37 protein-coding genes, 5 tRNA genes, 1 pseudogene and 1 riboswitch (1 of these 44 running past the window's edge) are annotated in these 57671 nt (G+C 72.4%); of the genes and pseudogenes, 27 read left to right on the top strand and 16 right to left on the bottom strand.

The window, feature by feature from the left end; translation table 11 throughout:
- Positions 1 to 1445 carry the beginning of an ATP-dependent RNA helicase HrpA gene (hrpA, locus tag ACIBNE_RS11580; protein WP_399271328.1) on the bottom strand. The gene continues 2482 nt to the left of window position 1, outside the view, so the window shows 1445 of its 3927 coding nt (coding positions 1-1445); the start codon lies at positions 1443 to 1445; its stop codon lies beyond the left edge, outside the window.
- 201 nt (positions 1446 to 1646) lie between these two features.
- Between hrpA and ACIBNE_RS11575 the strand changes: the two genes are divergently transcribed.
- The 3 genes from ACIBNE_RS11575 to ACIBNE_RS11565 all read left to right on the top strand — a co-directional run bounded on the left by ACIBNE_RS11575 (position 1647) and on the right by ACIBNE_RS11565 (position 3810).
- Positions 1647 to 2036, top strand: a complete 390-nt coding sequence (locus ACIBNE_RS11575; RefSeq protein WP_399271327.1) for a hypothetical protein — start codon at positions 1647 to 1649, stop codon at positions 2034 to 2036.
- A 65-nt stretch (positions 2037 to 2101) separates the two neighbouring features.
- Positions 2102 to 2962 (top strand): DsbA family protein, encoded by an 861-nt coding sequence (locus ACIBNE_RS11570; protein WP_399271326.1) that lies wholly within the window; start codon positions 2102 to 2104, stop codon positions 2960 to 2962.
- On the top strand, positions 2959 to 3810 hold the full coding sequence (locus ACIBNE_RS11565; protein ID WP_399271325.1) for a cytochrome c biogenesis CcdA family protein: 852 nt from the start codon (positions 2959 to 2961) through the stop codon (positions 3808 to 3810). Before ACIBNE_RS11570 ends, ACIBNE_RS11565 begins: the two co-directional genes overlap by 4 nt.
- Positions 3811 to 4065: 255 nt before the next feature.
- Here ACIBNE_RS11565 and ACIBNE_RS11560 read toward each other — a convergent pair.
- The 3 genes from ACIBNE_RS11560 to ACIBNE_RS11550 all read right to left on the bottom strand — a co-directional run bounded on the left by ACIBNE_RS11560 (position 4066) and on the right by ACIBNE_RS11550 (position 4350).
- A tRNA-Phe gene (locus ACIBNE_RS11560) sits at positions 4066 to 4142 on the bottom strand.
- 19 nt (positions 4143 to 4161) lie between these two features.
- Positions 4162 to 4239, bottom strand: a tRNA-Asp gene (locus tag ACIBNE_RS11555).
- Positions 4240 to 4277: 38 nt separating this feature from the next.
- Positions 4278 to 4350 (bottom strand) — tRNA-Glu (locus ACIBNE_RS11550).
- Positions 4351 to 4651: 301 nt separating this feature from the next.
- Between ACIBNE_RS11550 and ACIBNE_RS11545 the strand changes: the two genes are divergently transcribed.
- From ACIBNE_RS11545 to ACIBNE_RS11500, 10 genes are all read left to right on the top strand, one after another.
- The gene (locus ACIBNE_RS11545; RefSeq protein ID WP_399271324.1) at positions 4652 to 5002 is read left to right on the top strand and encodes a metallopeptidase family protein; all 351 of its coding nucleotides are present in this window, start codon (positions 4652 to 4654) and stop codon (positions 5000 to 5002) included.
- A complete protein-coding gene (locus tag ACIBNE_RS11540; protein ID WP_399271323.1) occupies positions 4999 to 5466 on the top strand; it encodes a fluoride efflux transporter FluC in 468 nt (155 codons plus the stop codon). Before ACIBNE_RS11545 ends, ACIBNE_RS11540 begins: the two co-directional genes overlap by 4 nt.
- Complete coding sequence (locus ACIBNE_RS11535; RefSeq protein ID WP_399271322.1) at positions 5463 to 5822, top strand: fluoride efflux transporter FluC; 360 nt, start codon at positions 5463 to 5465, stop codon at positions 5820 to 5822. Before ACIBNE_RS11540 ends, ACIBNE_RS11535 begins: the two co-directional genes overlap by 4 nt.
- 173 nt (positions 5823 to 5995) lie before the next feature.
- Positions 5996 to 6511 (top strand): hypothetical protein, encoded by a 516-nt coding sequence (locus ACIBNE_RS11530; protein WP_399271321.1) that lies wholly within the window; start codon positions 5996 to 5998, stop codon positions 6509 to 6511.
- A 238-nt stretch (positions 6512 to 6749) separates the two neighbouring features.
- Positions 6750 to 9047, top strand: a complete 2298-nt coding sequence (locus ACIBNE_RS11525; RefSeq protein WP_399271320.1) for a DEAD/DEAH box helicase — start codon at positions 6750 to 6752, stop codon at positions 9045 to 9047.
- 181 nt (positions 9048 to 9228) lie between these two features.
- Positions 9229 to 12264 (top strand): FG-GAP-like repeat-containing protein, encoded by a 3036-nt coding sequence (locus ACIBNE_RS11520; protein WP_399271319.1) that lies wholly within the window; start codon positions 9229 to 9231, stop codon positions 12262 to 12264.
- 157 nt (positions 12265 to 12421) lie between these two features.
- Positions 12422 to 15511: an FG-GAP-like repeat-containing protein gene (locus tag ACIBNE_RS11515; protein WP_399271318.1), complete on the top strand. Its 3090-nt coding sequence runs from the start codon at positions 12422 to 12424 to the stop codon at positions 15509 to 15511.
- A 316-nt stretch (positions 15512 to 15827) separates the two neighbouring features.
- Positions 15828 to 18944: an FG-GAP-like repeat-containing protein gene (locus ACIBNE_RS11510; RefSeq protein ID WP_399271317.1), complete on the top strand. Its 3117-nt coding sequence runs from the start codon at positions 15828 to 15830 to the stop codon at positions 18942 to 18944.
- A 124-nt stretch (positions 18945 to 19068) separates the two neighbouring features.
- Positions 19069 to 22233 (top strand): FG-GAP repeat domain-containing protein, encoded by a 3165-nt coding sequence (locus tag ACIBNE_RS11505; protein WP_399271316.1) that lies wholly within the window; start codon positions 19069 to 19071, stop codon positions 22231 to 22233.
- 123 nt (positions 22234 to 22356) lie between these two features.
- Positions 22357 to 22429, top strand: a tRNA-Lys gene (locus ACIBNE_RS11500).
- Between the two features lie 82 nt (positions 22430 to 22511).
- On the opposite strand, the gene ACIBNE_RS11495 is transcribed toward ACIBNE_RS11500, so the two are convergent.
- On the bottom strand, positions 22512 to 22871 hold the full coding sequence (locus ACIBNE_RS11495) for a hypothetical protein (protein ID WP_399271315.1): 360 nt from the start codon (positions 22869 to 22871) through the stop codon (positions 22512 to 22514).
- Positions 22872 to 22936: 65 nt separating this feature from the next.
- Here ACIBNE_RS11495 and ACIBNE_RS11490 point away from each other — a divergent pair, with 65 nt between their 5' ends.
- Positions 22937 to 23572, top strand: coding sequence for a hypothetical protein (locus ACIBNE_RS11490; RefSeq protein ID WP_399271314.1), 636 nt, complete (start codon positions 22937 to 22939; stop codon positions 23570 to 23572).
- Positions 23573 to 25568: 1996 nt separating this feature from the next.
- Here the strand turns inward: ACIBNE_RS11490 and ACIBNE_RS11485 are convergent.
- Both ACIBNE_RS11485 and ACIBNE_RS11480 read right to left on the bottom strand, forming a co-directional pair.
- Entirely contained in the window at positions 25569 to 26045 is a 477-nt protein-coding gene (locus ACIBNE_RS11485; protein ID WP_399271313.1) for a hypothetical protein, read from the bottom strand.
- A 16-nt stretch (positions 26046 to 26061) separates the two neighbouring features.
- A complete protein-coding gene (locus ACIBNE_RS11480) occupies positions 26062 to 27327 on the bottom strand; it encodes a helix-turn-helix domain-containing protein (protein ID WP_399271312.1) in 1266 nt (421 codons plus the stop codon).
- A 192-nt stretch (positions 27328 to 27519) separates the two neighbouring features.
- Here ACIBNE_RS11480 and ACIBNE_RS11475 point away from each other — a divergent pair, with 192 nt between their 5' ends.
- The 3 genes from ACIBNE_RS11475 (at position 27520) to ACIBNE_RS11465 (ending at position 29089) form a co-directional block, all read left to right on the top strand.
- The gene (locus ACIBNE_RS11475; protein WP_399271311.1) at positions 27520 to 27891 is read left to right on the top strand and encodes a hypothetical protein; all 372 of its coding nucleotides are present in this window, start codon (positions 27520 to 27522) and stop codon (positions 27889 to 27891) included.
- A gap of 65 nt (positions 27892 to 27956) precedes the next feature.
- On the top strand, positions 27957 to 28598 hold the full coding sequence (locus tag ACIBNE_RS11470; RefSeq protein ID WP_399271310.1) for a phytanoyl-CoA dioxygenase family protein: 642 nt from the start codon (positions 27957 to 27959) through the stop codon (positions 28596 to 28598).
- 38 nt (positions 28599 to 28636) lie between these two features.
- Positions 28637 to 29089: a hypothetical protein gene (locus ACIBNE_RS11465; protein ID WP_399271309.1), complete on the top strand. Its 453-nt coding sequence runs from the start codon at positions 28637 to 28639 to the stop codon at positions 29087 to 29089.
- Positions 29090 to 29184: 95 nt separating this feature from the next.
- Here the strand turns inward: ACIBNE_RS11465 and ACIBNE_RS11460 are convergent, their stop codons facing one another.
- The gene (locus ACIBNE_RS11460) at positions 29185 to 29886 is read right to left on the bottom strand and encodes a hypothetical protein (protein ID WP_399271308.1); all 702 of its coding nucleotides are present in this window, start codon (positions 29884 to 29886) and stop codon (positions 29185 to 29187) included.
- A 224-nt stretch (positions 29887 to 30110) separates the two neighbouring features.
- Positions 30111 to 31355: an MFS transporter gene (locus tag ACIBNE_RS11455; RefSeq protein WP_399271307.1), complete on the bottom strand. Its 1245-nt coding sequence runs from the start codon at positions 31353 to 31355 to the stop codon at positions 30111 to 30113.
- Between the two features lie 276 nt (positions 31356 to 31631).
- Between ACIBNE_RS11455 and ACIBNE_RS11450 the strand changes: the two genes are divergently transcribed.
- The 5 genes from ACIBNE_RS11450 to ACIBNE_RS11430 all read left to right on the top strand — a co-directional run bounded on the left by ACIBNE_RS11450 (position 31632) and on the right by ACIBNE_RS11430 (position 36434).
- The gene (locus ACIBNE_RS11450) at positions 31632 to 32015 is read left to right on the top strand and encodes a hypothetical protein (RefSeq protein WP_399271306.1); all 384 of its coding nucleotides are present in this window, start codon (positions 31632 to 31634) and stop codon (positions 32013 to 32015) included.
- A 526-nt stretch (positions 32016 to 32541) separates the two neighbouring features.
- A tRNA-Met gene (locus tag ACIBNE_RS11445) sits at positions 32542 to 32615 on the top strand.
- 156 nt (positions 32616 to 32771) lie between these two features.
- Positions 32772 to 33926, top strand: a complete 1155-nt coding sequence (locus ACIBNE_RS11440) for a PP2C family protein-serine/threonine phosphatase (RefSeq protein ID WP_399271305.1) — start codon at positions 32772 to 32774, stop codon at positions 33924 to 33926.
- Positions 33927 to 34151: 225 nt separating this feature from the next.
- Positions 34152 to 34285: riboswitch (cyclic di-AMP (ydaO/yuaA leader) on the top strand.
- An 11-nt stretch (positions 34286 to 34296) separates the two neighbouring features.
- Positions 34297 to 35334 carry a M23 family metallopeptidase gene (locus ACIBNE_RS11435; RefSeq protein ID WP_399271304.1) on the top strand — a complete coding sequence of 346 codons (1038 nt, stop codon included), beginning with the start codon at positions 34297 to 34299 and terminating at the stop codon, positions 35332 to 35334.
- Between the two features lie 155 nt (positions 35335 to 35489).
- Positions 35490 to 36434: an aldo/keto reductase gene (locus ACIBNE_RS11430; RefSeq protein ID WP_399271303.1), complete on the top strand. Its 945-nt coding sequence runs from the start codon at positions 35490 to 35492 to the stop codon at positions 36432 to 36434.
- Positions 36435 to 36518: 84 nt separating this feature from the next.
- On the opposite strand, the gene ACIBNE_RS11425 is transcribed toward ACIBNE_RS11430, so the two are convergent.
- The 4 genes from ACIBNE_RS11425 to ACIBNE_RS11410 form a co-directional block, all read right to left on the bottom strand.
- A complete protein-coding gene (locus ACIBNE_RS11425) occupies positions 36519 to 37985 on the bottom strand; it encodes a PrsW family intramembrane metalloprotease (protein ID WP_399271302.1) in 1467 nt (488 codons plus the stop codon).
- Between the two features lie 144 nt (positions 37986 to 38129).
- Positions 38130 to 38936: a tRNA (guanosine(46)-N7)-methyltransferase TrmB gene (gene trmB / locus ACIBNE_RS11420; RefSeq protein ID WP_399271301.1), complete on the bottom strand. Its 807-nt coding sequence runs from the start codon at positions 38934 to 38936 to the stop codon at positions 38130 to 38132.
- A gap of 116 nt (positions 38937 to 39052) precedes the next feature.
- The gene (gene lhgO, locus ACIBNE_RS11415) at positions 39053 to 40306 is read right to left on the bottom strand and encodes an L-2-hydroxyglutarate oxidase (RefSeq protein WP_399271300.1); all 1254 of its coding nucleotides are present in this window, start codon (positions 40304 to 40306) and stop codon (positions 39053 to 39055) included.
- Positions 40307 to 40434: 128 nt separating this feature from the next.
- Positions 40435 to 41895, bottom strand: a complete 1461-nt coding sequence (locus tag ACIBNE_RS11410; RefSeq protein ID WP_399271299.1) for an MFS transporter — start codon at positions 41893 to 41895, stop codon at positions 40435 to 40437.
- 603 nt (positions 41896 to 42498) lie between these two features.
- Here ACIBNE_RS11410 and ACIBNE_RS11405 point away from each other — a divergent pair.
- Positions 42499 to 44604 (top strand): asparagine synthase-related protein, encoded by a 2106-nt coding sequence (locus tag ACIBNE_RS11405; RefSeq protein ID WP_399271652.1) that lies wholly within the window; start codon positions 42499 to 42501, stop codon positions 44602 to 44604.
- A gap of 469 nt (positions 44605 to 45073) precedes the next feature.
- Positions 45074 to 48432 (top strand): annotated as a pseudogene (locus tag ACIBNE_RS11400) (AfsR/SARP family transcriptional regulator).
- Between the two features lie 100 nt (positions 48433 to 48532).
- On the opposite strand, the gene ACIBNE_RS11395 reads toward ACIBNE_RS11400, so the two are convergent.
- Together ACIBNE_RS11395 and ACIBNE_RS11390 are read right to left on the bottom strand one after the other, a co-directional pair.
- On the bottom strand, positions 48533 to 50668 hold the full coding sequence (locus tag ACIBNE_RS11395; RefSeq protein ID WP_399271298.1) for a sigma-70 family RNA polymerase sigma factor: 2136 nt from the start codon (positions 50666 to 50668) through the stop codon (positions 48533 to 48535).
- A 255-nt stretch (positions 50669 to 50923) separates the two neighbouring features.
- A complete protein-coding gene (locus tag ACIBNE_RS11390; protein ID WP_399271297.1) occupies positions 50924 to 51715 on the bottom strand; it encodes a TetR/AcrR family transcriptional regulator in 792 nt (263 codons plus the stop codon).
- Between the two features lie 338 nt (positions 51716 to 52053).
- Here ACIBNE_RS11390 and ACIBNE_RS11385 point away from each other — a divergent pair, with 338 nt between their 5' ends.
- Together ACIBNE_RS11385 and ACIBNE_RS11380 are read left to right on the top strand one after the other, a co-directional pair.
- Positions 52054 to 53463, top strand: coding sequence for an NAD(P)/FAD-dependent oxidoreductase (locus ACIBNE_RS11385; RefSeq protein WP_399271296.1), 1410 nt, complete (start codon positions 52054 to 52056; stop codon positions 53461 to 53463).
- Between the two features lie 158 nt (positions 53464 to 53621).
- Entirely contained in the window at positions 53622 to 55304 is a 1683-nt protein-coding gene (locus ACIBNE_RS11380) for a SpoIIE family protein phosphatase (RefSeq protein ID WP_399271295.1), read from the top strand.
- A 42-nt stretch (positions 55305 to 55346) separates the two neighbouring features.
- On the opposite strand, the gene ACIBNE_RS11375 is transcribed toward ACIBNE_RS11380, so the two are convergent.
- Complete coding sequence (locus ACIBNE_RS11375; RefSeq protein ID WP_399271651.1) at positions 55347 to 56630, bottom strand: MFS transporter; 1284 nt, start codon at positions 56628 to 56630, stop codon at positions 55347 to 55349.
- 126 nt (positions 56631 to 56756) lie between these two features.
- Between ACIBNE_RS11375 and ACIBNE_RS11370 the strand changes: the two genes are divergently transcribed.
- The gene (locus tag ACIBNE_RS11370; protein ID WP_399271294.1) at positions 56757 to 57293 is read left to right on the top strand and encodes a MarR family winged helix-turn-helix transcriptional regulator; all 537 of its coding nucleotides are present in this window, start codon (positions 56757 to 56759) and stop codon (positions 57291 to 57293) included.
- Positions 57294 to 57671 lie beyond the last annotated feature (378 nt).

Genomic DNA, 57671 nt, shown 5'->3' with positions numbered 1-57671 from the left:
TTCTTCTTCGGGTCCTTCTCGGCCGGGTCGAAGGCGCCGAGCTCCTGGAGGAGCTGCACGCCGTCGCGGATGTTGCGGTGGTCCGGCGGGTCGATGAAGGGGAACTTCTCGATGTCGCCGAGCCCGGCCGCGGTCATCTGGAGGATGACGGAGGCGAGGTTCGTCCGCAGGATCTCGGCGTCCGTGAACTCCGGGCGGGTCAGGAAGTCGTCCTCGGAGTACAGCCGGACGCAGATGCCGTCCGACGTACGGCCGCAGCGGCCCTTGCGCTGGTTGGCGCTGGCCTGGCTGATCGCCTCGATCGGCAGGCGCTGCACCTTCGTGCGGTGGCTGTAGCGCGAGATGCGGGCGGTGCCCGGGTCGATGACGTACTTGATGCCGGGGACCGTCAGGGACGTCTCGGCGACGTTCGTCGCGAGGACGATGCGGCGGCCGGTGTGCTGCTGGAAGACGCGGTGCTGCTCGGCGTGGGAGAGGCGGGCGTACAGCGGCAGCACCTCGGTGTTGCGCAGCCGCTTCTTGTTGAGCGCGTCGGCGGTGTCGCGGATCTCCCGCTCGCCGGAGAGGAAGACCAGGATGTCGCCGGGGCCCTCGGCCTGGAGCTCGTCGACGGCGTCCGCGATCGCGGTGATCTGGTCGCGGTCGGTGTCCTCCGAGTCCTCTTCGAGGAGCGGGCGGTAACGCACCTCGACCGGGTACGTACGGCCGCTGACCTCGACGATCGGGGCGTCCCCGAAGTGCCGCGAGAAGCGCTCGGGGTCGATCGTCGCCGAGGTGATGACGACCTTGAGGTCGGGGCGCTTGGGGAGGAGCTGGGCCAGGTAGCCGAGCAGGAAGTCGATGTTGAGGCTGCGCTCGTGGGCCTCGTCGATGATGATCGTGTCGTACGCGCGCAGCTCGCGGTCCGTCTGGATCTCGGCGAGCAGGATGCCGTCCGTCATGAGCTTGACGAAGGTGCTGTCCTGGTTCACCTGGTCCGTGAAGCGGACCTTCCAGCCGACGGCCTCCCCGAGCGGGGTGTTCAGCTCGTCCGCGACGCGCTCGGCGACCGTGCGGGCGGCGATGCGGCGGGGCTGGGTGTGGCCGATCATGCCGCGGACGCCGCGGCCGAGCTCGATGCAGATCTTGGGGATCTGGGTGGTCTTGCCGGAGCCGGTCTCGCCCGCGACGATCACCACTTGGTGGTCCCGTATCGCGTCGGCGATCTCGTCCTTCTTCTGGCTGACCGGGAGCTGTTCGGGGTACGTGACGGCGGGCGCGGCCGCCGCGCGGCGGGCGGTGCGCTCGGCGGCCTTCCGCGCCTCGGCGGCGATCTCGTCCAGCACGGCCTGGCGTGCCTCGGGCTTCCGGATGCGGCGGGCGCCTTCGAGGCGGCGGCCGAGGCGGTGGGCGTCGCGGAGGGGGGCCTCGGAGAGGAGGGTCCTGAGATCGTCGAAGGTAGACATACGGGCTCCAGGATCTCACCCTGCGCGCAACCCTGGCCAACCGATTTCCCCTCGGGCGGGGGCGGGGCGGAGCGCTTGTGGCGGGCAGGCCCGGGGCGCAGCGCTCGTGGCGGGCGAAACGGCGTTCCGGGGGCCCTGCCCCGTACCCCGTACCATTTCGGGCGAGCCGTTTCCCCTCCGAGCCCCTCCCGAAAGGCCTCCGTGCCCACGCCGCCCCGCACAGCCTGGTGCCGCCTCGTCGCGGCCCTCGCCGTCGTGCTGGGCGTCCTCTGCGGGCCCGCCGCCACCGCGTCCGCCGCGGCCACCACCGCCCCGGACCAGCCGCGCACCGCGGCCTTCGCGCAGGACGGCCCCGGCTCCCCGGCCCCGCCCGGCTGCGGCGACCGCACCCCGCACGGGGACTCGGACCACCCCGCCACCCCGCCCCGCCCCTCCGTGGCGCACGAGCTCTCCGCCACCCTGGTGGGCGTCCGCGCCCCGGGCGACGGGGCGTGGCACGTGCACGACGCGCCCCTCGCGGTCTCCCCCGAGCGCGGCCCGCCGCCCCTGGCCCCGCCCACGCCCGTGGACCTCTCCGTACTACGCGTCTAGGCCCTCCGGCCGCTTCCTCGAACGATCCATCCCGACGGAACCTCGTACCGGAGTGACGCTTCACCATGCCCAAGAACAGCACCAAGAACAGCACCAAGAACAGCACCAAGAACAGCACCAAGAACAGCACCAAGAGCAGCGCCAAGAAGAACCGCACCAACCTCCTGATCGGCGCGGGCGTGGTCGCCGCCGCGACCCTCCTCGGCCTCGTGTCGTACACCGCCACCAAGCCCTCCGACAAGCCCGCCGGCTCCGCCGCGGACGCCTCCCGGGACTCGGGCGACGGCGTCCACTCCGAGCTCCAGAAGCTCGCCCGCCGCGACGCCGCCGACAAGCTCGCACAGGGCCGCGCCGACGCGCCCGTCGTGCTCATCGAGTACGCCGACTTCAAGTGCGGCTACTGCGGGAAGTTCGCCCGCGACACCGAGCCCGACCTCGTGGAGAAGTACGTCGCCGACGGCACGCTCCGCATCGAGTGGCGCAACTTCCCGATCTTCGGCGAGGAGTCCGAGCGGGTCGCCCGCGCCTCCTGGGCCGCCGGGCAGCAGGGCCGCTTCTGGCAGTTCCACGCCGCCGCGTACGCCGAGGGCGCCAAGGAGAAGGGCTTCGGCAAGGACCGCCTCAAGGCACTCGCCGAGGAGGCGGGCGTCCCGGACGCCGAGCGCTTCACGCGCGACGTGGACAGCGCGGGGGCGAAGGCTTCGGTGAAGAAGGACCAGGAGGAGGCGTACGGACTGGGCGCGACGTCCACCCCGTCGTTCCTGGTCAACGGGCGGCCCATCTCCGGCGCCCAGCCGGACGAGGTGTTCCACGAGGCCATCGAGAAGGCGAAGGCAGAGGCAGAGGCGAAGCCGAAGGCGGGGGCGGGGGCCGAGGACGCGGGCGAGCCCGGCACCGCCAAGGGCGGGACGGGTGCCCCGGAGTGACCGCGAACATCGGCTACTTCGCCGCCTTCCTGGCCGGCCTCCTCGCCCTGATCAGCCCGTGCAGCGCCCTGCTGCTCCCGGCCTTCTTCGCGTACTCGATCGACTCCACGTCGAAGCTGGTCGCCAGGACCGGCATCTTCTACGCGGGCCTGGCCACCACCCTCGTACCGCTGGGCGCCGCGGGCTCCTACGTGGGGCGGTTCTTCTTCGGCAACCGCGACGAGCTGGTGTTCTACGCGGGCCTGCTGATCATCGTGCTGGGCGTCGCGCAGGTGCTCGGCATGGGCTTCGCGTCGAAGCGGATGACCGAGCTCCAGGGCCGCATCCGCCCGACGACCGTCGCGTCGGTCTACGCGCTGGGCGCGGTCTACGGCCTCGCGGGCTTCTGCGCGGGCCCGATCCTCGGCAGCGTCCTGGGCGTCGCGGCGACGAGCGGCAGCCCGGTGTACGGGGGCCTGCTCCTCGCGGTCTACGCCCTGGGCATGGCCGTACCGCTGTTCCTGCTGGCGCTCCTGTGGGACCGCTTCGACCTGGGCAGGCGCCGCTGGCTGCGCGGCAGGCCGCTGAAGGCCGGGCGCTTCGAACTGCACACGACGACCCTGCTCTCGGGCCTGTTCTTCGTCGCCCTCGGCACGATGTTCCTCGTCTTCGACGGGACGACGGCGCTGCCGGGCCTGCTGGACGTGGACGACTCGTTCGAGGTCGAGCGGTGGGCGAGCGAGGTGGGCCGCTCGGTGCCGGACGCGGTCCTGCTGGTCGTCCTGGTCGCGATCGCCGTCCTGATCCTCGCGGTGCGCGGCTGGAAGGGCCGCGAGTCCCGGGAACGGGACGCGGCGGACGAGGGCTGAGGGGGCGGAGGCAGCGGGGGCCGGGCCTGAGGGGACGGGGCCTGAGGGGGCGGGTGTACGGGCCGGGGCCCGGTCGGCTGATGCCCGACCGGGCCCCGTCTCGCGCGGCGTCGCGGTGCCGCCGTGCATGACGGTCGGCTCCCAGCTGCTGGTCGCGGGCACGTAGCGGACCTTGAACGCGTCGCCGTCCGCACCGGCCCGTCCAGGCCGCCGGTGACGACGAAGGCCCCGATCCGATGGATCGGGGCCTTCCAATGGTGGCTGGGGCCGGGATCGAACCGGCGACCTATCGCTTTTCAGGCGATCGCTCGTACCAACTGAGCTACCCAGCCACTCGGCTCTCGCGAGCCGTGGCGGTCCTGACGGGATTTGAACCCGCGGCCTCCACCTTGACAGGGTGGCGAGCACTCCAAACTGCTCCACAGGACCTTGCAATGTGCGAGAACAAGTCTCGCACAGGTGTTGCGTGCCCCCAACGGGATTCGAACCCGTGCTACCGCCTTGAAAGGGCGGCGTCCTGGGCCACTAGACGATGAGGGCTAATTGGCCCGCCTGTGCGCTTCGCAGCGCGTCGGGGACGTGAGAAGCATATGGGATGCCGGGGGGTATCGCCAAAACGGTTTACGGGGGCGGGGTGCGGGGGGTCGTGGAGGGGGTGGGGGAGGGCCTTCGACGGCGGTTCCTCGCGCGGGCCTCGTGCGGGTCCTGTGCCGCGGGACGGCGGCCGCGGCCCCGGCCCGTCGTCAGGCCCGGACCGAGTGCGCGGGCACAAGGGCGCGGGGCCTGCCCGGATGCTCCGTGCGGGGGGCGGGGCGGGCGGGGCGTGGACGAGAATGGGCGCGTGCTGGAGATGACGCGTGAGGAGTTCGAGGAACTGGTCGCGGAGGCGCTGGACCGCGTCCCGCCGGAGCTGATGCGGCTGATGGACAACGTCGCGGTCTTCGTCGAGGACGAACCGCCCGCCGACGACCCGGAGTTGCTCGGGCTGTACGAGGGGACTCCGCTGACCGAGCGCGGCGAGTGGTACGCCGGGGTGCTGCCCGACCGGATCACCATCTACCGGGGGCCGACGCTGCGGATGTGCGAGGACCGCGAGGACGTCGTGGCGGAGACCGAGATCACGGTGGTGCACGAGATCGCCCATCACTTCGGGATCGACGACGAGCGGCTGCACGCGCTGGGGTACGGGTGAGCGGGGCGCGTCCCGAAGGGAGCGGGGCCCGCGCCGTGTTGGGCGGGGTGCCCCCGGGGACGCTCGGGATCATCGCCGTCGGCGGCGCGCTCGGGTCGGTCACGCGGTACGGCGCCGCGCTCGCCTGGCCCTCGGTCTGGGGCGTCCTCGTGGTGAACGTCGTGGGCTGCGCGCTCATCGGCGTCCTCATGGTGCTCGTCGCCGAGCGGGGCGCGGGGCCCGCGTGGGTGCGGCCGCTGCTGGGCGTCGGGGTGCTCGGCGGGTTCACCACGTTCTCGACGTACGCGCTGGACGCCGTACGGCTGTTGGAGCGGGGCGAGGCGGTACGGGCGGTGCTGTACGTGACGGGCACGCTCGGTGCGGCGATGGCCGCGGTCTGGGCGGCCGCGACGGTCACTCGGCGGGCGGTCGGCCGGTGGCCGGGCGCGCGCCGGACGGGCGGACGGCGGACGGCGGGCGCGTGAGCTGGTTGCTGGTGGTCGCCGGAGGGGCGGTGGGGGCGCCGCTGCGGTACCTCGTGGACAGGGCCGTGCAGGCGCGGGCCGGGGTGCGGGAGGGCGGCTTTCCGTGGGGGACGCTCACGGTGAACGCGACGGGCTGCCTGGTGCTCGGCGTGCTCGCGGGAGCGGCGGTCTCCTCGCAGGTGTACGCGCTGGTGGGGACCGGGTTGTGCGGGGCGCTGTCCACGTACTCGACGTTCTCGTACGAGACGCTGCGGTTGGCCGAGCGGGGCCGGGGGTTCCTGGCGGCGGCCAACGCGGCGGGGTCGGTGCTGGTGGGGCTGGGCGCGGTGGTCCTGGGGGCGGGGATCGCGGGGTAGGGCGCTTTCGTCTTGTTCGTCTTGCCGGGGGCGTGGTCCCCGCGGGGCGGACAGCCACGGGGCACACAACGGGGCACACAAGGGCGCACCGTCCCCACCGCCCCCGTGTCCATGGCGGGGCGCGAGGAGTTGGGCACTGCGAATCCTGCTCCACGCGCCCCGGAGGTGCCGTCGTGCGCCAGATCACCGTCCCCCAGCGCCCCCTCCAGTGGGCCCTCACCGCACTCGCCCTCGCGGCGTCCGCGGGCTGCATGAGCGTGAGCGACGACGGGGCCAAGCCGGGGCCCTCCCCCTCGCCGACCACCGCCGGCCAGCGGGGTGATGTCACCGAGGCGGAGGGCGCGACCGACGTGCGTACCGGCGGACGTACCGTCTCCCGGCCCGGCGCCGCCGCCGTCGCCGACGGCAAGGCGCCCGCCGCCACGGCCGAGCCCAGCCCCGGCGCCTCCGGCGCGCCCGCCGCGACCAAGCCCCCGCGCGGCCCCTCCGCGCCCAGCTCCTCGCCGACCCGGGGCCTGCCCGGCGGGGGCCACGACCCCGAGCCGCCGCAGTCGACCCCCGAGCCGCCGCCCAGCGCCACCCCCGAGCCCCCGGAGCCGTCCCCCGAGCCGCCGCAGCCGACGCCGGAGCCGCCGACCGAGACCCCGCCGCAGCCCGGCCCGCCGGTCCCGCAGGGCGGCCACGAATAGGCACGCGGACAGGCCGGGGACGCCGTGGTGTGGGGAGCGGCACACTGAGGGGATTTGCGCCGAGTGGGGGGGAGTGCGTATGGTGGTAGATCGTTTGATCCCATTGCCCGGCGCCGACACAGAAGAGCGCCGTGTGGCGCGTACTCTCCCTAGCCGTGGCTGACCGCATCGAGGCGGTCGAATTGCGATTCACGGAGTTTGGGCGCGTGCCGAGACTCCGGAAGGTTTCGCATTTCGCATGTCCATTTCCAGTTCTGACCGCGCTGTCCTGCCCGAGAACGACGAGATCGTCGAGAACATCGACACCGTCGTCGCAGAGGCCCCCGAGGCCGCCCCGGCCGACGAGACCACCGTCGCGGACGCCGACGACATCGACGACGAGGCCCTTGAGGCCGACGCGGACGTCGACGACGCCGACGCCGAGCCCACCGTGACCTTCGCCGACCTCGGCCTCCCCGAGGGCGTCGTCCGCAAGCTCGCGCAGAACGGCGTCACCACCCCGTTCCCGATCCAGGCCGCGACCATCCCGGACGCCCTGGCCGGCAAGGACATCCTGGGCCGCGGCCGCACCGGCTCCGGCAAGACCCTCTCCTTCGGTCTGCCGACCCTGGCCCGCCTGGCCGACGGCCACACCGACAAGAAGAAGCCCCGCGCGGTCATCCTCACCCCGACCCGCGAGCTCGCGATGCAGGTCGCGGACGCCCTCCAGCCGTACGGCGACGTGCTCGGCCTGAAGATGAAGGTCGTCTGCGGCGGTACGTCGATGGGCAACCAGATCTACGCGCTGGAGCGCGGCGTCGACGTCCTCGTCGCCACCCCCGGCCGACTGCGCGACATCATCAACCGCGGCGCCTGCTCCCTGGAGAACGTCGAGGTCGCCGTCCTCGACGAGGCCGACCAGATGTCCGACCTGGGCTTCCTGCCCGAGGTCACCGAGCTGCTCGACCAGGTCCCCGAGGGCGGCCAGCGCATGCTGTTCTCCGCGACCATGGAGAACGAGATCGGCACCCTGGTCAAGCGCTACCTGTCGAACCCGGTCAGCCACGAGGTCGACAGCGCCCAGGGCAACGTCACGACCATGACGCACCACGTCCTCGTCGTGAAGCCGAAGGACAAGGCCCCGGTCACCGCCGCGATCGCCGCGCGCAAGGGCCGCACCATCATCTTCGTCCGCACCCAGCTGGGCGCCGACCGCATCGCCGAGCAGCTCATCGAGGCGGGCGTGAAGGCGGACGCGCTGCACGGCGGCATGACGCAGGGTGCGCGCACCCGCGTCCTCGCGGACTTCAAGGACGGCTACGTCAACGCGCTCGTCGCGACCGACGTCGCCGCCCGCGGCATCCACGTCGACGGCATCGACCTGGTCCTGAACGTGGACCCGGCCGGCGACCACAAGGACTACCTGCACCGTTCGGGCCGCACAGCCCGTGCGGGCAAGTCCGGCACGGTCGTCTCGCTGTCGCTGCCGCACCAGCGCCGCCAGATCTTCCGCCTGATGGAGGACGCGGGCGTCGACGCCACGCGCCACATCGTCCAGGGCGCGGGCGCGTTCGACCCGGAGGTCGCCGAGATCACCGGTGCGCGTTCGCTCACCGAGGTCCAGGCCGACTCCGCGAACAACGCCGCCAAGCAGGCCGAGCGCGAGGTCGCCGACCTGACCAAGCAGCTGGAGCGCATCCAGCGCCGTGCCGTCGAGCTCCGCGAGGAGGCCGACCGTCTGGTGGCGCGCGCCGCCCGTGAGCGCGGCGAGGACCCGGAGACCGCGGTCGCCGAGGTCGTGGAGGCCGCCGAGGCCGAGGTCGCGGCCGCCGCAGCGGCAGCCGAGGCCGCCGAGCAGCCGCGCCAGGCGCGCGACGAGCGGGGCAACTACGAGCGCCGTGACCGCCGTGACGACCGGGGTGGCGACCGTGGCGGCTTCCGTCGTGACGAGCGCGGTGGCGACCGTGGCGGCCGTCCGTTCGAGCGCCGTGACGACCGCGGTGGCGACCGTGGTGGTTTCCGTCGTGACGACGAGCGCGGTGGCCGTTCCTTCGAGCGCCGTGACGACCGTGGCGGTGACCGTGGTGGTTTCCGTCGTGACGAGCGCGGTGGCGACCGTGGCGGCCGTTCCTTCGAGCGTCGTGACGACCGGGGTGGCGACCGTGGCGGCTTCCGCCGCGACGAGCGCGGTGGCGACCGTGGCGGCCGTCCGTTCGAGCGTCGTGACGACCGCGGTGGTGACCGCGGTGGCCGTTCTTTCGAGCGTCGTGACGACCGCGGTGGTGACCGCGGTGGCCGTTCCTTCGAGCGTCGTGACGACCGGGGTGGCGACCGTGGCGGCTTCCGTCGCGACGACCGTCCCGCCGGTGGCTACCGCTCCGGTGGCGGCGACCGTCCGTTCAACCGCGACCGCCGCGACGACCGTCCCTCGGGCGGCTTCCGTTCCGGTGCGGGCGACCGTCCGTACGGCCGTCGCGACGACCACCGCGGTGGCGGCGCGAGCAGCGGTTCCTTCGGCCGCCGCGACGACAAGCCGCGCTGGAAGCGCAACGGCTGAGGCCGCGGCGCCCACTGACTGACCGGGCAGGGCCCGATCCCCTCGCAGGAGGGGGTCGGGCCCTGCCCGTTTCCGTTCAATTGCTGTGCGTATTCAATCGAGTTGATGAGATGTAAGTCTTGTTTGGTTCTGGATTTGGCTTGTTACAGTCACCCCACCATTGAGTGGGGGGATCCACACCTTGAGAAAGCAAGTACTCGTGCGTGCCGCCGTCGCCGTCGCGACGGGCGTGGCCGCACCTCTGACGGCTCTTGCCCCGGCCTCGTCGGCCGTCGCGGCGGAGCCGCCCTACCCGCTGACGATCCCGTCGCAGCAGCAGGCGACCCCGGGGGTCGTCAACGTGGTCGGCACCGGGACGACCGGCTACCTGTGGGGCGACGTCTCCGGCGGCTACTACTGGACGAAGTACGCCGACGGCGCCACGGAACGCCTTGAGCTGCCGTACGAGACGTCCACCGCCTGGATCGGCGGCTCGGACACCGTGATCTTCAGCGGCAACAGGGTCGTGCAGCGGAACATGGCCACCGGCCAGGAGCGCCTCATGGCGGGCAGCCGGGTCGACGGCGTCGCCGGGGAAGTGGCGTACTTCGCGCGGAACTCGTCGAGCAGCTCGTCCGCCGGCATCGAATTCTTCGAGGCGGGCAGCCGCGGGCCGGTGTCCGTGCCGTCCGGCGCGAGCGAGACCAGGGTCTGGAGCGTCAACAGGACCGACCGCGTCGCCGCCGCGTACAAGCAGGGCGACGCGTGGACGTACGGCTGGGCGACCCGCGGCGGCACGTTCGGCGGCACCGTGTACGGCGACGCGTCGGGCCGCCCGTACCCCATCAAGTCCAGCGGCGACTACGTCGCGCAGTGGACCCCTGAGGGCGGCGGCACGCTCTTCGTCACCACCTTCGGCCTCAATCCGGGCATCCAGCGCCACGCGCTCCCCGGGTACGCCACGGGGCACCTCCTCGGGCTCGCCGGCAACTACGCCGTGATCGCCCGTGGGCCGGCGGCGGGCAGCGCCGATCCGACCGCGTTCGACCACAAGGTCGTCCTCGTCCCGCTGGCGGGCGGCAACGAGATCACCCTGTTCGACAAGGCGGCGGGCACCGCCGAGACCAGGCCGACCGACAAGGGCGTCCTGGTCGTCCGGCAGGGTGGCGCCACGGGCCTGGAGACCGTCGCGGTCGTCCCGTCCGGCAACGGGTACACCGTCAAGCCGGTCGCCACCGCGCCCCTCGTCAGGCCGACGGTGCACGCCCTCACCTTCGCGCAGGGCCACCTCGACCTGTCCGAGCGGGTGCAGGGCGCCCCGCTCACCAAGGTCTGGCTGCGCGGCATCGACGTCTCGGCCACCGTGCCGCCCACCGCCGGTCCCCGTACGGAGCGCGGCTTCGGAGCCTGGGCCGCCGAGTACCTGGCCACGGGCGACGGGCGCCTCGTCCACAAGACGGACGACGGGCTGCGCGTCGTCGAACAGGGCGGCACGCTGCCCGGCAGGCTCGCGGTCGAGTCCTCCGCGTACGCGTACAACAGCGACGTGCAGGTCTCGGGGCGGTACGCGCTCGTGCGGAACTACACCGAGGACGGCCAGAAGCTCTTCGTCTTCGACATCGACACCGGCAAGCCGGTCCACACGGGCCCCGTCGTCCAGGTCCCCGTCGCCCGCGACTACGCCCTGTTCGGCCCCACCCTGTGGACCGAGAGCGCGCCCGGCAAGGTGGACGCGGTCGACGTGCGCACGGGCAGGGCGCTGCGCAGCGTCACCCTCGCGGACTGCGACATCAACCAGCTCCAGGCCAACTCCACCGGCCTGTACTGGTCGTGCGGCGCCAAGGCGGGCGCGTACGACCTGACGACCGAGCAGAACACCCCGCTTCCCTGGCACGAGCCCGGTTACGCCAAGCTCGGTGACGGGTACGTCGCCTGGCTGAAGGACGGCGAACTCAACCTCACGGACTTCCGGGGCACGGACGGCACCCGTTCGCTGGGCCATCCGAACCAGGACATCCAGCCGTACGGCACCTGGGACGTCGATCCGTACGGTTCCTCGGTCGCCCTCGCGCTGGGCGACCAGTCCGTCCGCGTCGTTCCTTCCGGCGTACCGGCCTCCCCGCTGGCCGCGCTCGACGAAGAGGTGCCGACAGCCGTCGACCTCGCGTCCGGTGCGTCCTGGAAGGCGCGCTGGTGGACGTCGAAGCAGGTCGGCTCCTGGAAGCTGGAGTTCAAGAACAAGGCGAGCGGCGCGGTCGTCCGCACCCTCACCGGCACCGATGCGCGCGGGCTGCTCGCGCCGGTCTGGGACGGCAAGGGCGCCAACGGCAAGAAGGCGCTCAACGGCGCGTACGCCTGGACCCTGACGGCGACCCCGGCGGACGGGCAGGGCGCGGCCCTGGTCCGGCAGGGCGCGATCGCGCTGAGCGGCGGCGCCGACCCGGCTGCCCAGTGGCGCGACCACGGGCGGCTCGGCGGCGGGAAGCCGGACGGGGCCAGGGACCTGCTGACGCTGACCTCGGCGGGCAAGGCGCAGTTCCACTACGGCGACGGCAAGGGCGCGTTCGCGGCCGGTGCGGCCGGCGGCGGCTCCTGGGCGGCGGGCACGGTCATGGTGCCGTTCGCCGACATGAACGACGACGGCTGCAACGACGTGCTCGTCCGGCTCCCCGCGGGCCAGCTGCGCGTCCACTACCCGGCGTGCGGCGCGTCCCTGTCGGCGAGCGGCGCGTACAAGGTGCTGGGCGCGGCGTGGGGCGGGTTCGACCTGCTGACCTCGCCCGGCGACCTGACCGGCGACGGCCGCCCCGACCTGCTGGCGCGGCAGAGGGCGACCGGTGACGTCTACCGGTACTCCGACAACGGCAGGGGCGGGCTGACCGCCGCGGTGAAGGTCGGCGCCGCGTGGAAGGGCCACCGGGCGGTCTTCGGCTCGGGCGACCTGACGGGCGACGGCGTCGCGGACGTCCTGGCCGTGGACAACGCGAACAACCTGTGGCGGTACGACGGCAGGGCGGGCGGCTCGCTGAAGGCGCCCGTGAAGGTCTTCGCCGCGAACTGGGGCGCGGGCCGCAACGTCTTCCTCGGCGTCGGTGACGTCACCGGGGACGGCAAGGCGGACCTGGTCTCCCGCAAGACGACGGGCGAGCTGCTGCGCAACAACGGCAACGGCAGGGGGTCGTTCGGCGGCACGGTGAAGCTGGCGGGCGGCTGGCAGGCGTACCGGGGCCTGTTCTAGGACGCGCGCACGGTCCGGACGCCCGGACCCGGCCTTCCCGGCCGGGTCCGGGCGTTTTTCGCACCTTCGACCGATGTTAAAGTGCAAGTAAAATTGCGGGGAGTGTGCACCACAGGGGACCTGCCGGCAGTTCCGTACAGCTCCCGGGAGAGACCCCTTGATACGCCACCGCTCCGCGCTGCGCCGCGCCGCCGCCACCGCCGTCGTGCTCTCGGTGGGCGCCGGACTCTGCGCGGTCACCGCGCCCGCCGCGCTCGCCGACCCCGCCGCTCCCGACTCCGCCGCTCCCGGCGCCTCCGCGGACGGCGGCGCCGTCGTTCCGGCCGGTACCCGCTTCCTGCCGCGCGCCGACCGGGTCACCGAGGCCACGCGCGACGGCTACCTGCACCGCCAGGAGGGGCGCGGGGGCCTGCTGTGGACCGATTACGCGTCCGGGGAGACCAAGCAGGCGGTGGACGACCACTCGCGCGGTCACGACGGGCTGCGGGCGAGCGAGAAGGTCACCAAGGACGCCGACGGCGCCGTGGTCTCCAGGACCGTGACGATCACCGAACTGGTCACCGGCAAGGCCACCGAGGTGCCGCTGCCCGACGGCCACCGCTGGGCCTCGCTGGTCTTCACGGCCGACGAGGTGCTGGCGTACCGCGTGGTGGACGGCCTGCTCACCGCTCCCGTCATGGTCGACGCGCAGGGCACCGCCCGGCCCGTCACCGGCATTCCGCAGGGCGTCGCGTTCGCCCGTACGCTGCCGGAGGCCCAGGACGGCAGGGGCGCCGTGCTGACGCTGGGCCGTACCGCCGAGAACGGCGGTACGACGGCGGGGCTGCTCGATTTCGCGACCGGACGGGTCACCGAACTGCCGAGGGGCTTCGCGAGCACGATCGTGGTCATGGGCGAGCGCCATGTGCTGAGGGCCGTGGGCGGCCACTCCTCCGTCCTGACGATCGACCGCGCCGACCCGACCGCCGCTCCCGTGAGCACCCCGCTGCCCGAACCGTCCGGACCCGAGATGGCGCACGGGAAGTACGGGTCGGTGGGCGACTGGATCCTGGTCGCCAAGGCGCAGAGCGCGCCCGCGAAACAGTACCGCGCGGGCGGCCGTCTGCTGGCCGTGCCCGTGGGCGGCGGCGAGCCCCGCGAACTGCTGCGCCACGCGCACGAGGCGCTCGCGCAGACCGCGGACGGCCGCGCGCTGGTCACGGGCGGCACGGGCGCGAACGACTGGGCGGTGCGCGAGGTGAAGGCGGCGCCCGGCGGGGTGCCCGAACTCACCACCGTACGGAAGGTCGAACCGGTCGTCGCGAAGATCGAGGCGCTGGCGCTGGGCGGCGGACGGCTCAGCTTCCTCAGCGCGGCGGACGCCGCGCCGGACACCGGCCTGTACGAGCAGGACTTCACGCCCGGCGGCGCGCTGTCCGGCTCCCCGGTCCTCAAGTACGCGCTCTTCAACGACCGCGCGACGGGTCTGCGCGCGCTGGGCGACGGCTCGTCCGCGTACTCCAACGGATCCGCGGTCGTCGCCCCGATCAGCCGCAACGGACTGCGGATGCTGGACGCGCCCGGCGAGCTGATCGACGCCACCGGCCGCTACACCGTTTCGAACGGCCCCGACGGCAAGCAGCGCATCGGTGACATGAAGTACTACGGCATCGAGCTGACGCGCGCGGCGAGCGCCGCGTCGGTGTGGGGCGCCACGCTGTGGAAGCCGGGCGCGAAGGCGGGGACGGTGAGCTGGACGAACCTCGCGACGAAGAAGAACTCCGTCGACTTCCCGCTCGGCTCGGGCTGCGCGCCCAGCGAACTCCAGGCCGTGGGCCGCTGGATCTACTGGGCCTGCGGCGCGGGCGGCAAGGCGGGCGTGTGGGACCAGAAGACCCGCACGTCGACCGCAGTGCCGTCCGGTGAGGCGCTGCTGGGCGACGGCTTCCTCGTACGGAACGACAGTGCGGCGGGCAAGCTGATGCTCACCGACTTCCACACGGGTACGGGCCCCGCGAAGACGTCGGCGTTCGCCGAGGTCCCGGCGGGCGCCGGGCGCGGCACGGGCTGGACCGTCGACAAGTTCGGCGGGGGCGTCGCGTACGTGGACGCGCAGCAGCGCGTCCACGTGCGGCCCGTGACCGTGCCGCGCTCCTCGATCGGCCCGGTGGAGTCGGACGCGGACATCTGGGTCGCGGCGAACTCCCCGCGGGACGACGAGAACACCTGGAACGGCAGCTGGCTGCTGAGCCGCCCGGCGGCGCGCTGGAGCGTCACGGTCAAGGACGCGGCGGGCCGCACGGTGCGGACGCTGTCGGGGGCGTCCGCGACGCCCGACGGCGCCCGGATCAAGGCGAGCTGGGACGTGAAGGACGCCGGGGGCAAGCGGGCGGCCGGCGGGACGCACAGCTGGACGCTGAGCGTCGACCCGGGCGACGGCACGGGGGCGCGCACGGCGGGCTCCGGGAAGTTCACGGTGACCGGCGGCGCCACGCCGTACCGCGACCTCGACGGGAACGGCGTTCCCGAGCTGATCGCCAAGCGCGGCGCGGAGCTCACCTCGCACGAGGAAATCACGGACAGGACCGGGACCTCGGGCCGCGTGGTCACCGGTTCCGGCGGCTGGGCGGGCGTCACCGCGGTCGTGCCGTTCGGCGACCTGGACGGCGACGGCTGCAACGACCTCGTCGTACGGGACACGAAGGGCGAACTGTCCGCCGTCTCCGGCAAGTGCGTGGGCCTGCCGTCCGCGAAGGCGCCGCGCGTGCGGATCGGCGCGGGCTTCAACTCCTTCGACGTGCTGACCACGGCGGGGGACATGACGGGGGACGGGCTGCCGGACCTGGTGGCGCGGCAGCGGGCGACCGGTGACGTGTACCTGTACGCGACCACCGCGACGGGCCGCCTGAAGCCCGGGGTCAAGATCGCCTCGAAGTGGACGGGCTACCGCGCGGTGATCGGCGCGGGCGACCTGAACGGCGACGGCGTCGGCGACCTGCTCGCGGTCGACAGGGCGAACTCGCTGTGGCGGTTCGACGGCACGAAGAGCGGCGCGCTGAAGCCCGGAGCGCTGGTGTACGGCAAGAACTGGGGCGTGAACCGCGCGGAGTTCGTCGGCGTCGGGGACGTGACCGGGGACGGCAGGGCGGACCTGATCTCCCGCCGCCCGACCGGCGAGCTGCTGCGCAACGCGGGCGACGGCAAGGGGTCGTTCGGCGGGACGGTGCAGGTCGGGGCCGGGTGGCAGCAGTACGGCAGCATCCACTGAGCCGTACGGACGGGCTCGTGCCGCTCTGTACGGACGGGCTCGTGCCGCTCTGTACGGACGGGCTTGTGCCGCTCTGTACGGACGGGCTCGTGCCGCTTCGTACGGACGGTCGTACGGAGCGGTGCCGTCCGGGACGTACGGCACAGTGATTTGAACAGGTTCGAAAACCCCTTCCGTTGCCCATGAGGCGGCTGTTACGCTCCGCCCACTTGTGGTGGGGGCACGGCAAGGGGGGGGCCGGACCGGGCGCGTCACGCCCGAAGCGCGGCCGTCGAGCCCTCCCACGCCTTTACGGGCACCTGGGGAGGGGCTCCTTTTGAACCGTCATGCGCTGCTGCGTGCCGGCGTTTCCACCGTGCTGGCCGTGGCGTTCGCCGCCGGTCTCGGCCCGACGGGCGGCCCGGCCGCACTCGCCGCGCCCGGGGAGACCGCCGCACCGGGAACCGGTCCGTCCGCCGCACCCGCCGAGGTCGTGGTTCCCGAGACGCTGCGGCCCTCGGCCAGGGCCGCCGAACTCGCGTACCCCGGAAGGTCGGGCCCCGGAGACGGCGCGGGCGCGCTGGGCGTGTTCCACACCGAGGAGGGGCTGGCAGGTCGCCAGTGGACGCGGTACGCGGACGGCAGGTCCTTCCCCGTCGCCGCGCCGGGACCCGGCGTCAAGGTCGAGCCGACGGGCAGCGACGTGCTCGCACACGTCGGGAACGGCCGGGTCGAACTGCGCGACGCGGCCACCGGCACCACCAGGGTGGTCACGCTCCCGGAGGGGGCGCGGTACGCGGGCACGTACGGATCGACCGTCGTCGCGCACGTCACGTCGGCCGACGGCGCCCGCTCCGTCAAACACCTGCTCACCCCGCAGGCCGACGGCACGACCCGTGACGCGACGCTGAACGGGCTGCCCGAGGGCGCGACGACCGGCGAGCCCGTCACGGCCGACTCCGGTGCGATCGTCTTCATCGGGCGGCTGGACGGCACGCGCCGGATGTTCGTGGTGGACGCGGAGACGGGACGCTTCGAAGGGGTCACCGCGCCGCTCACCGACGACTACCGGTTCGCCATGCTCTCGCCCACGTACCTCGTGGCGTACGGCCTGGACAACGCCACCCTGACGGTGTCGCCCCGCGCCGACCTCTCGGCGAAGCCGTCCACGGTGACCATGAGCGCCCCTGGCCCGTCGAAGCCGACGCACCAACTGGCGCTGGTGGGCGACTCGCTGGTGCGCCAGATCGTCCACGAGTGGGACACGCGCCTCCAGGTCGTGCCGCTCGACGGCGGCCCCCGGACGCTGCTGCCCGGCCGGAGCGCCGCCGGTGCGCTGGCGGCGGCCCCCGGCGGCACCGCCGTCACCGTCGGCGGCACGTCCCCCGCCGACTGGGGCATCCGCCGCATCGCCCCCGACGCGACGGGCAGGCCCGTCGTCACGCAGATCAAGCGGCTGCCGCCGGTCTCCGCCCGGATCGACGGACTCGCGCTCTCCGACGGCTTCCTCGCCGTCACCGACGACAGCGCACCGACAGGGCGGCGGCTCGACTACGTCCGCCCCCTTGCCGCCGCGGGAACGCCGGTCCCCGGCCCGCGCGAGGCGCTCTGGTCGCTCCACATGGGCCCGACGGACTGCGCGGCGGCCGACCACGAGTGCCGCTCGCTGCGCGGCGCGGGCGGCGGCGGGTTCGTCCGCGAGGACCCGCTGGGCGACGGGACCGGCCGGCTCTGGTCGGGCAGGGGCGAGTACCACGACTCCCTCACCACGCCCGAGTACGGCGCCGTCACCTCGGCCGCGGGGCACTACGCCCTCCACGCCGGGGCGAAGACGGGCGCGCAGACCGTCTACGACACGTTCCGCAGCGTGCCCGTCCTGCAACGGCCGGGCACGGCGGCCTCGCTCTGGGACGGGAAGCTGTGGGCCCCGGGCACCGGCGCGGGCAGCGTCACCGCGCTCGACCTCGCCACCAAGAGGGTCACCGAGACCGTCGCCACGGGCTCGGGCTGCGTCCCCGCCGAACTCCAGACGGTCGGCCGCTGGATCTACTGGAACTGCGCCGACGGCGGCCCGGCCGGGGTCTACGACCGTACGGCGAAGAAGTCCGTGCCCGTCCCTCCGGGCGAGGCACTGCTCGGCGACGGCTTCGTGGTCACGCACGACAAGGGCGCGGGGAAGCTCGTCCTGACCGGTGTGGCGACCGGCTCGGCCGAGAGCCGCACGATCGGCGACCTGCCCGACACCGGGGCACCGCAGCGCCACGTGCGCTGGAGCGTGGACCGGTTCGGCGGACACGTCGCGTACGCGGACGCACAGGAGCGGGTGCACGTGGTGCCCTCCGGCGTCCCCGCGCAGCCGCTGACCCTGACCGACGAGTCCCCCGCCGTCTCGGCCAACCTCGTCGTCCCGGTGGACGCGGTGCTGTCCAAGCCCGCCGCCCGCTGGACGCTCGCCTTCAAGGACGCGATCACCGGCAGGGCGGTGCGGACGCTGACCGGCGGGGAGACCCGCGGCAGGCTCACGCCGGTGTGGGACGCCAAGGACGCGAAGGGCAACCAGGCCGTCAAGGGCTCGTACGACTGGACCCTGACGGTCCTCCCCGCCGACGGGCAGGGCGCGCCGCTCGTGCGCGGCGGCCGGCTCAAGGTGGCGGGCACGGCGCCCTGGCGGGACTTCTCCGGCCCGAACGACGGGGTCGGCGACCTGCTGACGCTCGACGGCCCCGGCGGCGCCGCCGGGACGCGGGAGCTGAAGGTCCACCGGGGCAACGGCCGCGGCGGCATCGTGGTCGACAGCAGCTACCTGGCCAGCACCTACGAAGCGGTGGTGCCCTTCAGCGACCTGAACGGCGACACCTGCAACGACGCGCTGTTGCGCCGTCCCGGCGGCAAGCTCACCTCCCTCACGCTCAACTGCCACGGCGGGTTCGTGTTCAACGGCTCCGAGGAGCGACAGCTCGGCACCGGCTGGAACCAGTACGACGTCCTGATGTCGCCCGGCGACCTGACCGGCGACGGCCGTGCGGACCTGGTGGCCAGGCAGCGCACGACCGGCGACCTGTACCTGTTCGCCAACAACGCCGCGGGCGGCCTCAAGGCGCGCGGGAAGATCGGCGCCAAGTGGACCGGCTACCGCGCGGTGTTCGGCGCGGGCGACGTGACGGGCGACGGCGTCGCGGACGTGTACGCGGTGGACAGGGCCGACAACCTCTGGCGGTACGCCGGTGCGGCCTCCGGCTCGCTGAAGCCGCGCGTCCTGGTGGCAGGCGGCGGCTGGGCCAAGGGCCGCAACGCCTTCGTCGGCGCGGGCGACCTCAACAAGGACGGCGTTCCCGACCTGGTCTCCCGCAACGCCGCGGGTCACCTGCTGCGCAACTACGTGACCGGGGCGGGTGCCCTGCGCCCGACCGTACGGATCGGCGCGGGCTGGCAGAAGTACCGCTCCGTTTCCTGACGCCTGACTCCTGCGTCCTGACCGGCGCCCACCGCACCCTCCGGTCCGGCGCCCCACCACACCACCCCACCCTCCGGTCCGACGAAACGAAGCCTCGGTCCGACGAAACGGAATGACACACAGCATGAGAACGCCGAGCACGAGACGCCCGCACCGGAGGATCCGGCTGACGGCCACCGCCGTCGCACTCGCCGCGAGCGGCGCCCCGTTCCTGGCCGCCCCCGGCACGGCCGTCGCGGCGGACACGGGAACGAAGACCACGGTGTCCGCCGCACCCGCCGCCGCCTCCGCCGCCTCCTCTCCCTCCTCCGCGCCCGCCTCCTCCGCGTCCGCCTCCGCCGCACCCGAAGAGGTCGTGATCCCGGCGGAAGCCCGCCGCGCGCCCCGCTCCGTGCACCTGTCGGACGCGGGAAGCACCGGATACGTATCCAGGCAGGAGGGCAGCGACAAGTACTTCTGGACGGACTCCGCCACCGGCGAGACCCGGCCGACGACGCGCCCGGACCGGAACTTGGACCACTCGGGTCTCCGCGTCACGGAGACCTACGGCGAGAGCGGCTACCGGGCGAGCATCCGCTCCCTCGCCACCGGAGCCGTCACGGAGTTCGACTTCCAGGCGGACGACATGGCCGTCGTGTACACCGCGGACACCGTGACGGTGGCCAGGGTGCCGGACACGGGGATCACCGGACTGAGCATCCTGCGCAAGACGGGCGACACGGTCGTGGAGACCCCGGTCACGGGCTTCCCCGCCGGGGCGGAACGCGTCTGGCCGACCCACCTCCAGGACCTCGAAGGGGCGTTCCTCGACTTCCACCTGGAGGGCGAGGCGCGCCAGCGCTTCTACCTGGACTACGCCACGGGGAAGCTGCGCCCCGTGTCCAACGCACGGTTCTCGGACATCAGGTCCATGGGCGACGAGCACCTGGTGCTGTGGGCCGAGAACGACGAGGGCGGGGTCGTCCGGACGGTGCCGCGCGACGACCCGTCGGCGACGCCGACGCGGACGCCGCTGCCCGCCCAGACCCCGGGCGAGCGCCCGTTCACCGTGGCCGTGGCCGTCGGCGACCGGATCGTGTTCCGCAAGCTCATCGACCCGGGCTGGGAGGGGACCAGGGCGGGCTACAAGCTCCAGTCGGTGCCGGTCGGCGGCGGCGAGGCGCGCGAACTGCTGCCGCAGGCCTCCGAGGAGCTGATCCCCGCGCCCGGCGGCGCCATGGCGGTCGGCGGCACCAAGGCGAGCGACTGGGCCGTGCGGCGGATCACCACCGGGCCGGACGGGGAGCCGGTCCTCACCCGGTTGCAGACGGTCGCCCCGATCCCGACGAAGGTCCAGGAACTGGCGCTGGGCGCCGGTCGCCTCCACTACGTCGCCGACTCGGAGGGCTCTTCCACCAGGGCCCTGTACGAGCGGGACACCGCGCTGTCCGGCACGCCCGTACCGGGCGAGCGACGGGTGCGCAGCTACTACGGCAACTCCTACGGCGGCCTGCGCTCCTTGGGCGACGGGCTGGTGGCGCACGGCACGGACTGGGGCGTGAGCGCGCCCCTCTCCACCTCCACCGCCAAGACCGTCCACCTCGGCGGACCGGGCAGCCTCGTCGCGGGGACGGGCCGCTACACGGTCACCAACAGCGACGACGGCCGTCAGTACGTCGCCGACTTCGAGCAGCACGGCGAGACCGGCGTCGTCCTCACCCGCTCGCAGACCGCGGCGGCGCTCTGGGGCCCGCTCCTGTGGAAGCCCGGCAGGACGTCCGGGACGGTGAGCTGGACGAACCTCGCGACGAAGAAGAACTCCGCCGACTTCCCGCTCGGCTCCGGCTGCTCCCCCACCGAACTCCAGGTGGTGGGCCGCTGGGTCTACTGGGTGTGCGGCACGTCGAAGGCCGGAGTCTGGGACAGCAAGACCCGCGTGTCGAAGGCGGTCCCCAGGAACGGCGAGGTGCTGCTGGGCGACGGCTATCTCGTACGGAACGACAAGACGCTGAACAAGCTGGTGCTCACCGACTTCCACGAGGGCGGCGACGCGCCCGTGACGACGCGCGTGTTCTCCGACGCCCCGCCGTCGGACTCCGCGGGGCGCGGCATCGGCTGGACCGTCGACAGGTTCGGCGGCCACGTCGCGTACACCGACGCGCAGCAGCGCATCCACATCAAGCCGGTGACCGTCCCGCGCTCGGCGGTGGGCGTCGTGGACGCGCGGGTCGACGGCGCGGCCGACTTCGGCGGCCGCGGGGGCGGGCAGGCCGCCTGGGCGCCGGAGTGGCTGCTGTCGCGGCCCGTGGCGCGCTGGAGCCTCGCCCTGAAGGAGCAGCGCACGGGCAGGACCGTCCGTACCGTCTCCGGCACGGTCACCACCCCTGAGGGGGCCGTGCTGAAGGCGGGCTGGGACGGCAAGGACGCCGACGGGAAGCCGGTCGTCAACGGCCCGTACGCCTGGACGCTGAGCGCGGACGCGGGCGACGGCGCGGGGACGCGCGCGGTGACCTCCGGTGTGGTGCGGGCGCAGGGCGGCACCGCGCCGTTCCGGGACCACGACGGCGACGGCGAGCCCGAGCTGCTGACGCGGCGGCAGGGCGAGCTCAGCGCCCACCAGGGGCCCGGCATGAACCGCGGCATCCCCTCCGCCGGCTGGTCGGGCGTCAACCACGTCGTCGCGCTCGGCGACGTGGACCGCGACGGCGCCAACGACCTGCTGGTGCGCACCACGGCGGGCGACCTCTACCGCTACGCCGAGGGCCGCGGCCTGCCGCGTCCGGGCGGCGCCCGGGTCAGGATCGGCCGCGGCTTCAGCGCCTTCGACGTCCTGACCGCCCCCGGCGACATGACGGGCGACGGCCGCCCGGACCTGGTGGCCCGCCAGCGCACGACCGGTGACGTCTACCTCTACGCGACGACGGCGACGGGCGGCCTGCGGCCCGGGGTCAAGATCGGCTCGAAGTGGACGGGCTTCCGCGCGGTGATCGGCGCGGGCGACCTGAACGGCGACGGCGTCGGTGACCTGCTCGCGGTCGACAAGGCCGACAACCTCTGGCGCTACGAGGGCCGCACCCGCGCGGACGGCTCCGCCACGGTCAGGCCCGGCGTCCTGGCCCACGGCGCGAAGTGGGCCGCGAACCGCAACGCCTTCGTCGGCGTCGGCGACCTGGACGCGAACGGCACCAACGACCTGCTGACCCGCGACACCAGCGGCCGCCTGCTGCGCAACCTCGGCACGGGCCGGGGAACGTTCGGCGCGACGGCGGTGCTCGGCACGGGCTGGCAGCCGTACGAGGGCCTGTACTAGCCCCGCCCCGCGCCCCGCACACGCCCCCGCACTCCCCGCTTTCCGGGCCGCGCCGGGCCCCGTCGACCGATACCCGATCGGCCGACGGGCCCCGGCGGGCTATGCTCGGGGGTGTTGTGCCAAGGGCCATTAGCTCAATTGGCAGAGCAGCGGACTTTTAATCCGTTGGTTGTCGGTTCGAGTCCGACATGGCCTACCTGCTGTAGGCGGAGGAGAACCCCTCTGACCTGCTACTTAGCGCCTCGCCTGGCTTCGGCCGGTCGGGGCGCTTCGTCGTTTCACCCCTCGTGCGGGAGAGATGCGGGAGCGGTGGTGTCGCTGGCCGTGTTCGCTGCGACCGCGGGACGGGCCCGAGGGACGAGTCGTGCGGCTGCCTCAGCGGCGGCCTTGTCCACCTGCGGCATCAGGCTCGTGTACGTGTCCGACGTGAGCGTGATCGTCGAGTGTCGCAGGTCACGGAGATTGATCGGCGGGAGGCCGACCTCGTCGGACACGCGCCGGAACTCCCTAGACACGGTGTCGGGGCGCAGCCAGGAACCGTCTTCCTGGACGAAGACCTTCCCAGTGGCCTGCCAGGCTGCCCCGGCCTTGAGCCGCTCCTTGTTCTGTCGGACCCGGTGGGCCCGCAGGACGCTCACGGTGTCGTCGTCGAGGCTGATCGTGCTCGCGCTCGAACCTCTGCGTACCGGTGGCTGCCAGATGGATGCTCGCGCTCGGCAACCTCTCGGGCGTACCGGGCTGTCTGTCGGACGCGCTGTGTCGCGTCGTCACAGGCGACGCGCAGGTGAGTCGAGCTCTGTACAGCGACGATGACGTGAGCCTACTGGTCTATCAACGGCCTGTACTGCTCACCGGCATTGACATCGGCGCACTGCGCAATGACCTGGCCGAGCGCATGACGCCGCTCGAACTGCTGCCGATTACCCAGAGGCGCACGGCCGCCGCTCTGAGGGGTGCGTACGAGGGGGCGCGCCCGGAAGTCCTCGGGGCGTTGCTCGACCTCGCCGATGAGGTCTGGGCCGATCTCCCGGCAGCAGCAGACTTGACCCGCCTTGCTCGCATGGCCGACTTCGCGGTGCTGCTGCACGCGATCGACCGTGTCACTGGATGGCAAGGGCTGAACACCTTCTACGGGGCGCAGGACGACTTGGTCGACGCTGTGCTCGACGGTCAGCCCGTTACCGCCACGCTGCGCGACTGGGTCGGCTCGTCGATGTTCCCCGTTGGTGGCTGGACAGGAACCATGACCGAGCTGCTCGATGTACTCACAGCCCGAGTCGGCGGCAGCACCGACCGGTGGCCGCGCACCGCAGCGGTCCTGAGCCAACGCCTCAGGTAGACCGCGCTGGCGCTCCGAGCCCGAGGCATCGCCATCACCGCCCCGACGAGCAAGAAGAACGGCAGGCGCTACACGATCATGGCCGCCGCGTAGCTCGATACCCGTACAACCGCGCCGGTTGGCTCGATGCTGCCGGGGCGGTCGTGTGTGATGGGGGCGACGTGATCATGGGAGGGGACGCGGTGTCACCGACGGGGGACGGCCCCCCGCGGGGGGCGGACTGAATCGTGCGCCTAATCTGCCCGTTGAGCCGAGTGTGGGGACGAGGGGGACGCTGTAGCACCCCCTCTTCTCTGTTCCTCTCCAGGGGAGGGGGAAGGTTGTAGAGAGCAGACCCGGCAGGGTGTCCCCTACGCCCCCGGAGTCCCTGGTGTGAATGAGGCGCGACCGGTCGCGCCTTGCGCGCGCGTGCGCGGGTACTACGGATCACTGACAGCAGCTTGGGACTCGTCGGGCGCTCCCGGTTCGGTTGGCTCTGATCACCACCATTCGTCACTTTCGCGAAGGCGACGCGTTCGCAACCACGCCACTCCATAAAGACGTGTACCGGATATGGAGTCCTCGTACCTGCTTCACCGTATCCACGATGTACAGGCACGCCGCCGCGAGGCATGCAATGCCCTCACGCTCTTGGATCAGTGACGGACCAGGGCCCGACAGACGGCTCGGCCCCTGTCGGGGCATGGTCTCGCTCTTCGTGCCCGTGTCCCGACAGCGGTACCCGCCTCGACCTCGACAACCTCGCGCCGACCCATGGCGTGACCGCAGGCCAGGTGGCTACCCGTCTCTTCAGGTCTTCCACCTACCTGTGTGGATGACAACGTCGCGTTGTATAGTCCTAGTTGTCGTCCGTTGAATGGAATCTGTAAGCAAAATAGTTTGCTTGCGAATCGCGACGGGAGCGACGGAGGGCCCTCCCGGCTCCTACCCCGGTCAGGCCCCCCTACGCAGTTCACGAGCCCGGTCGATCACCAAGAGACCGGGCTCGCTGCATGGTGTGCAGCTGCTCGGCTCGGCCGGGTCCTCGGGCGGTACTCAGTGTTACTGAGTGAACTGAACCGCCAAGGCGATGATCGCCACCAGTAGAGTCACAGCCGCCAAGCCAACCGTCCACTTTTCAGGGCCGGTCCACCTGCGGCGCACCTCCACCTCGGAGCTCATCGCACCACCTCCCCTCTCCCCCTGTCAGCCTCACGGGACTGATCAACCGGCGCCTCTTCAGCGGGCCGGAATCCTCGAACTCACTTACTCCTAAGTTGAGTTCAAGGGGAAGCGAATGAAGCCTGGCCAATCATACAAGCGGCCGAAGGGGCGAGATTCCGCAAACGCCAGGCTGCGCAATAGCTATGTACTGAGGGTCATCTGCCCGTTGTTGCAGGTAGATGCCCTGTGCGTCACGGTCAACAGGCGTCTCGGTTTCCCCCAAGTGGATGACATCTATTGGGTGGATTTTGCTTTCGCAACGAAATCTCCTTTGGTTCAAAAGCCGCAAAAGCTTCCCCTTTGAAGTGGTGGCCGCAACTCTCATACCCGACTGTTCACCTTGAGTCATAGCTACAAGTGACGGCTCGTAGCTGTCAGTTACATAACCTGCGGCTCGGTTCTCCCTGCCCATGGGCTGCAAGTTCAGGGTGCATAGACACTGAACGGCCGTCCATGACACCGGCCTTCGTCATTTCCATGGCGCAGAACATCCCACCAGGCGGACGGATTAAGGTCGACAGCTAGCCGCACACCGAGATGGAATGCCTCAATCCCGGTGGCTCTTGCCCCCCCCGAGAGGCGGAGTACGGCGCGGTTGGAGTTGGCGCGAGATGCAGCGCCGTGCGTAGATGCCGCACGACAAGCAACCGCGGACCTGAGTAACTCGGATCCCCACGTAGGCCCGTTGTCTCTTGGAGGGACCGTCTTCCCAGTCTGGTGTCAGCTTCGCTCCTTCTTCATGAGGCTCAGTTCCGCTGCGACCGGTGGATGTGGTCTTCGCGACTGGGAGTATTCAGTCTCTCGTCGCGCCCTCGGGCCAGAGCACACGCAACGGGACCCTCCTGCCCTCGGCGTAGACGACCACGTCCGCCGTGCCGCCGTATCCGCGTGCTGGTTGTCCGTCCCAGACAGCGAGTAGCTCGTCGGCCTGGTCGACGAGGAGTTCGCTGCCCGCCATGTGGGCCTGAGAGTCGGAGCCATCGAGGCCTGTGCGGTGCACGGCTGCGGCGCGGCGCAGCAGTTCGTCGTACGTGGGGTGGTGCCAGTCGGGGAGGTCGGCGCGGTACTGCTCGGCGGGTAGCACGACCTCGATCTGTCCGCCGTGGTCAAGGACGGCCTGCGCGAACCAGGTGTCGGGTCCGTCCGCGATGCAGCTCAAGCCGACCAGCTCGGCGGGGTCGTACGCCTTGACCGCCTCGACCAGGGCGCGGCGTACCTCTTGCTCGACCTCGGGGGGCAGACCGCGGTGACCCGTGATTCCAACTCTCATGTCTTCCTCTCGTCTTCTACAGATAGGCGTCGTGCAGCCGCGCGTCGAAGTCGCGGACGATGGTCGGCGGGGTAGCCGAGGAGTAGCCGCGCCGGAATGCGCGGGCGCGCTCGACGACCCGGCCGGAGCGCAGTCGCAGCCCCGTGTCGAGCGAACGGCCGGCGAGCGCGAACGCGGTGTCGAGGTGTCCGGATGCCATGTGCCCGCTTGCCACGTCGAGGCCCAGCAAGGCGCGTTGTTTCTCGTGGTTCGAGGAGAGCGCGGCGGTGGCGTCGTCGAGTGAGGTGAGCACCCATCGGGGCCGTGCGAGGCGCGCCCCGCTGGTCACCCGCGCTGCGGCGACCTTGCGCAGGTCGAAGGCGAATACCCACGGCCACGGCGGTGGTTCCTCGCTTGGCACCCGCTCGACCTCGGCAGCACTGGCGAGCAGCGCCCGGTCGGATGCCCGCTCATCTCCTGCGGCGGCGTGTGCGACCGCTTCGAGGGAGGACAGCCACGCCGCCGCGATGGCTGGTCGATCGCTTCCGAGCTGTCGCCGCGCCGCGCGAATCAGGCTCAGCCCCTGCGCGACGTTGCCCGCCTCGACCTCGAACTGCGCGAGGCTGCCCTGCTGGTACGCGGTCAGCAGCGGGTTCCCGGAGCGACGTGCTGCCTTGATCGCCGCGCCGTACCAGGTTCGCGCCGAGCCGGCGTCGGCCATGTCCCAGGCCAACCAACCGGCAAGGCTGGCGACTTCGCTCCCTGCAGCCGCGAGACGCGCTCGGGTGGCTTGGTCCGGCGCCTGCGCTGCGACCGACTGCACGAGCCGCATGTGCCCCTGCACGGTGTCCGCGAGCTGTCGCGCGGGAACGCTCGCGTCCATGCGTCGGAACGCGGTCGTGGCCACCCGCAGCACGTCGGCCTGCTCGACTCCCCAATGAGGGAGTTGTGGTGCTGCCGCGCTCAGCATCGGGGTCGCCGCTGTCGCCGCGACCCCAGCGAGGAATTGACGCCGTTCCACTGAGTCGTGCCCTTCCGCTGGCACGACCGAAGCCGTACCGCTGTCGGCGAGGCCGACCAGTCCGGGCGCAATGCCGAGGTGATGAGCGGCCCTCGCGAGGGTGGTCATGTTGTAGTCGGCCGCGCCCCGCTTCTCCATGCGGGATATCGCGGACTGGGACAAGCCGCAGGCGTCGCCGAGCTGTCGCTGGGTTAACCGGCCTGCCTTGCGGGCGAGTTCGATCACCCGTCCGTAGTCGCCAGCTCTCGCCGCCTCTCTCGCGGCGCTGTCCGACCAGCTCATGCGTGCCTGCCTCTTTCCCCCACGGTAGGTACGGCGCTCCTGGTTTGCGAGCGGTGATATGCGCCCGGCGCATACGCGCATGAGCGGCGTGCATCAACGCTGGTTCGCCCCCTGGTCCCGGCGGTTCCCTCATCTCCCCGGCTTCATTCCTCAGAGGAGAGTGCGACCGCGATGCAGCCCCGATCGACTTGGATGCAGAGACTCACTCAGCCGCAGCTTCTCGCCGCGGGCGAGGACTGGGACGCGGTTCGCGTCGCCGCCGACGTAGGGGTACGTGCGGTGCGTGACTTGGAGGCACGCGGCGTACCGGTCGGCCCGGTACTGCATGACCTGTGCAGCGGGCAGGCGTACTTTCTCACTCCGCCCGGAACGGCTCAGGACTGGCAGCAGGACGGTACGCAGGCACTGGGCACCGGTTCGTGGGTCGTGCTCGCCCCGCCCGGATGGGAGGGGCTGTTGCGATGGGTGAGCGAGCCGACGGACGACCCCGCTCACACCTCAACCGACGACCTCGCCGCAGCCCTGGCTACCGCCGTCGCCACCGACGAGGAGACCGGGCTGTGAGCCGCGCCGCAGAGATCCACTTCGTTGGACCGAGCCCACTCGGGGAGAGCGGCTACCGCACAGGCGTGGAGTGGAACACCAGCAGTCGTACCCGCGCCCGTGCCGCCGAGATCATCGCCGGCCACCGGGCCGATCAGACCGAGGTCGTACGCGATGCGCACCTGCTCTTCGAGTGGGCAGCGTATGCCGTCTGCTCCCCGGAGCTGCTCACCGCCGTACAGGAGGTGATCGGTGAGGCGGTCGCCGTCGAGAACACCTACCTGATGCTCAAGTGGCCCGGCCGCGACTTCCCCGTGCCGTGGCATCAGGACGGCATCAACCCGCGGATGCAGCTCGACCCCGAACGCTCCGTCGCCGCCTGGCTGGCCGTGACCGACGCGACGACCCGCAATGGCTGCTTGCAGGTGATCCCAGGCTCGCACGCCGCCGGATACCTCGACCACCACCGTGAGGAGAGCGAAGCGCCGCGCGGCAAGGCGCTCGGAGTCGAGGGCATGCCCAGTGGTCCACACGAGCGCGCTGTCTGGCTGCCGCTCGACGCCGGGCAGGCCAGCCTCATGGACGTACGCCTCATCCATCGCTCAGACAGCAACACCACTGCGGGCACCCGCATCGGCCTCAACATCCGCTACGTCGCTCCCGGCGCGATCCGCGCCAGCGACGGCCACAGCCCCAGCCTGTACCCGCTCACCGGGTCGGACTGGTGACCCACACGGAACCATCGGAGATCGAGAGGAGCACCACCGTGACCATCCTCGAAACCAGCGCCCCACCGATCACCCGCGTCCGGGTTCTCACCGGCGAGGACGCCGACCCGGCACGGCGCGGCAGCAAGACGGTCATCGCGTTCAGCGACTGCCGTTACTACTGCCCTGACGCGGCCACCGTCGAGCGGTGCGTCGAGCACTTGCGCGCCAGCGACGACCGGCTGCGCTCGCGCCCCGAGGAGCAGATGCTCTGGGACTGGGAGTGCACGTACTTCGAGGCCGACCCCGACAACCAGAACGGCGGGGGGACCGTGATCCTCGGCGTCGCCTGGTACGACCGCGCCTTCTTCGACGACCGTCGGGGCGCCTGGTTCGGCGCTATGCACACCCGGATCTACACCGAGATCGGCGTCCCCTTCGAGAACGTCACCGTAGAGCACTGGCTCGCCCTCGAAGCGGCCCAGTGGAAGGCGGATGAGCGGCCCGCATAGTCGCTCGGCATCCGTTGTTTCGGTGACCACCTCCCTGTAAGCCCCTCGGCCCCCGTCGCGTCTGAACCACGCGGTGGGGGTCGAGTGCCGCCTACCTAGTATTCGCCCCGAGCATTTCGGAGTTGCCGTGCTGCGTCCTTGAGTTGAAAGATGAGGTCTTCTAGACCCCGCAGCTCTTCAACAGCTTCATGCAACATACTGGCGTGCTCTTCGACCCCCTGTAGGCGATTCGCGGCAGACTGTAGATTACCGGCGTTCTCTTCGAGTCCTCGCAGGTCGTTTGCGGCAGATCGCAGCATGCTGGCGTTATCCTCCAAGCCGCCAAGGTCGCGTGCCGCAGATTGCAGGGCCCACACTGCGTCAGGGTCAATGCCGAAACCGTGGACGCGAGGGTCGGAGAGCTCGTCAAGCAGTACGCGCAGCGTGTTTGCTGCTTCCGGTGCGATCCTGGCCAACTCCGTGAGCGCATCACTCGTCTCATCGAGAAACGATTCAAACGATTCGCTGACAAGCTCCCGGAATCTTTCTTCTGTGAGCCCTCGAAGCCCTTGAAGTGCGGCTATGCCAGCTGACTCGCGTTCGTTCTTCCAGGCTTCAAGCACCTTGATTGTGTATTGGTCGCTGTCTCGGCCGTCCACGCGGACGTGATGTGCCTTGCAGAGCAACAGGAGGTTCTTGAAGTCGTTCTTCTCTTCGAGGGTTAGGGTCTGGTCGAAACGCTTTCCTCCTGAACTCACGGCACGGATGTGTGCGATTTCCAGGTTAAGGATGTGTTCGCCGTCAACCAACTTCGTCACTGGCTCATCGCAACTTGGCCAGTAGCAAGTTCCCCGACATAAAGACATCAATGCCGCGTGAGTTCCTGGTGTGTACTTCCGAATCTCACCCATTGGCCTGCCCCTAGGTCCCTATGAGGATGAGGATCCTAGACGTCACCCACTGGCAGCACATTTGCCCTTTTCTTGCCAAGTAGGCGTAACTCGCCATCCACGCGAGGTCAGGTGTGGGTGCCTTCGGTGCGCTACTCCGCTGCCATCGCGTGTCCGCGCGTCGCCAGGGCTGGCAGAGCCGCATCCGGGCGCAGCCGCCGCGAGGAAGCGAGCAGCACGGCAAGCGCCGAGCCCGCCACCATGACGCCCCCCGTAACAAATGCACCGCGAGGCGATGCGTTGACCAGCAAGGGAAGGAGCAGCATCCCGGCCGTGCCACCCGTACGGATCACGGTTTGATCCACGGCCATTAGGCGCAGTCGCTCGGTCGGCGGGAACATGCCGAGGTGCGTCCGCAGGGTGACACTCGTCGCCGGGGTGACCAGACCGGTGAGCAGCGCGAGCAGGATCAGCGCAGGAAGGTGCAGCACCAGGCCCATGCACATGGTCGCTGCGCCTTGCACCGCCCATGCACCGCAGTAGACCGCCAACCAGCCCTCCGAACGGCGGTTGCTCGCCAGCGGGTTACCCAACAGGGCTCCGATTCCCACGGCCGCCGTGACGATCCCGTACACACCTGCCCCGGCGCCGTAACGGGTCGCCAGCAGTGCGGGCATGCCAACCGCCGTTACCGCCGAGCAGAACAGCGCGACGCCATGCACACCGATGGCCAGTCCGACACGGGGATGCGCCCGCAAGACCGGCCAGGCCGGCACCGACTCCCCTGGCCGAACCGGTGCTTCGCCAGCCGTGGTCGCGATACAGCGCGCCAGCCACCCGAGCGCGACCGCCGACACCGCGAACGTCACCCCGTTCAGTGCGAAGAGCTGCACCTCGGAGACGACCAGGAGCAGCAGCCCGATACTCGCCGGGCCCGCGATCCGGGCGATCCGGCCCGTGAGGTCGAGCAGCCCCGTGATCTGTTGCACCTTTTCCGGCTCGACCAGGTCGGGCACCAGGGCTCCGAGGTTCGGATCGAACAGCGCACCCAGTGTGCCGAGCACCAGCACGCCGACAAGCAGCGCAGCGATGCCGTGGCCGTCCGGTGACCACAGGAACGGCAGCGCGACCGCCACCGCACCCCGCGCCCCGTCCACTAACGCCAGAGACCCGAACGAGGAGAACCGGGCAACCACGTGTCGGCCGACTGTCCCGAGCGCGATGTACGGCACAGACTCGGCGACTGCCACCAGGCCCATGAGCGAGGCCGATCCGGTCGACGCGTATACGACCCACATGACTGCGAGCGCATACAGCCGATCACCCAGGACGGACAGGCTCTGTGCCAGCCACAGCACCAGTACGGGCCGCTGCCGCAGCAGCCGCAGGTAACCCATGAGCCCTCCGGGCCGAGACGTGCCAGACCGGGAGCAGTAACCCCAGTCGAATCGGCGCTCACACTAGGGCCAGGGACCACAGCGGAGTTGGGGTTCCCAGGTGCTTCACACGATCGCGGCACAGACGTCCGGCAACGTGCGTATCGAGTCCTGCTGCGAGTGTCTGTGCCAGCTGTGGCCCGGGTGAAGCCAAGAGATGTACCGACCTGGCAGCGCCCCCAGCGCGCCTGTCTGCGCCCTCCCCCGCCAGGTAGTCGCGCAGTACGGTCCGCGAGCATGAGGGGGATTCGCACCTATTGGGGATTCGTGGCTCTTGCCGCGTTGATCGTTGCGTGGGGCAACAGCGACTCGGTGCCACTGATTGCGACTCTGTCGCTCGCCGTTACGGCCTATGCGCTCTTTCAGGTTCCCGTGTGGTGCGGAGCTGTGAATCGAGACGGTCGCACCTACTGCCGGAAGAACGCGTCAGGCATTTTGATGGGGTGCAGCCTGCGTCAGCACCGCTGGCAGAAGATGAAGATGATCGTGCTGCGCAGCAAGGTGGGGGATGTCTCCAGGGCCGTGTTCCCTACGGCCAAGGAAAAGTTCGCTGCGTTCCTGGCTGTGGGTGGGTTAGCTTCCGCAGTCGCAGCGGTCATCGTCCCGGTGATCACTGGGTAGGGCCGAGGCGGATCACGGTAACGGCCCATCCGCCCATGTCAGCACCGTCAAAGTGCGGGAGCGATGCGGGAGCGGACTCCCTTGGATCACCCCCTCGCGGACTCCCCGAGACCACCCCACCTGGACGAGGTACAGCCTCTGACCTGCGCAGGAGTCCGCGAGCGGGATCAAGATCCTCCGAGCTGGACGATCTCCTTTCGACTTTTAATCCGTTGGTTGTCGGTTCGAGTCCGACATGGCCTACCGACCGGAGGGTCGTCACCGACCCTCCGAACCGCACGCACCGCGGCCCGACCGGGACTTCCCGGTCGGGCCGCGGTGCGTTGCCCCGGCGCGGGGTGCTCGCGAGCCCGGTGCGCGCCCATGAGTTCTGACGGGTGCCTGCTGGGCGTCTGACGGGTGCCCGGCGGGTGCCTAGCGGGCGCCCAGCAGGTGCCCGGTGGGTCCCTTTCGGACCCGTCCCGCGCCACCCCGCCGAAACGTGGTTTTGATCTTGCTCCGGATGGCGTAAGGTTGTGTTCACCGACGCGGGGTGGAGCAGCTCGGTAGCTCGCTGGGCTCATAACCCAGAGGTCGCAGGTTCAAATCCTGTCCCCGCTACTGAAGACGAAAGCCCGGATTCCCAGGAATCCGGGCCTTCGTCGTGTCCGTCCCCCGGTTGGCCGACGCGGGCTCGCCGTACGGCGCTCCTGCGGACAGCCTGGACGGGGCGCGGTACCGTCCGCGGCCGTGCGCGGAGCGAGCGGGAGATCACCGGTGGGGCAGAGCGAACGGAGCGGCGAGGAGAAGAGCACCGGAAGGCTCCGGCGGTTCGTGCGGGTGCTGCCCGCCCTGATGATCGTCATCGGGTACCTCTTCGACTCGCTCACCCCTCCCGCGTACACCGCGTCCCCGATCTTCGCCGCCGCGCCCCTCGTCGCCGCCCCCTTCTTCTCGCTGCGCGTCACCGCGCTCACCGGCTTCGCCGCCGTGCTCGCCGTGTTCCTGCTCGACCTCGCCGACCACGGCTCCGGCCAGGTGCAGGCGATCACCGAACTGCTGACCGTCCTCACCGTCGCCGCGCTCGCGCTGCTCATCAACCGCGTCGTGCGCCGCAGCGGCGAGCGCCTCGCCTCCGCGCGCGTCATCGCCGAGACCGCGCAGCGCGCCGTGCTGCCCACGCCCGCGGAGCGCATCGGCGGGCTACAGGTCGCGGCGCGGTACGAGGCGGCGCAGGCGGACGCGTTCATCGGGGGCGACCTGTTCGCCGTGCAGGAGACGCCCCACGGGGTGCGGCTCGTCGTCGGGGACGTGCGCGGCAAGGGGCTCGGCGCGGTGGAGGCGGTCGCCGTCGTCATCGGCGCCTTCCGGGAGGCCGCCGAGCAGGAGAGCTCGCTGGAGGCCGTCGCCGGACGGCTGGAGCGGGCGCTCGCCCGCGAGGGCACGCGGCGGGACGGCCTCGACGCCTTCGAGGGGTTCACCACCGCCGTGCTCGCGGAGGTCCCGCGCGGCGAGGGGGTCGTACGGCTGGTCAACCGCGGCCACCCCGAGCCGCTGCTGCTGTACGCGGACGGGGCGGCCGAACTCCTCGAACCGGGCGAGCACGCGCTGCCGCTGGGCATGGGCGACCTGGGGACGTGGCCGGACCGCTCCGACGTGCGGCCGTTCCCCGCCGGCGCGACGCTGCTCTTCTACACCGACGGGCTCTCCGAGGCGCGGGACGCGGCCGGGGTCTTCTACGAGCCTGCCGCCCGCCTCGCCGGGCGGATCTTCCCCGGGCCCGAGGAGCTGCTCGACGCGCTCACCGACGACGTCCGGCTGCACACGGGCGGCGGGGGCTCGGACGACATGGCGCTGCTCGCGGTGGCGCGCCCGGGAGCGGGCCAGCCCGAGCGGCGCACGACCGTGAAGATCGTCAGCAACGGTACGTAGTCGAAGGGCACCGCTGCGCATAACATTTGACACAACGTCAGAAACCGACCTGTTGCCGGTGTGGATCGAGGGGCACTCAAATTGCCGGGTTTAGGGGTCCTTTGTAGCCATAAGTTCTGGCCGATCCGATGAACGATCAGTGGGAACAGCTTGGAATTCCGTTCGTGTGTCTATTAACGTTCGATAACGCAGCGCGGTCGTCCCAGCCGTCGCAAGAGACGGCGCCGCGCGCGAACGCCGAATTCCGCAAGGGAACCGGGGAACCAATCCTTGGGGTGAATCGGGTCGAACGTGACCCGTAGGAGACCTTCCTGCTCCGAACCCGTCAGCTAACCCGGTAGGCGTGAAGGAAGGAAAGGAGTGCGCCTCCGTGGCGTCCAACAGTCCTGCTCCCGAAGCTCCCTTCGCGACCGGTTTCTCCGGATCCGCCGGTCCGTCGGACGTTCCCGGGGGTGAGGACGAGCGCAGCTGGGGCGAGTGGAACCCGACCGCGGAATCGATTCGTCCGGTCCGCGGCAAGCACCGTGTCGCCAAGCAGCGCGGGCTCGCCCGCAGCTCCACCGTCCTCGGTGTCGGCGTCATCGCGGCCGTCGGCGCGGGCGGCATCGCCACCGCGCAGGACAAGCCCCCGGTCTCCATCACCCTTCCCGACCTGCCGGTCGTCGGCGCCCTCTTCGAGGAGGAGCCGGACGCCAAGACCGAGGCCGCCCAGGCCGCGGACGCCGCCCCCCTCTCCACCGCGGGCGTCACCACCGCCGAGGCGCAGCAGGGCAGCACCGACGCGGGCGAGGCGCTGCGCGCCAGGATCCTCCAGCAGGCCGAGCAGCAGCAGGCGAGCGCCGACGCGCAGGCCGGGGCCGCCGCGAAGGCGGCCGCGGAGAAGGCGGCCGCCGAGCAGGCCGCCAAGCAGCAGAGCGAGGCCGAGAAGAAGGCCGCCGAGGCGAAGCGCAAGGCCGAGGAGGCCGCCAAGGCCAAGGCCGAGGCGGAGCGCCTGGCGAAGCTCGCCGCGAGCTTCTCGCTGCCCCTCTCCTCGTACTCCATCACCGCCGTCTACGGCCAGTCCGGCTCCATGTGGTCCTCGGGCCAGCACACCGGCCTGGACTTCGCCGCCCCCAGAGGCACCCCGCTCAAGGCCGTCCACAGCGCCACGGTCAAGTCGGCCGGCTGGCACAACTCGTACGGCTACCTCACCGTCCTGGAGCTGGAGGACGGCACCGAGGTCTGGTACGCCCACCAGTCCTCGATCTCCGTCAGCGTCGGCCAGAAGGTCAGCACCGGCCAGGTCATCGGCAACGTCGGCGCGAGCGGCAACGTGACCGGCGAGCACCTGCACATGGAGGTGCACACGCCGGGCGGCGGCGGCATCGACCCGGGCGCGTGGCTGCGCTCCAAGGGCCTCACCTACTGAGGTCCCCCGCTCTTCCGAGCCACCGGCGGCTCTGGCGCTCACCCCCCGACGCCAGAGCCGCCGGTTCTTTCGTGCGGTGTGTACGGGTCGTGAAATCGCGCTCAGGACGGGCGCGCGCCGGAATAGCGCGGCTCCCGGGCGAGGTTGATCCGCTCATGACCACACTTCGCCGCCTCGGCGCCTCCGACCTCGCCGTCTTCCCGCTTGCCCTCGGCGCCAACGTCTTCGGCTGGACCGCGGACGAGGAGCAGTCGTTCGCGGTGCTCGACGCGTACGCCGCCGCGGGCGGCAACTTCATCGACACCGCCGACTCCTACTCCGCCTGGGTCGACGGCAACGAGGGCGGCGAGTCCGAGACCGTCATCGGCAACTGGCTGGCCTCGCGCGGCAACCGCGACGACGTCGTCATCGCCACGAAGGTCGGGGCGCACCCCGAGTACAAGGGGCTCGCGCCCGCGACGGTCAAGGGGGCGGTCGAGGAGTCGCTGCGGCGGCTGCGCACCGACCGCATCGACCTCTACTACACGCACTTCGACGACCCCGCCGTGCCGGTGGAGGAGATCGTGACGGCGCTCGACCAGCTGGTGCGCGAGGGCAAGGTGCGGGAGGTCGCCGCGTCGAACATCTCGCCGGAACGGCTCCGTGACTCGCTGGACTTCGCGGACCGCGAGGGCCTCGCCAAGTACGTGGCCCTCCAGCCGCACTACAACCTCGTGTCGCGCGACACCTACGAGGGGCGGCTCCAGGAGACCGCGTCCCGCGCGGGCCTCGCGGCGGTGCCCTACTACGCGCTCGCCGCGGGCTTCCTGACGGGCAAGTACCGGGAGGGCGCGCGGGTGGAGAGCGCGCGGGCCGCGGGGGCCGGCAAGCACCTGGAGACCGAGCGGGGGCGGCGGGTGCTCGCGGCGCTGGACGGGATCGCGCGGGAGCGGGGGGCCGCGGTGGCGAGCGTCGCGCTCGCGTGGCTGGCGGCGCGGCCGACGGTGGTCGCGCCGATCGCCTCGGCGAGGACGCCGGAGCAGCTGCCGGCGCTGCTCGCCGTCGCGGAGCTGGAACTGACGGAGGCGGAGGTCGGGGCGCTGAACAGGGCGTCCGCGTAAGGGGGCGGGTGCCCCGCTCCCGCGCAGTTACCCGCGACCCGTGCAGGGGCGCGGGGAACCGCGCGCTCCTTTGACGCTCCCGGGCTACGCGCGGTACGGGTTGTACCCGGCGTACGGGTAAGGCGCCCCCGGGTACGCCGCCCCGGGGTACGCCGCCCCCGGATGCGGCGCCCTCTGATGAGGCACGGGCGCCCCCATCCCGTACCCCTGCGCCGGTACCCACACCACCCGCCCGGTGACCCGCGCCGCATGGACCAGTGCGGGCCCCGCCACCCCCCGCCGCTCCCACAAGCACCGCAGCAGCTCCTGCTCGCGCGCGACGAACTCCGCCCCCGCCGCCCCCTGGTGCGCCCGGTGCCGCAGGAACGCCAGGGCCGTCGCGTACCCCTCGTACTCCGCGACCGTCCGCGCCGCCGCGGACCCCGTGCCCGCGGGGCCGTACGCCCGCCGCGCGTACTCCCGCGCCACGCGCCGCGCCCTCATCGACGACAGGGCCATCGGCTCCAGCGGCTGCAGCCACCCCGCCGCCGCGTACTCGGGCAGCCGCGCACCGACCGTGCGCAGCTCCCGCTGCCGGGTCCAGACCGCGAGCCAGGTCAGCAGCGCGAAGGCGGGCACCATGAAACCGGCGTAGACGATGTAGAAGCCGTACGGGCCGAACGCGGCGGCCGAGCCGTTCCACAGCGCGTGCACGCCCATCGCCAGCACCAGACCGAGCGACGGCAGCCCCCAGCGGCGTATTCGGCGGCCGCGCCCGGCCGCCCCGGTTGCCGCGGCCCCCGCCGCGATGCCGAAGCCGATGCCGGTCAGGACCGTGAACAGCGGATGCGCGAACGGCGACATGACGATCCGCACGAAGAACGTCGCCGCGGTCACCGACTCGAAGCCGCTCGTCCCGAATTCCTGGTCCTCGCCGAACGCGTTGCCGAGGTAGAGGATGTTCTCGGTGAAGGCGAAGCCCGTCGCGGTGAAGCCCGCGACGACCACGCCGTCCACGATCCCGGTGAAGTCCCGTCTTCGGAACAGGAAGATCAGCAGCACCGCCGCGGCCTTCGCGCTCTCCTCCACGACCGGCGCTATCACCGTCGCGCCGAGGGTGTCCGCGCTCGTCGGATCGGCGGTCGCGGTGGCTATCCAGCGGGTCGCGAAGGTGTTCGCGATGATCGCCACGAGGGCCGCGGCGAAGGCGCCCCAGGAGAACGCGAAGACCAGGTTCTTCCAGGGGCCCGGCTCCACCCGGTCCAGCCAGCGGAAGGCCGCGGCCAGCAGCGGCACGGGCAGCACGGCGAGGCCGAGGCCGACCAGGAACCCCTCGGTGCCGGTCTGCTCCCGGACGAGCGCGAGGATCACCAGGCCCGAGAGCGCGAGCACCGTGACGACCGCGCCCGCGCGCAGCGCCTTGCTGCGCCACAGGCCCGCCATACGGCGCGGGTGGTAGCGCCACCCGGCGCGCTCGGGCACAGCTTCGCAGCGCGGCCGGCTCTCACCGGCGAAGCCGCGCTCCGGTACCGCCGGGTGCGGCTGCAGTTGCTGCGGGGACCTGTCGGACACCCAACGACCCTAACGAGGGACACCGACAACTGTCAGCGGTGCGTCGGAACGCCGTACGGTCCCGGGCCGCGCCGCCTCCCGGTTCGGCCTCCCGCTCGGCCCCCCTGCTCGGCCCCCTGCTCAGCGCCGCGCCCAGTGCCGCGCTCAGCGCCGCGCGAAGAGCAGGTCGTGCACCGCGTGTCCCTTGTCGAGCCCCTGCCCCTCGAAGCGGGTCAGCGGCCGGAACGCGGGCCGGGGCGCGTAGCCGCCGTCCTGCTGGGTGTTCTCGAAGTCGGGGTGCGCGGTGAGCACGTCGAGCATCTGCTCTGCGTACGGCTCCCAGTCCGTCGCGCAGTGCAGTACGGCCCCGGGCCGCATCCGCGTCGCGACCAGCGTCAGGAAGTCCGGCTGGATCAGGCGGCGCTTGTGGTGGCGGCTCTTGGGCCACGGGTCGGGGAAGTAGACGCGTACGCCGTCGAGCGCGTCGGGCGTCAGCATCTCGCGCAGCAGGATGATCGCGTCGCCGTTGGCCACCCGGACGTTGTCCAGGCCCGCGCGGTCCGCGAGGCCGAGGAGGTTGCCCTGGCCCGGGGTGTGCACGTCGACCGCGAGGATGCCGGTCGCGGGGTCGTCGGCGGCCATCTGCGCGGTCGCCTCTCCCATGCCGAAGCCGATCTCCAGGACGGTGCGCTCGACGCCGCCGTCGAAGAGGGCGGCCAGGTCGAGGACGCTGTGCCCGTCGATGTCCAGGCCCCACTTCGGCCAGAGCCGCTGGAGCGCGTCGGCCTGGCCGGGCGTCACCCGGCTGCGGCGCGGCTGGAAGCTGCGGATGCGGCGCTCGTGGTGCGAACCGGCGGGATCGGCGGCGGGGCCGCCGGGGAAACGCGGCTCGCCCTTGGGGCGCCGGAGCTCGGCGGGAGCGTCCGCGGCAGCGGGCACGGACACGGGCGCGGGGTTACGGGACTCAGACACAGTGCGCCAATTCTAGGTCGGGCACGGCCCGCCCTGCCCGTCGGCGGGACGGGCAGGGGCGGGACGGGCACAGCCCGTCCCGCCCCTGCCCGACAGTGCCGCGTCCCCGCGGCCCCTCAGCCCGCCGGAGTGCGGTTCGACGGGGCGCCGCTCCGGCGCCCCCCGACCGCGTCCGCGTCCAGCTCCTCCAGCACCTGCCGGGCCACCTCGCGCCCGATGGGCAGGGAGGCGGTCGCGGCGGGCGAGGGGGCGTTGAGCACGTGGACGGTGCGCGGCGCGCGGCGGATCAGGAAGTCGTCGACGAGCGTCCCGTCCCGCAGCACCGCCTGGGCCCGCACTCCGGCGGGCGCCGGCGTGAGGTCCGCCTCGGTCACCGCGGGCAGCAGCCGCCGCACCGCGTCGGTGAAGGCGCGCTTGGACAGGGAGCGGCGCACCTCTCCCGCCCCGTACCGCCAGTGCCGCCGGGCGATCTGCCAGGAGCCGGGCCACGCCAGCGTGTCCGCCAGCTCGCCGGGCCGTACGGTCGTCCAGTCGTACCCCTCGCGGGCCGTCGCCGGGACCGCGTTCGGCCCGACGTGCACCGATCCTTCGAAGCCCCTGGTCAGGTGGACGCCGAGGAAGGGGAACGCCGGATCGGGCACCGGATAGACCAGGCCGCGCACCAGCTCGGGCCGCGCCAGGTCGTAGTACTCGCCCCGGAACGGCACGATCCGCATCTTCGGGTCGTCCCCGGCGAGCCGCGCCACCCGGTCGCAGTGCAGCCCCGCGCAGTTCACCAGCGCCCGCGCCCGCAGCACGGTGCCCGACGAGGTCCGCACCGCCACGCCCCACGGCCGCCGGTCGACGGCGGCCACCTCGGCGCCGTACCGCACGTCCGCGCCGGACAGCTCCGCGAGCCGCGCCGCCACCGCCTTGAAGTCGCACACGCCGGTCGTCCCGACCCGGATCGCCGCGAGGCCGCGCACCTCGGGCTCCCACTCCGTGATCTGCGCCGGGCCCAGCTCCCGCACGGGGATGCCGTTCTCCCTGCCGCGCTGGACCAGCTCGTGGAGCCTGGGCAGCTCGTCGCGGTCCGTCGCGACGATCAGCTTGCCGGTCACCTCGTGCGTGATGCCGTGCTCCGCGCAGAAGCGCACCATTTCGGCGGCGCCCTCCACGGCGAAGCGCGCCTTGAGCGATCCCGGGCGGTAGTAGATCCCGCTGTGGATCACTCCGCTGTTGCGCCCCGTCTGGTGCCTGGCGGGACCGTCCTCCTTCTCCAGGACGATCACATCGGCCCCCGGCGCCGCCCGCGAGATCGCGTACGCCGTCGAAAGGCCGACGATTCCTCCCCCGACCACCAGCACGTCGCAGTCGTACGCGACGGACATCGCCGCATCACCTCCCCACCCCTGATACTGCACTGCCCCACTGACAACACCCTTGAAACACCAGTTCGGGCGCTATGTGGCCGCAGTGCGGCGCACCCGGCGTCGGATCGCGGTCCGCACCCGGCCCCTCAGGCGGGCGCGACCAGCAGGGGCCTGGCCCGCTCCCGGAGCTCGGCGACCCGGGGCTCGTCGCCGTACGGCTCCAGGCGGTGCAGCAGGTCGCGCACGTACTCCGTGGTCCGCGCCGACGAGATGCGCCCCGCCACCTCCACGGCCCGCACCCCGGCCTCACAGGCCGCGTCGAGGTTCCCGGACTCCAGCTCGGCCACCGCCGACACCACGAGCCGCAGCCCGTGCGAGCGGACGAACTCCTCGGTGGGCCGCGACAGCGCCTTCTCGGTGAAGCGCTGCACCTGCTTGGGCGCCTTCAGGTCGCGGTAGCACTCCGCGGCGTCCGCGGCGAAGCGGTCGTACCCGTAGAAACCCAGCCACTTCGGGTCGGCGTCGCCCTCCCTGGACCGCTCCAGCCAGCCCTCCGCGGCCTTCAGCGCCGCGCCGGCCGCGGGCGCGTCGTTCGCCTTGGCGTGCGCCCGCGCCTCCACCAGCCGGAAGAAGGACATGGTCCTGGCCGTGGCGAGGCCGCGGTTGCGCTCGACCGCCGCCTGCGCGAGGTCCACGCCCTCGTCGGCGAAGCCGCGGTAGGTCGCCTGGAGCGACATCGAGGCCAGTACGTACCCGCCGAGCGGCACGTCGGCGGCGGCCCGCGCCAGGCGCAGCGCCTGGATGTAGTACCGCTGGGCGGCCTCCTGCTGGCCCGTGTCGAACGCCATCCACCCGGCGAGCCTGGTCAGTTCGGCGGTCGCGCCGAACAGCGCCCTGCCCACCTCGTCGCTGTACGTGCCGAGCAGCAGCGGCGCCGCGTCGACCCGCAGGCACTCCGGCACCATCGAGGAACGCCAGTCCCCGCCGCCGTACTTGGAGTCCCAGCGGCGCGCGTCCTCCGCCGCCTCCCGGAGCTTGCCGACGTCGCTGTGACCGACCTTCAGGGGGCCGCCGCCCGCCCCGCCCGACTCGTCCGAACCGTCGGTGCCTTCCGTGCCGTCCGGGTTCATTCCCCTGGCCACCGACGAGTCGGCGGGGGTAATCAGCCAGCGCGACGCGGGAGTCGCGTAGGCACTGACCGAGAACGAGCCCGCCAGCGACTGCCAGATCCCGCCACTGCCCGCGCGCCGCCCCGCCAGATCGAGCCGGTACAGCTCGGTGGCCGACTTCACCGCCTCGCCCACGTCGCGCGGGAACGCCAGACCCACCTCGGGCGCCGGGTCCGCGTCCGCCAGCCCGATCTCGTGCAGCGGCACGGGGCGGCCGAGCTTGGCCCCTATGGCGGCGGCGATGAGATGGGGCGCGGCGCCCTGCGGCACCATGCCCTTGGAGACCCATCTGGCGACGGAGGTCTTGTCGTAACGAAGGGTCAGTCCGCGCTGCGCCCCGAGGTCGTTGACCCGCCTGGCGAGCCCGGCGTTGCTGATTCCCGCGAGGGCGAGAACGGTGCCGAGCTTCTCATTCGGCCCGCGTAGTTCTCTGGACATGCGCCCCACCCCTCGACACACAGACGGCCGCCGCGGCCCGGCATAGGCGCGCGGCATTCGTAAACCCAGCGTAGTTCGCCGGATCCCTACCGTTAAGTGCCCGACTGTCGTATGGCGGGATTGTGGTCCGGAGACGAGGCCGTACGGACGTGCGAAGCGGAGGCGGCGTGCTCCGGCTGTGTGGCCGTGCGCCCGGCCGTGCGCTCTCGTCCGGCGGAGGGGAGAGCGCTTCGATGAGTAGCGCGTGGGTCGGCCCACTGCACTGGACCCAGTGGGCTGGGGGACGCCGCCGCCTCAATCCCCGCGGGCGGCGGACCGGTCCGGGGGGCGAACAGCGCCTCCCGGACTGTGTGCAGACGCGTGCCGCAGCCCGCGAAGAATGGCTTGATATCGCCCCTCGGAGATGGTCTTCGGCCACCGAGGGGGAGGTGTGCACCGTCGCCAAATGGCCACGCCCGGGGGCGCGTTCACAAGGCGTGCACGCTACCCGGGCCCTCCCTGCGCGCCGTAGTCGTGGCAGCATGTTCCCCAACGGTGCGTGACGGCCGCCCGGACGACGAGGCCGTCCGCCCGAAGTTCTGTCCACAGGCTGTGGAGGCGGCGATGCGGTGGCTGGTGGGGTGGAGCAGCGTCGCCGCGAGATTCGGAGCGCCGGGCAGCGCGGGCGCGGTCGGCGGCGACGACGAGGGCCGCACCGTCCACCCCGTGGGCGCCCAACTCCTGTGGGGCGACCCCGATCCCCTCTGGGCCGTCGGCGACTGGCGGGCCGACGAGGTCCGCGTCACCTCCATCGAGGGCGCGCCCGACGCGCGCCTCGCCGTACTCGGCTGCTGCGGCGCCAGCGACGAACAGCTGCGCCTGGGCCTGTTCGCCGCGCGCGGCGGCGCCCTGCGCCACCTCACCGCCTGGTCCGGCAGCTATACGGCGGTGGTCCAGGTGGGCCGCAGGGTCACCGTCGTAGGAGACCTGGCGGGCGCCCGCCCCGTCTTCTACACCCCTTGGGCGGGCGGCACCGCCTACGCCACCGCGGCCCTGCCGCTCGCCGACCTCATCGAGGCGCAGCTCGACATCGGCCATCTGGCCGCCCTGCTCGCCTGCCCCGACACCCCGGAGGCGGCCGGCGACTCCACCCCGTACGAAGGCGTCAAGCGCATCCCGCCGGGCCACGCCCTCATCCTCCGCGAGGGCTCCCGCGAGGTCACCGGCTACGAACCGGTCGCCTCCCTCGCCGTCGCCGCGCCCCAACTCGACCCCGAGCGGGCCGTGGACGGCTTCCGCGACGCCCTCCTGGACTCCGTACGCGCCCGCCTCACCGCGCCCCGCCACGCCCCCGAGGCGGCCCCCGCCCCCGAAACGGGCCCCATCCCCGGCTGGGGCCCCGCGGAGCGCCGCGCCGCCCGAGGGGGCGGACCCGTCCCCGGGATCGGCGCCGACCTGTCGGGCGGCAGTGCGTCCGGCACCCTCGCGCTCCTGGCCGCCGGACTCCCCGGGCTGCCCGGCACCCCGCTCGGCCACGGCACGGGCGCGGGCGAACGCCTCGTCGCCGTCACCTTCAACGACCTCACCAGCCGCGGCCACGAACCAGAACTGGAACGGGCGGGCGCCATCGCAGCCAACCCGCGCCTGCACCACGTCGTCGTCGCGGCGGGCGAAGAGGCCCTGCCGTACGCCGCGCTGGAGAGCGGCCCGCTCACCGACGAGCCCTCGCCGTCCCTGGTCACCACCGAGCGCCACCGCAGGCGCCTGTCCGCGGGCAGCGCCGACCACTTCACCGGCCACGGCGCCCGCGAAGTCCTGGACGCGCACCCGGCGCGCCTCGCCGACCTCCTCATGGACCGCCGCCGACGCCACCTGCTGCGCCCCGCGACGGCACTCGCCAAGGCCGAACCGCCCTCCCCGCACGCGCTCCTGGTGCCCTTCACGCTCTACCGCGCGGCGCGCCGCCTGGCCCGTACGTCGTACCGCAGCGGCCTGGAGGAGGCGGCGGCGCACCTCGCGGCGTACGGCGAGACCGACCCTCCTTCGGGGCCGCTCGCCTCGTCCCTCGCGGCGCTCACGTGGTCCAGGCCCGGCCCCGCGGCGCGGTTCCTCACCAGTGAGGCGCTCGCGGAAGTATCGATACGTCTCACCGTCGCGGCGACCCGCCCCACCTCCGTGCAGCGGCCCGGAGAGGCACGCGCCCGCTCGGCCCTCGCGCGGCTCGCCGCGGACCACCGGATCCTCGAACAGGCCGCCGAGGTCCGCAGCCAGCGCGTCCACGCGCCCTTCCTGGACAACCAGGTGGTGCGGGCCGCGCGCGACCTGCCCGAGTCCCTGCGCGTCCAGCCCGGCGCCCGGCCCGCGATCCTGCGCACCGTGCTGGCGGGCGCGGGCATCCACGACCTGCCGTCCGGCTGGGGCGCGGCGTCACCGGTCTCCTCCTCGGTTCCCGCCCGCCTCGGCCTGCGCGCCTCCCTCCAGCCCCTGATGGACCTCTTCGCGGCACCGCTGCTCGCGGACGCGGGCCTCATCGACGCCCGTACGGTACGCAGGGCACTGCGCGCCGCGACGGAGGGCGAGGCGCTGGAGGGTCTGGCGGACCTGGTCGCGACGGAGCTGTGGCTCAACAGGCTGCTGGCCCGCAGGGGGACGTGCTGGACGGGGACGGCGGCGCCGCGGCAGAGGGCGGTGGCGGCAGGCGTGCCGCCGAGGCCGACGCTTCAGCGGTAGGTGGGGGGAGGGGTGCGGGGTCCTTTTGGGGTCCCGTTGCCTCGGGGTGCCGTCTTTTGCGCGGCATGGGGTGCGGGGTCCTTGTTGGGGTCCCGTTGCCCGGGGGTGCCGTTTTTTGCGCAGTTCCCCGCGCCCCTAGGGGGATGGGGTGATCCGGTCATGGGTTGGTTGCCCGGGGGGTCGGGGGCGCTCCAGGGTGCACTCCTCGGATCACGAGCCGTGGCCGTTTCTAGTCCTGGATAACCCGGGTCTTGGCTCGTGCTCCTGCGGGGAGCACCCTTCCGACCCCCACCCCGGGGTACCCATACGATCCCGGTGCGAACGGGCCCCGTCAGGGGCGCGGGGAACTGCGCGAGGGTGGGGCACACGCGCAACGTACCCACGCACCCCGGGCGGGCCCGCCACCCAGCCCCCGCCCGGCCCGCCGCCAGGCGAACCGCCCGCGGGGCACGGGCCCCACAATGGCCCCGTGCAGTACCTCATCCTCGGCACCACAGAAGCGCACGACGCCCACGGCACCGCCATCCCCCTCGGCGGCCCCCGTCTCCGCGCTCTGCTCACCGCCCTGGCCCTCCGTCCCGGCCGCCCGGTGGCGGTCCACGAGCTCGTGGACGACATCTGGGGCACGGACCCCGCCGACCCCCCGGCCGACGCCCCCGCCGCGCTCCAGGCCCTCGTGGGCCGCCTGCGCCGCGCCATCGGCAAGGACCGCGTCACGATGACGCCGGGCGGCTACCGCCTCACCGCCGCCCCGGCCGACGTCGACCTGTACGAGTTCGAACGCCTCGCCCGAGAGGGCGCCGACGAACTCACCGCGGGGCGCCCCGATTCCGCCGCCCGAACCCTGCGCACCGCCCTCGCGCTCTGGCGCGGCCCCGCGCTCGCCGACCTTCCCGAGGCCAGGGACCAGGCCGTGCGCCCCGAGGCGCGACGCACGGCTGCCGTACGGCACCGCATCGAGGCGGACCTCGCGCGCGGCGCCGTACACGGCCTCGTACCCGAACTGCACGAACTGGTCGCGGCCCACCCGTACGACGAGCCCTTCCACGCCCAACGGATCCGCGCCCTGCGCGCGGAGCACCGCACGGCCGACGCCCTCGCCGCGTACGAGCACGCGCGCCGCACCCTCGCGGACGCGCTGGGCACCGACCCGGGCCCGGAACTCAAGGAACTCCACCGCCAACTGCTCGCCCCCGAGCCCGAGCCCGGCCCCCGGCCCGCAGGCCACGCCCCCGGGCGACCGCGAGCCGAAGGACCGACCCCCATGCGCCCGCCCCCCTCCAGGGCAACCTCCGCCCCCGTCTCACGAGCTTCGTCGGCCGCGAGCCCGAGATCGCCGCCATCCGCGCCGCCCTCACCGCCGCCCGCCTCGTCACCCTCACCGGGCCCGGCGGATCGGGGAAGACGCGGCTGGCCGAGGAGTCCGCCGCCGCCCCCGACCACCCGGTCGCCTGGCTCGCCGAACTCGCCCCGCTCGACGACCCGTCCGCCGTGCCCGCCGCCGTGCTCTCCGCGATAGGACTGCGCGAAACCGTGCTGACGGCCCGGGAGGAGGCCCCGGTCCAGGACGACCCCGTCCTCCAGCTCGTCGAACACTTCAAACGCCGCCCCGCCCTCCTGGTCCTGGACAACTGCGAGCACGTGATCGGCGCGGCCGCCGACCTCGCGCAGACCCTGCTCACGCGCTGCCCCGGACTCCGCGTCCTCGCCACGAGCCGCGAACCCCTCGGCGTACCGGGGGAGTCGGTGCGCCCCATCGAGCCGCTGCCGCCGGACCCCGCGCACCGCCTCTTCGTCGAGCGCGCCCGCGCCGTGCTGCCCGGCCTGGACTCCGGCACCGCCCCGGCCCGCGAGGCGATCGCCGAGATCTGTCGTCGTCTGGACGGTCTGCCGCTGGCGATCGAGTTGGCGGCGGCCCGGTTGCGGCACTTGACGCTGCGGCAGATCGCGGACCGTCTGGACGACCGTTTCCGGTTGTTGACGTCGGGGAGCCGTACGGTGCTGCCCCGGCAGCAGACGCTGCGGGCGGTGGTGGACTGGTCGTGGGAGCTGCTGGACGCGGACGAGCGCCGTGCGCTCGCCGCGCTGTCGGTCTTCGCGGGCGGCTGTGACCTGGCGGCGGCGGAGGCGGTGACCGGGTCCTTCGCGCTGGACCACCTCTCCTCGCTCGTCGACAAGTCCCTCCTGGTCGCCGCGCCCGCGCCGGACGGCACCGGGATGCGCTACCGGATGCTGGAGACCATCCACGAGTACGCGGCCGAGCGCGCCGCCGAGGACCCGGCCGCCCGCGCCGCCGCGGAACGCGCGCACGCCGAGCACTTCACCGCCCTCGCCGAGACGGCCGATCCGCTCCTGCGCAGCGAGCGCCAACTCCCTTGGATACAGCGGCTCGAAACCGACCTGGACAACATCAGGGCGGCGCTCCACCGTGCCGTGGAGGGCCGCGACGAGCCGCTCGCCACCAGGATCGCCCTCGCCATGGGCTGGTTCTGGTGGCTGCGCAACTACCGGTTGGAGGGCGACGCCTGGCTCGCCCGGGTCGTCGCGCTCGGCCCCGACCCCGAGCTGCCCCCCGGCTTCGACGACACCACGCGCTTCGGCGCGGGCTCCACCGCACGGGCCCCCGGGGAGCCGCGGGGGCCAGGGGGCGGGGTGCCGGACCCGGGGGAGACCGACCCCCGCTTCTGGCCCCGCATGCGGCTGCGCATGGTGCAGTTCCACCTGATGATGGAGACCGCCCCGAACCACGACATGAAGAACCCCGAGAGCCAGGCGCTCATCGCCAGGGTCTTCACCGTCTTCGCCCGCCCCGGCCGGCACTCCGCGACCTTCCCCGGCCTGCTCTGGCCGTTCGCGGCCTTCGTCTCGGGCGTGCCGGGCGTCGTCAAGGCCTACCTCGACGCCAGCGTCGACAACTGCCGCGAGTACGGCGGGGACTGGGAGCTCTGCACCTCCCTGATGCTCCGCGCCCACGTCGGCGTGGACACCCCCGGCGGCCTCTTCCAGGTCGACCGGGACCTCGCCGAGCTCGCCGAACTCTCCGGCCGCGTGGGCGACCGCTGGATGCGCGCCCAGGTGGCCTCCGCGATCGCGGAGGCGGCGATGACGCGCGGCCACAGCCAGGAGGCGCGCGCCGCCTACGAGGAAGGGCTGCGCCTCGCACTGGAGATCGGCGCGCACGGCGAGCGCACGTCCCTGAAGGCGCGCCTCGCCGAGGTCGACTTCCGCGCGGGCGATCTGGAGAGCGCCGAACGGCTGCTGGAAGAGACGGCCGTGGACGCCGAACAGTACGGCGTACAGGACATGCACTCCTTCACGCGGTTCCTGCGCGCGGCCATCGCCCACGAGCGCGGCGACAGCGCGAAGGCCAGGCAACTGGTCCAGGAGGCCCGCCGCGACCTGGCGTTGGGCACCCCGCCCGCCCACTTCGTCGTCATGCTGGACGGTCTCGAAGGCGCGGTCGTCGCGGCCACGGGGGAGCCGAAGGAAGGGGCGCGGCGGATCACGCGAGCCCTGCGCGACGCGCACGTCCACAACTGCGCCGAGATCTTCACCGCCCATCTCGCGGAGAACGCCGCGGCCGTGCTCACCGTGCTCGGCGAGCACCGCGTGGCGGTGCGCCTGCTGGCGGCCGCCGACTCCTGGCGCGTGACGGGCGACTGTCCGCGCTTCGCCATGGAGGAGAACCGGGTGCGCGCGACGGAGGCGGGCCTCAGGGAACGGCTGTCGACGGAGGAGTACGAGGAGGAGCGCGCGAAGGGGGCCCGGTTGACGGTCCAGGAAGTGGACTCGCTCCTCAGCGCCGTACTCGGCCTGGACGACGAGTGACCGTTCGGCTCCCCAGCCGTAGGCCTTCGGCTCCCCAGCCGTAGGCGTTCCGCTCCTCGGCAGTGGGCGGTCCGCTCCTCAGCCGCAGATGACGCGTTCCTCAACCACAGGTGATCTGTGACTGCGCCCAGTCCGCCATCGCCACCGTGTCGAACGGCGTGTGCGACTCCACCACGAGCCGGATCTTCTTCTGGCCCCTGATCCCGACCCGCACCGGCACGGCCGGGTCGCCGCCGCGCACCACACCGGACCGCCACAGCCGCGTCCCGTCCCCGCCGTAGACGGCGAAGCGCACCGCGCCCAGGCCCATCGTCATGTCGTCGATCCCGGCCATCGCCTCGTAGGTGGAGCACTGGCGGTTCAGCTCGATGGTCACGGAGGAGTCCGAGTGCACGGTCACGCCGTGCGCGTACCGCACCTCGTTGATCGACATGCCCCGGCGCTGCCAGACCCAGCTGCTCTCGCCGAGCACCAGCTCGGGACCCGTGTGGTCGCCGAAGATCGAGTAGCCGAGCCGGTTGACCTGGTAGACCGCGGGCTTGGACGGCGGAGGCGGAGGCGGGGGAGGCGTGGGCGTCGGCGTGGGCCGCGGCTTCGGCGCGGACGGCGTGGGCGTCGGCTTGGGCTTCGGCTCGGGCGCCGGAGGGGTCGGCGTGGGCGTGGCCCTGGGGGTGGGCTTCGGCCGGGGCTTGGGCGGCTCGGGCGCGGGCTCGGGCGCCGGGGCAGGGGCCGGGGCAGGAGGGGGCGGCGGCTTGGGCTTCGGCTTGGGCACGACGGGCGCGGGATCGGCGGACTGCACGACGGGCGGCGGCGCGGCGTGCGGCTGTTCCGGCGGCTTGCCGTCGCCGCCCGTGAGCGCCCACGCCGCCGCGGTGGCGGCGGCGGCGACCACGGCCGCGATACCGATCTTCACGGGAGTCCCGACGCCCTCGGCGGCGGCGGCGCCGCCCGTCGCGCCCGACGTCGCCCCCGAGCCGCCGCTCGCCGCCGCGGCACCCGCGCCGGCGCCCGCGGCGCCCGCCGCGCCCACGCCGCCGACCAGCAGCCCCGCGCCCTTCGCGGCGCCGCCGACCCCGAACCAGCCGATGACCGCGATCGGCACCAGCGCCGGAATCCCGGTGTTGACCTGCGCCAGCTCGCCCGCGGCCTCGCGGCACTTGGCGCACTCCTCCAGGTGCTTGCGCAGACCGCGCTCGGCGCGCATCCGCAGGCCGCCGCGCGCATAGGCGCCGAGCCGGTCCGCGTACCGCGCGCAGTCGCCGCCCGCGGTGAGGGCCTGGCTCACGTGCGCCTGGAGGTAGGCCTGCTTCAGGCCCTCCCTGGCGCGGCTGGCGAGCACGGCGGTGGCGTTGGCGGTCAGTCCGAACAGCGGGGCGACCTCGCTGGGCGACTCGTCCTCGACGGTGGTGTGCCACAGCACGGCCTGCCAGCGCTCGGGCAGCGAGCGGAACGCCTGCATGGCCATCGACCGCTCGGCCTCGTGCATGGCCCGCACGTCGGCGCCCAGCTCCAGGGTGTCCTCGTCGGACACCTCGGACGAGGAGGAGCGGGCCGCCTGGTCGGCGAAGAGCGCGAAGTCCTCGACCAGCTGTTCCCGTTTGGCGGTCTTCGTCCAGGCCGCCGCGACCCGGCGCACGGTGGTCAGCAGGTAGGCCCGCACGGCGTACTCGGGGCCCGCCCCGCCGCGCACCGCCTGGAGGGTGCGGGCGAACACCTCAGCGGTGAGGTCGTCGGCGGTGTGCCCGTCGCGGCAGCACGTACGGGCGTAGCGGCGCACGGCCGCCGAGTGGCGCCTGAACAGGGCCTCGTACGCCCCGTCGTCGCCGCCGCGCATCAGCTGGATCAGTTCGGAGTCGGGGACCTGCTGGTCGTCGGACTCCTCGCCCTGCTCGTCGGGCAGCCCCTCCGACGGCCCGTCCGGTCGTCCGCCGGGCCGCCCGTCCGTCCGGGGCGCCGGCCGGTAGTCGCTGCGGTAGTCGGGCCGCTCCCGGGGCGGCTGGTCGTCGAGCGGCTCGCCGGTGACGCCCTCGCGCTGCGCGGGCACCTGGCCCGAACCGCTCCACGGGCCGGGCAGGACGGTGCCGCCCCCTTCGAAGCCCGACGGGTCCGCCGGGTCCGAAGGGCGGGACGGGTCCGCGGCGGGCCCCTGGGGCGTACCGCCCTGGCTGGGCACCTGGCCGTGCACCTGGGCGTCGCCTCCCTGGTGCGGCTCGTCCCGCTGTCCTTCACCGCTCATAGCGGAAGCCCCCGATGCGCACCCTCAGACCAGACCACGGGCCAAGAGTGCCACGGACCGCGACCGCACCAGACCCCCCGACCGGCCAATCACTCATCCGGGGAGACTTACCGAATCGGAGCACTACCGGTCACCCATTCGGGGAAGGCTGGGTGCTCCGAACAGACGAGCGGGACGTGCTCCGGTACGGGGCGGAATCCCGCCCTCCGTCCGTCGCACGCCCCGCCCGTCCACGCTCCGAGGTCCGACCAGCGGCTACGACCCCTGCGAGGGCCGCGACCGAAGCCCCTCCAGCAGGATGTCGAGCAGTCGCGAACTCGCGGCCGCCTGCTGCGCCGGGTCCGGCAGCGAGGGCGCCGCCGTGGCGATCACCAGCAGCACGTCCGCCACCGTCACGTCCGGGCGCAGCTGCCCGGCCTCCCTGGCCCGGTCCACCAGCCTGCCGACGACCTCCAGCAGCTCGGACGCGCCCGCGTCGTCCAGCTCCGCGTCCGGCGCCGGACGCTGCCCGACGACCCGCAGGTCGGGTCCTGGCTGCTGCCGCTGCTGCGGCACGCGCGCCTCGTCGGCCCTGACGTCGAGCCGCTCGCCGTCCTCCGCGTCCACGCCCACCCGCAGCACCTGCGGGGGCAGCAGCCGTCCGGCGCCGGACGCCACCGACGTGCGCAGGAAGCGGGAGAGCGCCGACCAGGGCTCCTCCTCCTGCCCCAGCGCCGTACGCGCCTGCTCGGTCAGCCGGGAGGTCTCCTCCTCGGCTATGCGCCGCACCAGTACGTCCTTGCTCGGGAACCGTCGGTAGACGGTGCCGACACCGACCCGCGCTCTGCGGGCCACGTCTTCCATCGGCGCCCCGTAACCCAGCTCGCCGAACACTTCGCGCGCGGCACGGAGCACGTGCTCCAGATTGCGCTGGGCGTCGACCCTGAGCGGTGCCGAGCGGACGGTCTGTCCCACTCCTGCGCGTCCGTTCCCTTCGGCGGCCGCGATCGGCCCCGTCTGCGTTGCGGCAGCACCCTGCCAATGCGGATGCGAATCCTGAATGTGCATAAGCGTTCCCCCGGTAATGACGGCCTCCCCCCGGAGACCTCCCCGCTCTGACATCCGGGGCCGTTCGGATCCCCTTTCGGATCCGACACCCCCGAGAGGTACGAACATAGTTGAGCCCAGGTCAATACAGAAGGGGGGAGTTCCGCACAGTGCGCCCCCCGATCGGAGCAAGGACCGGAACCTTCCCGTTTCCACCCTCCGCCCTCACCCGCCCCGCCCATCGTGACCTGCGCTCCTTTCCCACCCGTCCGGGCCGTCACCCGAGGGGTTCAGGCCAAGGGGGGACCCAACATCTTGTCGGGCCTGTGGACAAACGGCCGTACCCGTTGCGTCATGGGATGGTGAAGGAACCCGTGCGCATTCTCGTTGTCGGCGGCGGCTACGTCGGGATGTACACCGCGCTCCGGCTCCAGCGGAAGCTGAAGCCGGAACTCAAGCGCGGCGAGGCCGAGATCGTCGTGGTCACTCCCGAGCCGTACATGACCTATCAGCCGTTCCTGCCCGAAGCGGCGGCAGGCTCGATCTCCCCGCGCCACGTCGTGGTGCCGCTGCGCAGAGTCCTGCGGGACTGCCGCATCCTCATCGGGGAGGCGGAGCGGATCGACCACGCCAAGCGCACCGTCACCGTCACCACCCTCGCTTCACCCGAGGACGGGACGGGCGCGGTTGACGTCCCGTACGACCATCTGGTTCTCGCACCGGGTTCGATCTCCCGCACCCTCCCGGTCCCCGGCCTCGCCGACTACGGCATCGGCTTCAAGACCGTCGAGGAGGCCATCGGGCTGCGCAACCACGTCATCGAGCAGATGGACATCGCCTCCTCCACCCGCGACCCCGCGATCCGCGACGCCGCGCTCACCTTCGTCTTCGTCGGCGGCGGCTACGCGGGCGTCGAGGCGCTGGGCGAGCTGGAGGACATGGCCCGCTACACCGCGCGCTACTACCACAACGTCAAGCCCGAGGACCTGAAGTGGGTCCTCGTCGAGGCGACCGGCCGGATCCTTCCCGAAGTCGGCGAGAAGATGGGCAAGTACGCGGTGCGCGAGCTGCGCAACCGCAACATCGACGTACGCCTGGACACCCGCCTCGACTCCTGCGAGGACCGGGTCGCCGTGCTCAGCGACGGCTCCCGCTTCCCGACCCGCACGGTCGTGTGGACGGCGGGCGTCAAGCCCGCGCCGATCCTCGCCGCCACCGACCTGCCGCTCAACGAACGCGGCAGGCTGCGCTGCACGGCGAAGCTCACCGTCGACGGGGTGGAGAACGCCTGGGCGGCGGGCGACGCGGCGGCCGTGCCCGACCTCACCGCCGAGGAGCGGGACAAGGAGTGCGCGCCCAACGCCCAGCACGCGGTGCGCCAGGCGAAGGTGCTCGCGGAGAACATCGCGGCCGCGGTGCGCGGCAAGCCGCTCAAGGAGTACCGCCACGCGTACGTGGGCTCGGTCGCCTCGCTCGGCCTGCACAAGGGCGTCGCGCACGTCTACGGCCGCAAGCTCAAGGGATATCCGGCCTGGTTCATGCACCGCGCCTACCACCTGAGCCGCGTCCCGACCTTCAACCGCAAGTGCCGGGTGCTCGCCGAGTGGACGCTCGCCGGCCTCTTCAAGCGCGAGATCGTCTCGCTCGGATCGCTGGAACACCCGCGCGCCGAGTTCGAATTGGCGGCGGGCGGCCGGGGAAAACCCGGCGGGCCCGGCGGACCCGCCGGTCAGGGCCCCGAACGGGCCGGACGCCCCGACGACGAGTAGCCCGGAACCGGCCCCGACGGGCCCCGGAAGCGGGTGGCGGCAGCAGGCAGCGGGCGGCTGTCAGTGTGCTCGGTCACACTGGACGTGTGACCATAGGTGGAACCACACCTGCACAGAGTGATCCAGCCAAGCAGCGACACCACGAGGCAAGTAGATCCGTGAACTTCACGCGTTGGAGCGCCCGGCTCCCCGGAACACAGCGCCGCGCCGCCGCGCGGAACGACCGAGGTTCCGTGCCCGCGGCGCGCGGAGAGTACGGCAAGGAGGCCGAAGGCCCCGACCCGTCGGCCGACGGCACGCCCGCCGCCCCAGGAGCCGGGGCGAAGCGCGGGCGCGGCGCCGCGCCCGCGCTGCCGTCGCTGGAGGCCCTGTCCGTACGGGAGATCCTGGGCGGCCTCCCCGCCCTGGTGGCCCTGGTGTACGGCCCCGAGCACCGCGTCGCGTACGTCAACGACGCCTACGCGGCCGCGTTCGGCGACCGCCCGACCGGCGTCCCGGCCGCCGACGCGATGCCCGAACTGACCGAGATCGGCCTGCTCCCGCTCATGGACCAGGTGCTGCGCAGCGGCAAGCCGCGCACGGTCAAGTCCCGCCGGATCAAGGACAACGGCTCGTACACCGTCACCTGCACGCCCACCGGCACGTCCGAGGGTGGCGGCGTGCTGATCCACGCCGCGGACGTCACGGACCACGCGGACGCCGCCGAGCGGCTGCGGGCCAGCGAGCGGCGCCACCAGGAGACCGCCGTCACGCTCCAAAGATCCCTGCTGCCCCAGGAGTTGGAGCAGCCGGACGACCTCAGGGTGGCCGCCACCTACCAGCCGGGCGGCACGGACGCGGCGGTCGGCGGCGACTGGTACGACGTGATCACGCTGGGCGCGGGCCGCACGGCGCTGGTCATCGGCGACGTGATGGGCCGGGGCGTGCGCGCGGCGGCCGTCATGGGCCAACTCCGCACGGCGGTCAGGGCGTACGCCCGACTGGACCTCCCGCCGCACGAAGTGCTCCAGCTCCTGGACGGCCTGGCGTCGGAGATCGACGCGAGCCAGATCGCCACGTGCGTGTACGCGGTGCACGACCCCAACGAGGGCCGGCTGGTCTACGCGTCGGCGGGCCACCTGCCGATCCTGGTCCGCGCCGAGGACGGCACGGTCGAGCGCGCCGCCGAACCGACGGGCCCGCCGCTCGGCACGGGCGGCTGGATCCACACCTCGGGCACGATCGGCCTGCCGCCCGGCTCCACGGCCGTCCTCTACACGGACGGCCTGGTGGAGCGGCGCAGCCAGGACATCGACGAGGGGGTCGCCGACCTGGCGGCGGCGCTCTCCGGCGCGAAGGGCTCCCCGCAGGTCGTCTGCGACCGGCTGCTCCGCTCGATGGGCGTCACCGCCGAGCACGACGACGACGTGGCGGTACTGGTCCTCCAGCACCCCGCGCGCACGGGATCGCGCGCGGAGCTGTTCCACAACGCGGCGCTGGACCTGCTCGGCGGGGTCGAGGCGGCACCGCGCGCCCGCGCCTTCGCCTCCGGGGTCCTGGCCTCCTGGCGCTTCTCGCCCGACCTGCACGACCTGGGGGTCCTGGCGACGAGCGAGCTGGTCGCCAATTCGCTCCAGCACGGCACGCCCCCGATGCGGCTGCGGCTGCGCCGCACGGACCGCCGCCTGATCATCGAGGTGACGGACGGCGACGACCACCTGCCGCGCCGCCGCCGGGCGGAACCGGCGGACGAGGCGGGCCGCGGGATCTCCATCGTCGCGACGATCGCCTCGTCCTGGGGCAGCCGCCGCACACCGGGCGGCGGCAAGGCGGTCTGGTGCGAGTTCGCCCTGCCGCGCTGAGGCACGGCAGGGCGAATCCGAAGGGGCGGGTGGGACGGTGGCCTAGGCGGCAGCCACCTTCTCGCCCTCCCCGGCCGGCTGGTGCACGGCCACGACCCGCGACTTCGCCGCGAGCGCCGGGTGGTCCTGCGCGGTGGTGAGGCCCTTGCCGAGCCGCAGCGCCAGGAAGGTGATCCCGAGCGAGAACAGGATGAAGGTGACGATGTACGGCCCGTGCAGCGTCGCGCCCATCGGCCCGCCCACGAACGGGCCGAGCGCCAGTGCCATCTGCTTGACCAGCGCGAACGCCGAGTTGTACTGACCGATCATGGACTCGGGCGCCAGGTCGGCGACCAGCGGTGCCACGGTCGGCGACAGCATCGCCTCGCCGAGCCCGAAGAGCGCGTACGTGGAGATGAAGGCGGCCGTCGCCATGGCCTGGCTGCCGTGGCCCAGGCCCGCGTACCCGGCGAAGATCCACGCGACGGTCCAGATGAGACCGACGGCGGCGATCACCCGGGTGCGGCGGCGCCGCTCGACGAACCGCAGCACCAGGAACTGCGCGACGACGATGACCGCGGTGTTGGCGGCCAGCGCGATGCCGAGCGTCGAGGGCTCGATGCCGGCGGCCTCGGTGCCGTACGCCGCGAGACCCGACTCGAACTGTCCGTAGCAGGCGAAGAACAGCACGAAGCCCAGCACGCACAGCTGCACCATCGCCTTGTGCCCGAGCACGGCGCGCAGGCCGCCGCCGCCCTTGCCCGCGGGGCGGGCCTCGCCGATGGAGGCGCCCTGCGGCAGCTTCACGGACAGCGCGATGGCCGCGAGCACCAGGAACATCCCGGACTCGATGGCGAAGAGCAGGGTGAAGGAGCCCGGCCGGTCCTGGTCGACGATCTGCCCGCCGAAGAGGCCGCCGATGCCGAGGCCGAGGTTCTGCAGGAAGAACTGGGTGGCGAAGGCCCGGGTGCGGGAGGCGGCGCCGGAGCACCACACGATCATCGTGGCGAGCGCGGGCTGCATCACGGCCGTACCGGCACCGAGCAGCGCGGCCGACGCGACGACGGCGACCAGGTTCGAGGCGAGCCCCAGGCACATCGCGCCCACGGCGGCCAGCAGCGCGGCACCGACCAGCACGGGCAGCGGCCCGCGCCGGTCGATGACCCGGCCGGTGAAGAGCAGGGCGACGAGCGCGGCCAGGGCGAAGACGCCGAGCACGATCCCGGCCCAGAAGGAGCCGAGGCCGCGGACCGTCGCCACGTAGACGTACAGATACGGAACGGTGAATCCGAGTCCGAACGCGCTCAGCGCGTTCCCCGCCTGGATCCGACGCATCGCTGCGCCCATCGCCTTGGTCACACTCACCTCAACCCTGAAGACCTGAAGCCCGAAGACTTCAACAGTAAAGTTAGAACCTTAACAATACACACAGAAGGACTTAGACGCCAACGCGTCCCGTGCCATACTCCGGACATGCCTCATCAGGAGCCGACGCTCGACGAGCAGATCGCCGCCTATCAGCGGGAGTTCCGGGACCTCGACCCCCAGGTCGAGAAGGTCGTCTCGGCGCTGGGCCGCCTCAACCGCCGCATGAACGTCGCGTACGGCCGCCAGGTCGCCGCGCTCGGCATCAGCAACGCGGAGTGGGAGGTGCTCAAGCACCTGGTCCTCTCCGGAGCCCCGTACCGACTGGGCCCCGGCGAGCTGGCCAAGCGCCTGGGCCTCACTCCGGCCGCGATGACCCACCGCATCGACCGCATGGCGGGCGAGGGCCTGGTCACGCGCGACCGCGACGAGAACAACCGGGTGCGCGTCATCGTCGAGCTGACGGACGAGGGCCGTACGAAGTGGCTGGAGGCGATGCGCATGGCGACCGCCTTCGAGGAGGACCTGCTCCAGGACCTCGGCAGCGAGGAGCGGGGCGCGCTCGGCGAGATGCTGATCCGCCTGCTGCGCAGGGTGGAGCGGGACCAGCCGGACGCCGGCGGCCGCCTCAACGACCTGGACTGAGTACCGGCCCCGGGGGCCGCGGAGGGGGGTTGACACCCCCCTCCCGAGTCCGTAAGGTTCTTCGAGTTGTCACGGGGCCGGAACGGTTCTGCGACAGCCGATCCCGCCGCTGAAACGCGGCAACCAAACTCTGCACGATCTCCCACCGGAGACAATTTCGGCATGCCGAAATTCAATTCGAGGCTCGATTATGAGTCGCCCGGGAAATCCGCTAGAGTTCGGGAGTCGGAACGGCCCAACAGCCGGGAAGACAAACCCCGCTGACTGGGAATCAGGCCCGAAAGGATCTGATAGAGTCGGAACCGCCGGAAGGGAAAGCGCGAAAGCGCCGGACCGGAAAGCACCGAGGAAATCGGAACCGGAAACGGTCTGATAGAG

The sequence above is a fragment of the Streptomyces sp. NPDC050504 genome, from assembly GCF_044458065.1.
In the GTDB taxonomy this organism is placed as follows: Bacteria; Actinomycetota; Actinomycetes; order Streptomycetales; family Streptomycetaceae; genus Streptomyces.
The sequence above is the reverse complement of the archived record's forward strand: the minus strand, read 5'-3'. Positions and strand labels throughout refer to the sequence as shown.

Coding starts and splice junctions, on each gene's coding strand:
- ACIBNE_RS11570 (WP_399271326.1), top strand. CDS start 2,102: ATGCCCAAGAACAGCACCAAGAACAGCACCAAGAACAGCACCAAGAAC.
- ACIBNE_RS11525 (WP_399271320.1), top strand. CDS start 6,750: ATGTCCATTTCCAGTTCTGACCGCGCTGTCCTGCCCGAGAACGACGAG.
- ACIBNE_RS11505 (WP_399271316.1), top strand. CDS start 19,069: ATGAGAACGCCGAGCACGAGACGCCCGCACCGGAGGATCCGGCTGACG.
- ACIBNE_RS11490 (WP_399271314.1), top strand. CDS start 22,937: ATGCTCGCGCTCGGCAACCTCTCGGGCGTACCGGGCTGTCTGTCGGAC.
- ACIBNE_RS11485 (WP_399271313.1), bottom strand. CDS start 26,045: ATGAGAGTTGGAATCACGGGTCACCGCGGTCTGCCCCCCGAGGTCGAG.
- ACIBNE_RS11480 (WP_399271312.1), bottom strand. CDS start 27,327: ATGAGCTGGTCGGACAGCGCCGCGAGAGAGGCGGCGAGAGCTGGCGAC.
- ACIBNE_RS11475 (WP_399271311.1), top strand. CDS start 27,520: ATGCAGAGACTCACTCAGCCGCAGCTTCTCGCCGCGGGCGAGGACTGG.
- ACIBNE_RS11455 (WP_399271307.1), bottom strand. CDS start 31,355: ATGGGTTACCTGCGGCTGCTGCGGCAGCGGCCCGTACTGGTGCTGTGG.
- ACIBNE_RS11450 (WP_399271306.1), top strand. CDS start 31,632: ATGAGGGGGATTCGCACCTATTGGGGATTCGTGGCTCTTGCCGCGTTG.
- ACIBNE_RS11430 (WP_399271303.1), top strand. CDS start 35,490: ATGACCACACTTCGCCGCCTCGGCGCCTCCGACCTCGCCGTCTTCCCG.
- lhgO (WP_399271300.1), bottom strand. CDS start 40,306: ATGTCCGTCGCGTACGACTGCGACGTGCTGGTGGTCGGGGGAGGAATC.
- ACIBNE_RS11410 (WP_399271299.1), bottom strand. CDS start 41,895: ATGTCCAGAGAACTACGCGGGCCGAATGAGAAGCTCGGCACCGTTCTC.
- ACIBNE_RS11405 (WP_399271652.1), top strand. CDS start 42,499: ATGCGGTGGCTGGTGGGGTGGAGCAGCGTCGCCGCGAGATTCGGAGCG.
- ACIBNE_RS11395 (WP_399271298.1), bottom strand. CDS start 50,668: ATGAGCGGTGAAGGACAGCGGGACGAGCCGCACCAGGGAGGCGACGCC.
- ACIBNE_RS11390 (WP_399271297.1), bottom strand. CDS start 51,715: ATGCACATTCAGGATTCGCATCCGCATTGGCAGGGTGCTGCCGCAACG.
- ACIBNE_RS11385 (WP_399271296.1), top strand. CDS start 52,054: ATGGTGAAGGAACCCGTGCGCATTCTCGTTGTCGGCGGCGGCTACGTC.
- ACIBNE_RS11375 (WP_399271651.1), bottom strand. CDS start 56,630: ATGGGCGCAGCGATGCGTCGGATCCAGGCGGGGAACGCGCTGAGCGCG.
- ACIBNE_RS11370 (WP_399271294.1), top strand. CDS start 56,757: ATGCCTCATCAGGAGCCGACGCTCGACGAGCAGATCGCCGCCTATCAG.